Below are 57,671 nucleotides of genomic sequence, written 5' to 3' on the forward strand. Positions count from 1 at the left end.
ACGTGAGCGAGCTCTACGTTTACCGCCAAAGTTTAACTGTGGGTTTAATTTGTAGACGCGAAGCTTGCTTGCGTGACGGGCAAAGCCCGTAAGATTTATTCACAATGAGGTTATGAGGCGCTGCGCTTTTAGAGGCAGTGATAGATAAAAAAGATTGTTGGTCTTTATGTTTTCTCATTTACTCCTCATTCGCTTCTTTTTGTGAAATAGATTTTTATTTAAGTAATTAAAAGCTACGCTTTTCACGTGAGCGAGCTCTACGTTTACCCCAAAGTGTCGATATGAGTTTTACTTGTAGACGCGAAGCTTGCTTGCGTGACGGGCAAAGCCCGTAAAGTGATTTATTCACAAAGAGGTTATGAGGCGCTGCGCTTTTAGAGGAATTAATAAGTTTAAAACGTTTGTTGCTTTTATGTCTTCTCATTTACTCCTCATTCGCTTCTCTTTGTGAATAGAGTTTTATTTAAGTAATTAAAAAGCGGTGCTTTTCACGTGAGCAAGCTCTACGTTTACCCCAAAGTTTCGATATGAGTTTTACTTGTAGACGCGAAGCTTGCTTGCGTGACGGGCAAAGACCGTAAAGTAATTTATTCACAAAGAGGTTGAGAGGCGCTGCGCTTTTAGAGGAAGTAATAGATCTAAAAAATTATTGTTTTTATGTCTTCTCATTTACTCCTCATTCGCTTCTCTTTGTGAAATAGATTTTGCTTTGTTTTAAGTGGTACAGATATTTATAAACAAAAACGCGACGCTTTATTGCTAAAGCGTCGCGTTTTTAATGCGTTATATAAACAAACTTAAAGCAAATTACATGCTTTGAGCGTAGTTATACAGCGCCTTTAAAATTGTAAGATTTTTTTCGCTGTCGTCATGTTCATGCGCTAGGTTTTCAAGGGTGATCATAAAATCTTGCGCGTTAATTGATGGTTGATCTTCCCCGTGCATTAGCTTGTTTTGGCAATACTGGCGCCATTGGTCAAGCTCTTGCTGGTTTAGCGTTTCAGGCCAGTTACGGGCACGGTATCTAAACAACAAGGTATTAAACTTTTTATCTTCAAAGTCTAACTTCAATCCAGCTAATTCATCTGGTTGTGCATCACGAATAATCGCAAACTTAGCTTTATCGGCATGGCTTGTAAACCCATCGTAAAGTAAGTAGTCAACGTTAGTGGTTGCGCTGTAATCGCCTTGCTCGTTAAACACTTCGGTTACTTTATCGCGAAGGTCGGTATTGGCTTTTAAAATAGCTAAGTTAGCTAAGCACTGCTCGCGGTCAATCCCAAGGCGAGCGGCATTTTCAGGCAATAATGTTTTAGCTGGGGCTAAAATAGGGCACTTGTTTAAATGCACCAGTTTTAAGCCAACAGGTAATTCACCCTCGGCTAAATCTACACGTTTGGTGTATAAACGTTTGCGTAATTCTTCTACGTTTAAATCAATGAGTACTTGCGGGCTTTGGGTTAAATCAAAACAAATAACCGCGTTTTTATTTACCGGATGAAAGCTCATTGGTGCAACCCAGCTAGTACAGCCTTGCGTTGCTGGTATGCGCGACGTGGTATGCACCAGCGGCGTCATATTAAAAACATCAACCAATTCAGCGAGTGCTTTTTTGCCACGCAGTCCAAAAAAGAAGTTATACAGCTTTGGCTGTTTTTCTTTTATTAGTTTAGCCAATGCAATAGTAGCGGTTACGTCGCTTAGCGCATCGTGCGCTGCGGCGTGTTCAATACCATTGGCTACCGTTAAATGCTCTAGCTTAAAGCTTGGGCTGCCGTCTTCTTTTAACGGCCATTCAATCCCTTCAGGGCGAAGCGCATAGCAAGCGCGTACTAAATCAATAATATCCCAGCGACTATTGTTATTTTTATATTCGCGCTCGTACGGGTCGTAAAAGTTACGGTAAAAGCTATAACGGCTTATTTCGTCATCAAACCGAATACTGTTGTAACCCGCAACACAGGTGTTTGGCACGCTAAATTCGGCATGAATTTTTGCTATAAACTCAGCTTCAACCAGGCCTTTTTTCATCGCCACTTGTGGCGTAATACCCGTAATTAAACATGCCTCAGGGTGAGGCAAGTAATCCGCTTGCGGCTTACAATATTCAATAAGCGGCTCGCCAATTATATTTAAATCAAGATCGGTACGAATACCCGCAAATTGGCTCGGCTTATCCTTTTGAGGGCTCGCCCCCCAAGTCTCGTAGTCGTGCCAATAGATTGTTGCTTGATTTTGCTCTTGATATGCCATGCTGAAAACCCTGAGTAGTTAACTTAAAAGCGCCTAAATACGCGCCAAGTTACTAAAATAATGAATTATTTAGATTATGGCATATGGGCGAGGGAGTTTATAGGTTTGGGTGAGAAATGATATTCACGGAACTTTGGAATAATACGTCAAGCTTGAGTTTTGTTCCCATATTGCATTTAGTTACCAAAATGACACTATTTAAGCAGGAGTATTAAAATCATTTTAAAGGAATAAATTTAGCATGCCTTCTAATACAAAAGAGTACGTAACCGTTCAATAGTTAGAGCAAGACCTTCTCACCGTGACTGGTAATCCCTCAATTGCTAAAAACCAAGCTACTCAATATGCTATTTACTATCGAGGCGAAATTATTGATTCAGCACGTTATAAAAAAGGGCTTATAAGTAAAGATGACTTAATACTTAGTAGGCATGTACGGTGGGAGCATAATAAGCGGCACAGTATTAAACTAAGTAGAAATATGATTGCAGCAGGTAGGGAAAGAGGTGAAAATATGGCGGCTCACCATATAGTCGCTTGGGACGATCCCCGAGCTTCAAAGGCTAGGCTTAGACTCGCAGGCTTTGGAATCGATATTGACCATGAAGCAAATGGAGTATTTCTTCCTAGATTTGCTAAACATACTCCAATGGATGCAATGCCTATGGCTGAAGCACATACAAAAACCCACACAAGCGAATATTTCTTAAACGTAGAAGCTTTACTTACCGATACTATAGCTGAAGGTTTAGGGCGCACAGGTGTAATAGAGTTACTTAGAGATATTGGCGACGAATTACAAAGCGGTGATTTCCCACTACATGAAGAATTATCAAATATGATACCAAGGTAATTAAATGAAAGAATTTAATAAAGTTTATGCTGTTAGCGTTGATGCTGGTGAATATTTGCTGTTACAAGAAACAATGTTCGAGCAGTCAATACAGTTAACAAGCAACGATATTTATACTTTTAACGGCAACTCAAAAGGTGATGACTGGCGTGTTGTAGATGTTGATTGGTTAATAGTCGAAGGTGAAACTCCTACTAATAAACCCGATGTAGCAGGCTGGGGAGCAATGGCTTTCGTAATTCCAGCACCTTTAAAAGGTATGTTTGAGCCAACACTTAGAGAATGCTGTGAATTTTTACCACTAAATCTTAATGGTGAAGAATGGTTCGCGTTAAATATTCTAGAGCAACAAGACGCAATTAACCAAGAGCACACAGAGTTGAACATGAAGAATGGTCGTGTAAATAGAATCAGGCGCTTTAAAAAACTCGCTTTAAGCAAGAATGCTATAAAACACGGTGGGTTGTTTAAAGTGAAAGGAGCTGGAATATTTACCTTTTGTACGGATGAAGAAGGGGGCTTATATGACTTGGTTAAAAGCCATAATTTAAAAGGCCTAAAATTTACAGAAGTTAATGTAATATAAATACGTTATCCCAAAACTAGCGGGCTGTTATGATTGCTGATTAGTTTACTTCTTAAGTAAACTAATCCATTAACCTATTTGGTCCATGTCATTAAAGGTACTTGTATGGTTTTCAGCATCACTGATAACCCAACTAAAAATAAGGTTCTTAAACTTTTGTAAATTAGTAATTTGGCATTAGACTAAAGTCTATAAGTTAATTTTCTTCACTTATTAGGTTTGTTTTAATCGTTTGTCGATTTTGTGTTAATTCTCTAAAGTTCAGTTGTCGGCAACAAGCACGGCTTAACCAACAGGACTACGACCATGAAACTTACTCTTATCAAAACTATCGCTCTTAGCTCACTACTTACATGTTCAGCTGCTGCAATGGCTGAGCAAAGTGATTACAAATTAATGGTTATTGAAACTGCAACAGCGCCACAGCCACTTGAGCAATCATTTAATAGCTGTGCACTGAATGTTAAGTCAAAAAATTACGCTGAGGCTGAAGCAATTTGTACTAAAGCAATTGCGCTTTTAAAAGACGCAGATGGCCCTAAATTTAAAGTGCGCCAACTTACGTCATTCGCATTAAGCAACCGTGGTGTTGCACGTTTAAAAGCGAACAACGATACTGCTGGCCTTGCTGATTTATACGAAGCAAATGAAATGTCTAAAAGTGCAATGGTATCGCATAACTTAACTCGCGCTAAAGAAGAGCTTTCTTTATAAGCACTTTATAAACGCTTCTATAAAGTGCTTACCAAAAGCATGTTATAAAATAGCGAGAGTAAAAAAACCCATGTTAGGTTAATTCCTAACATGGGTTTTTTTGTTTTATTTAACGCGTGAGTTAATACTTTAAATACGTTAACAGAGTAGGGTGTGTATTTATAATTAATATTTTGGGTATGCTTGTTTAGGCTACACGAATATAATGCGAGATAACCGTATAAAAATAATAACCCTTCTGCTTTGCTTATTTTGAGCAAGGCATCATTAAATAAATATTGAGATTTAAACCATGGCACCAGGAACCAGCCTAAGCGTACTTGAAATAAGTGCGATATTTTTATCAATTACCGCGTTACTCACCTATGTAAACCATCGCTTTATTGGCTTGCCGACAACCATTGGCGTTATGGTTATTTCGATGCTTTTATCTATCGGCGCTATATTTTTGGGCTTTTTAGGGTTTGATGATCTTATAGATTACGAAGTGAGCTTGCTCGATCAGTTAGATTTTACTGAAGTTTTGCTCGATGGCATGCTCTCTATGCTACTTTTTGCTGGGGCGCTACATGTAAATGTTAGCGATTTAAGGCGCTATAAATTGCCAATAGGTATTTTGGCCTGTGTTGGTACGTTGCTATCAACGGTTATTATTGCTGGTGCGCTTTATTTAGTGCTTCCTTTGCTTGGTTTTGATTTAGCATTTATTTGGTGTTTACTGTTTGGCGCATTAATTTCGCCAACCGATCCGATTGCGGTAATGGGAATTTTACAATCTGCGGGTGCGCCTAAAAGTATTGAAACCGTGATTGCAGGTGAATCGTTGTTTAACGATGGTATTGGCGTGGTTATTTTTGTGCTTTTATTGGGTGTTTTATCAAGTGGTGATATTCCTACAACCTATTATGTGGCACACACGCTGGCGGTTGAAGCCGGTGGCGGTATTGTTTTTGGTTTGGTATTAGGTGGTATTTTATATTACTTACTTAAAAGTATTGATAGTTACCAAGAAGAAGTACTCCTTACTTTAGCGGGCGTTATTGGTGGTTATGCACTTGCAAGCCATTGGCATTTGTCGGGCCCACTTGCAATGGTAATGATGGGGTTAATGGTGGGCAATCATGGTCGTAGTATGGCTATGAGCGATAAAACACGCCACTACGTTGATTTATTTTGGGAACTGATTGACGAAATTTTAAATGCCATTTTATTTGTACTCATAGGGCTTGAAGTCGTCATGATTGCATTTTCGAGTAATTTGTTTATTGCTGGTGGCTTAACAATTTTAATAGCGTTACTCGCACGTTTAATTGTTGTGGGTATAACAACCACTACATTTAATAAGCAATTAGAGTTGCCATCTGGCGCGTGGAAAGTTTTAACCTGGGGTGGTTTGCGCGGTGGTATTTCGGTTGCATTGGTATTGCAATTACCTGATGGGAACGAGCGCGATATTTTGTTGGCTCTTACTTATGCGGTTGTGGTGTTTTCTATTTTAATTCAGGGTTTGAGTATTGGTAAAGTAGCCAAAACTATCCGTTAAATATAATTTTTTTAAAAAGCGTGTGAAATAGCTGTATTTCACACGCTTTTTATTTTTCTTATAAAACAAAAGGGCAATTAAAACGTAAAGCTGAGCTGCACACCGCTGTAAATATGTTCTTGTGCTTCCCAGTAGTCGCCATCTATTTGGCGTGCTCGGGTAAATACTTCTATTTTAAATGGCTTAAAGTGATAACCCGCACCTATACCTGCGTAGCCGTCTATGTCGTTGTTCGATTTTTCTATTTGGTAGGTGTTATCGCCTCTATCGTTTTTAAAGGCGAGTTCGAACAGATCTAAGCCAAGCTCGGCGTATATAAAAAAGTCATTAAAATAACCAAGCTTCATGCCATTGTCCCACGTTATAAATTCTTCTTGCTCGCCTTGTTTATTATCGATTACTGCCGCGCCAATTGCGCTTGTAAAAACAACACCAAAGTTACTGTAATTTTGCTTAACCATCATTTCTACACCCGCAGATGTAATGCTGCTATCGCCATTAAATTCTGATTTTATAAACATACCGGTGTTAGGCATGTCATTACCGAGCAAAAGCCTTGCGTTAGCATTTTGGCTAAATGATAAAAGCGTGCTTAATAAAACAAAAAGAGGAAGTATGTGTTTCAAAAAAGTTAACCCATTAATGATGAAAAGTTACCAGAGCTGTAATTATAAATACATGACTTAGTATTGCATGTAATTAAATGTATAAATTTGTTTGATTGTTATTCAGCTATGCCAAAGCAAGGTGTTTAAAATAAAACCAACTAAAAATAAGCATAAATAATTATATACATTTTAAAACGTAAAGTAGCGATTTTAGGCATGATTGTTGGTGCGTAAGTTGTTTAAATATATAGAAAAAGCTTAAGCATATTAGACTAAGGTCTATAGGTTAATTTTCTTCACTTATTAGGTTTGTTTTAATCGTTTGTCGGAGTTGTGTTAATTCTCTAAAGTTAAGTTGTCGGCAACAAGTACGACTTAACTTACAGGAAATTAATCATGAAATTTACACTTATCAAAACTATCGCTCTTAGCTCACTATTAACATGTTCAGCTGCTGCAATGGCTGATCAAAGTGATTACAAATTAATGGTTATTGAAACTGCAACAGCGCCACAGCCACTTGAGCAATCATTTAATAGCTGCGCACTGAATGTTAAGTCAAAAAACTACGCTGAGGCTGAAGCAATTTGTACTAAAGCAATCGCACTTTTAAAAGACGCAGATGGCCCTAAATTTAAAGTACGCCAACTTACGTCATTCGCATTAAGCAACCGTGGTGTTGCACGTTTAAAAGCGCATAACGATACAGCTGCACTTGCTGATTTATACGAAGCATCAAAATTGTCTAACAGCTCAATGGTATCGCACAACTTAACTCGCGCTAAAGAAGAATTATCTCTATAAGGTCTTTTATAAAGTGCTTACTAAAGCATAATATAAAATAGCGAGAGTAAAAAAGCCGATATTGGGTTAAACCCCAACATCGGCTTTTTCGTGTTTATTAACTTTGTATTGTGTTATACCAATTCGCAATAATACATAATCATTTTGCGGGGCTAAACGTGTCGCTACCTGCGTTAAAAAATTCTCATTTAGAACAACCAAATAGCGAATTTTTTGCCTAGCTATCAACACGTTTTTCCATCCTCAAAATAGATCACTTAATTAAGCGAATTGGTATTATTAAAAAATAAAAAAATGTATTTTGCTATTTATTGTTTAGTGATTTTCATGGTTTTTAACTAATTGTAATTACTAAGTATTTTTACAAGTGTTAGACTAAAGTCTATAGGTTAGATTTATTCACTTATTAGGTTTGTTTTTATCGTTTGTGGTAATTGAGCTAACACTCTAAAGTTTAGTTGTCGGCAACAAGTACGACTTAATTAATTAGGAATATAATCATGAAATTTACACTTTTAAAAACCATCGCTCTTGGCTCATTATTAACTTGCTCAGCTGCTGCAATGGCTAATCAAGGTGATTATAAATTAATGGTTATTGAAGACTCTGTAACTGCAGCACCCGCATTTGAAAAGTCATTTAATAGCTGTGCTTTAAATGTTGAAGCAAGAAACTACGAAGAAGCAGAAGCTATTTGTACACAAGCAATTGCATTGCTTAAGCAAAGCCATGGTCCGCGTTTAAAAGTACGTGAACTTACATCGTTTGCATTAAGTAACCGTGGTGTAGCACGTATTAAGGCTCAAAAAGACACTGCTGGTATTTCTGATTTATATGAAGCGGTTCAAATTTCTAAAAACTCACTTGTAACACATAACTTAACTCGCGCTAAAAAAGAGTTATCTTTATAAGAATGCTTGTATCAAGCGCTTATAATTTAGCGAGAGTATAAAAGCCCATATTAGGTAGCACCTAATATGGGCTTTTTTGTATGTTTGAATAACCGTAGTTACCTATAAACACACTTCTTTTAATAAAACAGTTTTACTGAATAATAGTGTTTTTAAAGGTGATTTTTAGAGTCTTACGTTACTAATTTATATTGGTAAGTACTTGTTACCTAAAACATAGATCTATAAATATAGAAACATAGGTAAAAATATAGTTTTTTAGCATGATTCAACTGTGCAGTAAAACGGGATTGTTTTATTTAAGCTGTTGTTTTTAATTGATAATAAAACCTAATGTCTTTGACTTTAGTCTGTTTTTATTTGAAAATCGAAGTAATATATATTTTATAGCATTGACGCCACGTGGATGCTAATCACTGTTTTGTGATGAATAGCTAGATATGACTTTTGTTTTATTTTTAGTCCCACCTCAATCTTACTAAAAATTAAACAGGGAATAGAGTAGTTATTAACTTGCGCAATAAAAATAAAAAGCGCAAATAAAGGGATTTAAAAATGCAATTTAAACTAAAAAAAATAGCTGCCTTGTTATTCGGGGTGGGTATTAGCCTTTCTGTATTTGCCGAAGATATAGAGCTATACGTAAACCATAATGTTGAAACCGACGAAAAACCACGTGTAATCATTGTTTTTGATACATCTGGAAGTATGAAAAACTTTTTACCCAACGGTATTAGAAAAGTAGATGCCGGCATCAGTGCAATGAGTCAGTTGGTTACTGATAATAGCTCTATCGATTTTGGTTTGATGCGTTTTAAAAATGATAATGGCGGCTATATTATGGCAGGTCTTGGATCTCCCCATTCTACAATTTTAAGCCAAATTCACAGTTTACCAGCGGCTGGTAGTACCCCAGTTACAGAAACCCTATGGGAAGCCTACTTGTATCTAACAGGTCAGAAAGTGTACTACGGACAAAACTCAAATGAGCGGGATTTTTCTGCTGAAACTGGTTCGCTATATTACGACAATAACTCTCGATACATATCACCATTTACCCAAGCAGTTGGTGCCGATGTACGTTGTGATAATTCAATCAATTTAATTTTGATGACTGACGGTGATCCTCAAAGTGATACTAACCGAAACGATGATATCAAATCATTATACAAATCTACTTTTGGCTCAAATCCTTCTAAAACAAGTAATAGTTATCTAGCCGCTTTAGCTCAGATAATACATGGTACAAGAGATGTTGAAGTTGACTTGTACGATACTACGCCAGAGGTTGCTGATACCGGACGCGTTTTTACTATCGGTTTTGGTAGTGGCATGAGTACAAATGGTAAAAAGTTATTAGAAAAAACCGCTTTATTGGGCGGCGGCGAGTACTTACATGCAGATACATCAACTGAACTTTCTGAAGCGCTTAATAATACAATATCGAAAATACGCGAAGTTAACGATAGTTTTTCATCACCTACGGTAGCAAGTAATAATGTTGACCAAACACGTAGCCGAGAGTCAATTTACTTTGCGATGTTTTACCCAGAAACAGGCGCACGTTGGAGCGGGAATTTAAAAAAGCTAAAAGTGTCAGGCGCAAATATAGTCGATTCAACTGATCAAATAGCCCTTGATGAAAATGGGTTAATTGATGAGAAAGCGCGAACATTTTGGCTGCCAACTAATAAGCCTGCAGATGGGAATTTAGTAGCCCAGGGTGGCGTAAATTTACTTTTATCAACTTTAGACCCTGATAGCCGTAAAATCTACATAGATAAAACGGGCAGTATTATTGATTTTACTTTTGATAAAGTACAAACCATTTTAAATTTAGCGACAGGTACAGTTACCGATCTTGCCCCTGATTTGATTCCTAATATCGGGCTAACTTTACAGGAGAGTGATATTAGCTGGGCACGAGGGGTTGATGTTGACAATGAAGATGGTGATAACTCATCAGTAGATCAGCGAATCAATATTTTTGGCGACCCTTTGCATTCAAAGCCGGTATCTATAGATTACGGCGATGGAAGTATTCACATACTTGTTGGTACTAATGCCGGCTTTTTACATATGTTTGAAGACAAAGGCGATACTGTTGAAGAAAAGTGGGCTTTTACACCTGCTGCCTTATTAAAAAACATTCCTGCTTTGCGTAGTAATCTTGCAAATACAAAAGTGTATGGCATGGATGGGCCTATAAGTGTGTTCTTTAATAATAAAGGCTCAAATAGCGAAGGGTTAAACGATGGTGTTATTAGAGCAAGTGATGGTGATGAAGTGTGGGCATTTGCAGGTATGCGCAGAGGCGGTAAAAATTACTACGCGCTTGATATAAGTGACCCTAACGAACCTAAAAAATTATGGAATAAGCCTATTGTTGGTGGCTCAGAAGAATTTAAATACTTAGCGCAAACATGGTCTAAACCTCAAATTGCATACATTAAAGCCTTTGGTGAGGATCCATTGCTAATATTTGGCGCAGGCTATGATACAAACAAAGATAATGCGATTAGAACAACAGATGAAACCGGACTAGGTATCTACATTGTTAATGCTAAAACTGGCGAAAAGGTATGGGCGCTGACTCCAGATGAAAATGGTTTTACCGGAGAGCACAGTATTGCAGCGGATGTAACTACGCTTGACTCAGATTACGACGGGTATATCGACCGAATTTATGCAACAGATACTGGCGGTAATATTTGGCGAGTAGATATTCCTAGTGAAGATGAAGGTGATATTACCCATTTTAAATTTGCAGAGCTTGGCAGTACATTAGCGTCGCAAGACAGACGTTTTTTTTACAAACCATTAGTTGCTAGAACGCTGTTTAGTAAAGTTACTAAAACCAATTATGGTGGTGAAATGATCACCACCCGTTTAGATACCCCGTACGACGCAATAGTTATAGGTAGCGGAAATCGTTCAAACCCACTTGCTACTAATGAGCAAGATCAGTTGTATATGATCCGTGATGAAAACACCCTAACAAAAATATTTACTGAATTTCCAGCCCCAATAGTGCCAGATGATTTAATGAAAATGAATGAAGACCCATTTGGTAACGCACTTGATGACGTTGATAAATTTGTTAATCTTGAAGTTAAGTTAGCCGAATTTAAAGGGTGGCGATACGAATTAGAGACGGGTGAAAAGTCTCTTGCTGCAGCAACAGTCGTTGGTGGGGTTGCGTACTTTACTTCCTTTACGCCTGCATCTTCATCATCAACGCAAAACCAATGTTCGTTAACGGGTGGCGGTGGTTCGCTTTATGCCTTTCATTTGCATTATGGAACGAAGGTTTATGACGATGTGAAATTTGCAACAAGTAATGATGTACCAGATACACCGAAACTATTTTTTGGGGAAGGCCCGTCGTGTGCAGATAATGATGCGGATGGTAAGTGCGATTGGGATGATGCAACGGATGTAACGCAAGTTAGTCAGTTTTATTTAATAGGCCCTGGGGTTAAAGGTTCTGATAAGCCGATAAAAGCTATTGAAATACTTGGGCCAAATTTAAATGTTGAAGGTGGAAAAGTTAAGCTAGTAAATGGCGCTGAACCAATTGGTTTTGGCTTTAAAACCCAACAAACATATATTTATAAACGCGAAGAAAACGATACTCAGGCACTTTAAAAAACACAATGCAATAAACATAAGCCACCTTAGTTAGGTGGCTTTTCAATTTTAAGAGCAAATCAAAAATGCTAATGGTTTGCTTATATAATTGGTTTAGAGTTTTCGAAGGGCTCTAAACCAACCCATGTATAATACACATTCATTTACAAAATACTGCCTATCACTCAAGCCCTTTAGATTGGGTGCCTGTAGTCCATATTGGTTAATAATAGCTGGCATTTGTTATATTTAATTAACAAATGTAAGAGCTAAATATAACATGCTGTGTCACTATATAGGTACAGGGCATGTTAACTTGTTGCCATCCCCCCATAAAAATTCAATAAATTTCTGTTGTTTAAATTTATACCAACCTGCATAAATCTTTGAGTAATTTAACAAATTAAATTGCACTATAACGTCGTTAAAATTTTATTTAGAACAACTAGATACAAAAATTTTCGCCTCGTTCTAGCATAATTTTCTTAACGTTAACTAGATCCCATATATAAGCAGATTGGCATTACTTATTTTGTATTAAAGTAACTTATAACAATATGATTTTTAATAATAATTAAAGTGCAAAAAAGGAAGTCTTTGTATGTTTTTTAAAAAAAGTCAGTTAGCTATTTCATTAGCGTTTACGCTAGGCCTTGTTGGATGTGGTGGCGGTGATAAAGCGGCCGTTGTAGAGCCAGTTGTAGCTAAGCCAGATCCTATAAAAGTAGATTCCGTAGAAGTTAACACTATCTCTCTTACAGGAAAGGTTATTGATGGTTATGTATCTGGTGCAATAGTATGGCTGGATATTGATGGCGATGGTACTTTTGACGAGCAATCAGAACCTTCTGTAGTCTCTGAAGAATCGGGTAATTATAGTTTTAATTTTACAGAAGAGCAGGCGCTGTGTGTGCCGTATTCAACTATGTACGTTGATGTACCGGTTGGCGCAATTGACGAGGACTTAGGCGAGGTAACACAAGCGTATCAAATGTCATTTCCACCCTCAATTGAGGCTTTGACTGATGAAGATATTCGAAATATATCACCTTTAACAACCGTTATTTGGGAGCAGTTGAGCCTTCAATTCCAAAAAAGTGGTAACAATAATTTAAGTTGTGATGCACTTAAAGAAAATACTGAGCTACTTGCAAACCTTCAAAGCGAAATAACAAATGTTATGCAAAACTTGGTTGCGCATTATAATTTGTCGACAGAGCAAATTTACTCAGATTTTATCGCTACTAACGACAGCGACGCTTACGACAGAGCACAAGCAATTGTTAAGGGACTAAAAGCGGCCTATAAATTCAAGCAAGAGCTAGATGCTCAGTATTCTGATGCAGAAGAAGTAAGAGCAGTGATTTATCAAGACACAGCAAAAGATGCAGAGTATGGGTTTGAAAATGCATGGTACCGCGACAAAGTTATTTTTGCAGGCGCTGAACTTATTTATGAGCAAGTAAAGCTTCAAAATACAGACGAACTCGACAAAATTGACGTTATTTTGTCTCGATTGGATTCAATAGATACGCCTTGGGGCGAAGAATCGTTAAATGGAAAATTAACAGTTAGAGACGATGTTTACATTAACGCCGATCGTACTTACCGATGCTCTAGCATTGAGAACGTTAGTTTTGAGCAAAGCAATGTGCTTTATGGCGTTGCTAATACTAGCCCATCGGTTAACTTTCCTACAGCAGATGAATGCGTTAGTGCTAATTTAGATACACCGTTCGAGCGAGGTTTTAGCATTAGCTATACTGAGTCAGGATCGTTTTACCAAACTGACTTTGCCTTTAGAGAAGAAAATGCCGACTTTCAAACATTATCTGATTGGGTAAATGTTAAAGACAAAGCTACTGACTTAGAAACTCAAGATTTAGTGACCGTACTCGCTGCTATGCCCTATAAGTTTGATGACGAAACATCTATTGATGCTAGCTTTTGGCGTAAATACAAAACCACAGACAACGTACGTATTATTAAAACAATTGAAGGGAAATGGTTTAGAGATACCCGCCGAGAAGATGGAACAATGCTGCATGAATGCAGTGAAAATGGTGTTGATTGGGTGCAATGCGAATAATGTAAAAGCACTTTAATTAATATTAGCTTAGTGCCAGTCAGTTAATAACTGACTGGCATTTTTTGTTTGAAAAAGCTTACTTTTATGTGCGGTTATAATTGTATACCTGATGAACTTTATTTTTAATCTGTTTTTTACTCGGGTTTACTGTAAAATTACTGGGTTAACATTTGTTAAGTGATGCTTACAATTGTTATTGCTCATTAAGTATTTAAACTAATTTAAGTAGAGCTTATGATTTTTTATATTATAGGGTTAAGTTTACTTGTTATTATTTTATTCGTTGCACTTTATGTAATTTACAGCAACGTACATAAAAGTCGGGTAAGAAAATCCAAGGAATACAACGTACTGTTTGATAAAGACACGATAGTTGATGAACTAATCACTCAACTAACAGAAAAAAATCAAACACAAGAAAACCAAGATAAAACAGCTAAAGGTAAAGAAGAAATCCTTGCAACATTTGTTGAGTTACATCGCTCTGGTAGCTTTTGCGCACATTTGAGTGAACAGGAAATTATTTACTTTGTTAAAAAGAAATTAAACATGGAGAGTAATAAAAATGGATAGCGAAAAAGCAGTCCCAGCAGTAAAAAGTGACTCATTTATGAGTCGATTTGGTCGTCGTAATGTAATTATAGTGTCATCAATTGTTGTTGTATTGGTAGTGATAGCAACCCTTACATCGCAAGTTGTTTCGTGGAATGAAGCAGATGAGCGTTTAGTACATCAATCGGCTTTTACAGGTAACTTAACCGTAATAAATCAAGCAGGCCCTTACTTAAAAGCATTTGGTAGTACATCCGCTTATAAAAAAGTAATTTCGATTAACTTTACGGGCGATGCTGGTGCAACAGCAAGCGCAATTGTGCCGTTAATTCCGATTCGATTTTTAGATACCACAACAGGTGGCGCACGAGGTGTCTCTCGTTTTAGATTGCCAGGCAATGTACCTGCAGCAGAGTCGGGTGCTCTACGTGGTTTACTTAAAATACACGAAGAGTTTGGTTCACAAGAAACATTAATATCTAATTTATTAATGCGTGCAACCACCGAAAATGTAAAAGCGTCGGCGCGAATGATGTCGGTAGAGCAACATTACTCTGGTGGTAATGGTCAATTAAGCCAAGATTTTGCTGATCAATTAACCAACGGTATTTTTGTTACTGAACAAATTATTAGTACGGGTGAGCGCGATAAATCTGACGACTTAGGTAATTTAAGTAAACAGCAACGTGTCACTATTAATATTAAAATGGATGATGAGGGTAATACACTGCGTAACGCACCTATTTTAGGCGCTTACGGTATTACAGTAGTTGATGCCAGCATTATTGATATTGACTACGAAAGCAAAGTAAATGCTCGCCTTGAAGCTCAAAAGCAGGCTGCTGCTGATGAAGCGCTAGCGCGTCAAAACCTTAAAAAAGCAGAGCAACAAGCGCGTACCGAAGTGGCTTTAGGTGAACAAGCAATTGCTAAGCAACGTGCTGAATCTGAAAAGCTAAAAATAAAAGAGCAAATTGATGCTGAACGAATTAAGGCAAATGCCATTATTTCTGCGCAGCAACGAGTGGCTGTAAAAGCGGAGCTTGCGAAAGAGCAAGAAGAGATTCTAAAGCAACAACGTTTAGAAGCATTAGGTATGGACGTTTTAGCTGAGGCTCGTTTAAGAGCTAAGTCTGCTGCACTTGATCCAAAGTATGTATTTGATGAAACACTAAAAGCAGAAGTTAAAATTCAAACCGCTTTATTTACAAGCTTAGGTAATAGCCGTTTAGTGCCTGAAATTGTAATAGGCGCAGGCCAAGGCGAGCAAAGTAATGGCTCTGAATTTATGCGTTTATTAGCCGCCGATGCTGCATTAAGTCTTAAAAAGCGTTTAGAAAAAGAGAAAAAATAAACGATTAGTTAAGTATTGCACAAACAATAAAACGTTGGCTGATTCGCATTGGCCAGCGTTTTTTATTGCGTAAATTTTGTTATTGTATGGTGCGGCTTAGCTTGTGAAAACAAGCTTTTTAAATTATGAAATAAAAGAGTGAGCAGTACTTATGGACCCCAGTAATCAGTTTATTTTAGATTTAGGACAAGAGCATATTACCATCCAGCGACGATATGAAGCGCTGGGAGCGTTTAACGATTTTTTGATAGCTGTTTGGTTTTTAACTGGCAGTTTTTTCTTTTTAAATGACTCACTAATAGAAAGTGGCACATGGCTGTTTATAGCGGGCAGTGCTCAATTGCTTATAAAACCTATTTTGAAATTGATCAGCTTAGTACATGTTAGTCGGGTATTTCATTCAAATAAAACTTCATAAATAAAACACCATAAATACGACTCATGATGAGTTCAGTTATTATGGTGTTTTATTTACCAGTATAAGTTATTTAAATATCAAGGATAGAAAAAGTGAAAGTACTTAAGTGGATTGCAATTGGAATAGCTACTTTATTAATAGTAGGCTTACTAATTCCCGAAAAAATAATGATTCCGGTACAAGGTGCCACAAGTAAAGATTGGAACCATAACACGTTTTGGTACGAGCCTTGGGGTAGGTCGGGTGTGCACAAAGGAATTGATATTTTTGGCACAAAAAATACTCCCGTAGTTGCCTCAACAAGCGGTATTGTTATATTTGCAGGTGAGTTAACTCGTGGTGGTAAGGTGGTTGCGGTGCTTGGGCCTAAATGGCGCGTGCATTATTTTGCACATTTAAATAACTACTCGGTAAGTACAGGTGATGTAGTAAGCATAAACAGTCAAATTGGCTTACTGGGCGATACCGGAAATGCCGCAGGAAAACAGCCTCATGTGCATTATTCTATTTTATCGTTAGTGCCCATGCCGTGGCTTTTTACAACGCAAAACCAAGGGTGGAAAAAGATGTTTTTTTTGAGCCCACATAAAAAACTCACTGCTAAATAATAGTTTTAGCTGTTAAATCAAGATGTTTAACAGCTAGAATTAGTTAATAAGCAAGCGTGTATTTAAGCTAAAAATTAGCCTGCAACTGGGGTTTTACCCGCGCGAATATTTTTAATGCTTTTAATAAACATATAAATACAGGTAGTGATTAAACAGCCTGCTAAATAAAACACAATACCGTTGGGTGCATCAGATAAATTTGCAGCAAGCATAGGGCCAAATACCGACCCAATACTGTAACTCAAAAGCATTACCTCAGTTGCAGATACTATTTTTGCCATTGGTAATGAGTCGCACGCAAGTGTTATAGCAATCGGGTAAAGTGCAAAGCTGCATGCGCCTAGTATTAAGTAGCTTACTATTAATCCTGCTAAAGTGTTTGCTTGTAGTATACCCACAGCACCGGCTGCGCCTACTAAACAAAACATACCCATCAATAAGCTTTTTTCAAGCCGAGTAGATAAGTAACTCACAAGCGGCTGCACGACCATGCCGCCTAAAATAATAACCGCCATCAGTGTCCCTGTGTACTGAGCTTGATCAACTTGTGCTGAAATATACACTGGCATTAAGCCGTAAATAGGGCCCAGTAATAAGCCCGATGCTAAGCATCCGAGCATAGCTGGGTGGCTTAATGTTTTTATTTCTTTTAGTGGTAGTTTTTCAAGGTGCTGTTTTTCGGGCTGACCTTTAGCTATTAATAAAGGCGCCAAAATAGCTAAAAATAATAACGAGGCTACAAATAAATAAGGCGTTGAACCTTCGGTGCCAAGCGGCCCTATAGCAAGTTGACCAACCGCGCTGCCCCCGTAAAGCGAGGTCATGTATAAGCCCAGACGTTTAGCGCGCGACTTTGCTGTGTTGGTCATTAATAACCAAGACTCAACAACTACAAACACACCGGCAACAGCAACACCTGCTACAAATCGTGCAATTAACCAGTTAACGGTATTTGGTAGTGCAAGTTGTGCAAGCACACTTACTATTAATAAGCTTAAAAATAATATAAAGGCGAAGCGATGACCGATTTTAACCACAATGCGCTCTATTGTGGTGGCGCCAATAAGTAAGCCAAAGTAAAAAATGCTCGCAAGCCAAGGCGCTAGGTTTTCATCAAGTTTAAATGCAGGTAACGACAGCGGAATAAGGCTCATTAAAAAGCCGGATGCGATAGCAAAAAATGACAGCCCGATAACGGGTGCTAAGGGGTTGTTAGAGGTGCTTGTGGCGGCTGATTCGGCCATGTGTGTTTATCGACTCATCAAGGTAAATAACCACTGTTTTAAAGTTTGAGAGGTTACTTTAATAATAAAATTTGCGCGAATTTAGAGCCAAATTAAAAATAAGTAAAGTGATATTTTATTAAATAATATAAATAAATTTAAAACGATCTTTTTGGTAAATTATCGGATCTATTATGCTTTTTATTGTAGTGTTTTTATGTAGATATTGTTTTATATTTGTGAGCATTTATGTCTGAATAGGTTTTTTTGTAATGCAAGCAGACAGGCACATATCGCATGCTGCACGTCACTTTTTAAAGTTTGCGCAGCAGCACGTAGAGCAATATTTAAATACGCAGTGGGTGCGAAATGAATTACATAACTTAGATTTAAACTAGATTTAAATTAGGTTTAAAGTTAATTAATGTCGGGTGTTGAGTCTCTTAAAATAAGCTTTGGCTGAAACACGTGCTTTACTGTTATGCCGCTTTTTTTATAAATGTCTTTAAGTACTAAGTTAGCCGCAGCTCGGCCCATTTCGGGAACTGGGTTATCTATTGTAGTCAGTGTTGGGTAGAGGTAATTGGTAAAAATTACGTTATCGAACCCAATAATGGCTAAATCTTTTGGTAGATTAAAACCGTGTTCGCGGGCGTATTTCATAGCACCCGATGCCATTTCGTCATTGGCACATACAAGGGCGGTTATTTGCGCTTTATTTTGAATAAAATGCCTCAAGCCGTCGCTGCCGCCGGTTTCTTTAAAGTCGCCTATGTAAAATAAGTTTTCGTCAAAGGTTAGGTTGTATTCTGCCAGAGCTTGTTTGTGACCTTTTAAACGATTTGACGCGTCTTCTTTAAACTGCGGGCCTGCTATGTACGCAATGTTTTTATGACCTTTGTTGATCATGGCTTTAGTGGCTAAGTAGCCGCCCATTACGTTGTCGAGGCTAATGCAGTTTTCTTCAATTTCTTTAACGTAGCGGCTCATTAAGTAAATAGGGGTTTTGCCTTTACTTAACTCAATTAGATACTCGTTTGATACCGCTTCTACGTGGGCAATAATAGCGTCGCAATTACGGCCTATTAAAAACTCAAAGCCGCTTTTTTCTTTTTTCTCGTCACTGTGCCCAGGGGTAATAATAACGTGTTTACCCGCAATACGAAGGTGCTCTTCAATGGCTGACATCATTTGACCAAAAAACGGACCATCCAACTCAGAAACTAAAATACCGACGCTGTTTGTAGTGCTAGACGCCAAAGAGCGAGCAATAGAACTTGGCTGATAGCCTAGCTCTTTCATTGCTTCTAATACCTTTTTTTTAGTTTTTTTGCTTACGTAGTCGTTGTCGTTAAGTACCCTTGAAACAGTTGATAAAGACACACCTGCCATTTCTGATACTTGATAAATTGTCGCCATTGATGTCCTAGCTTATATGTATTTTTACTCGCACTTTATAAAAAATATAAAGTGCGAAGGGTCATTAAAAGTTAATTTACACATTACTGCGTCTAATTGCTAAGTCTTCTGTTATTTTTTGCGTCATCGCTGAGGTTAGCGGATAAATAAGCATCAATGCGGCGCCTAAAAAAGCAAATGCGGCGGGTATCCAGCTCATAAGTAACTGCATACCAGGTAGGGCTTGTGTGATTGTTAGCTCATCCATACCGTTATAGCCGTAGCCTGCAAGTACCACTAATACTAATGCACCTGCAAAACCACCACCGGTTTTTTGCACAAATGTACCCGCAGAATAAATTAAGCCTGTAGCGCGGCGTTTGTTTTTCCACTCTGAATAATCGGCTGAATCACCAAGCATACTAAAAAATAATGTTGGCATCATCGCGGCAAAAAATTCAGCAGCGCAACCAAAGGTAAATACAGCAATAAGGTTATCACTAGGTACCCAGTAAAATGCAGTAGTGAGTATGCCGCTTAGCATTAATGAAGCAATAAAAAGGTTTCGTTTACCCATAATTTCGGCCAGTTTACCTGTGGTAAGTGCGCCAAATATAGATACAACCAACAAAGCAATAAAGTATTGCCCAGCCATGAGTTCATTGGCTACGTGATACTTAAAGTAGTACGCAATTACACCGTATTTTATGCCATTAAACATCATGGTTAAAAAACCAATGCCGAGTAACACCAACCAAGGTTTGTTGGTCAGAAGATCAACCATGTCGCGCTGTGATCCCGTTAAGCTTTGTTTATCTTTATTGAGTAATTTTTTAATAACGAATGTCATTGCAGCCATAACAAGGGCAAAAAATACGCCGCTGTATAAATCGCGGTAATAAAAAAACAGGGTGGTAGCAAGCAAAGGTAGGATTATAAATGGCAGGCTTTTGGTTAAATCAAACAACTCTGATTTTAAATTCCCTTCATTTGAGGCATGCGGTGTTACACGCTCTTTGGTGGTCGCAAACGTTATAATCATTAAAATAATAAGTAAGCTGGCAAATAAGTACATAGTAAGCTGATAACCTTTGGCGTTGTCGCCGCCACCAAAAAATGCCACTAGCTCAGGTAAAAAACCCATAACCAATAAGCCACCAGTAAACGCACCTGCAAACCTAAAACCAGAGAGCTTTGTGCGCTCTGTATCGTCTGGTGTCATTACGCCCATAAGTGCCGAGTAGGGCACGTTACTTACGGTGTAAGCAAGCGTTAAACCTATGTAAGTTACGTAAGCATAAATAAGTTTATTGGTGGTGCTAAAGTCGGGTGTAGTAAAACACAACACCATAAACAAGCCCAAAAACGGTGCCGAGTAGAGTATCCACGGGCGAAATTTACCAAAGCGCGACTGCGTTCTGTCGGCAATCATACCCATAATAATATCGGTTACGCCATCAGACAGCCTTACCACCAAAAACAACATGGCAGCGGCGGCTGCCGATATGCCAAATGTATCGGTGTAAAACACCGCTAAATAAGCAAGCGCGCCGCGCCACACTAAGTTAGCGCCGGCATCGCCCATGGCGTAACCGACTTTTTCGTATAAAGGGAGTTTGTTCACTGTGTGTGTTCTTATTGTTATAAGCCGATAATTTATCGGCTTGTTATGAGTTTAGTGTACGCCTTACCGCTGGCTTTAACAGTTCGTTTTTGTGTGTTGTAGTCTACGTGTACTATTCCAAAGCGCTTTAAATATCCTTCTGCCCATTCAAAGTTATCCATTAGGCTCCAGGCAAAGTAACCATCTACTTTAACGCCTTGCTCTGCTGCGTTATGCAGGGCATTTAAATGCTCGTGGTAATATTCAATACGGTCGTTATCTTTGATTTCACCGTCTGTAAATTCGTCAGCCATGGCTGCGCCGTTTTCGGTAATATAAATAGGCGGTAGGGTGTATTTTTCGTTTAACGATACAAGTAATTCTGTCAGCGCTTTAGGATAAATTTCCCAGCCTATATCGGTCATTGGCGCTTTATGTGGCAGCTCATGGTAAAAGTCGGTTTCGCTTGCTTGATAATGCATGCGGGTATAAAAGTTAACCCCTAGGTAATCTAGCGGTTGAGCAATTATTTCCATGTCGCCATCTAAAATATCTGGGAGGTGGGCCTTAGGTAATTGCTTAATAATATCAGGGTATTTACCTTGCATTACAGGCTGCATGTACCATTGGTTTATGTAGTCATCAGCAAATGCAGTCGCTTTTAAATCGTCTTCACTTTGGGTAACTGAGTAACAAGGCGTAAAGTTAAGTACAATACCGTTTAGTGTATTTGGGCTATTTTTAGCAAGTACTTGCATAGCCAAACCGTGACCCAGTAATAGGTGGTGCGCGGCTTTACGACCAAATTCGCGACCTACTATGCCAGGTGCATGTACGCCTATTTCGTAACCTAAGTAAGAGCTGCAAAAAGGCTCGTTTAAGGTGGCGTAAGAGTGCACACGTTCCCCAAAAGCTTTGGTAATTAAATCTGTGTAATGTGCAAATTCGTAAGCGGTGTTACGGTTTAGCCAGCCACCTTCATCTTCAATATGTTGTGGTAAATCCCAGTGGTATAGCGTTACAAAAGCTTTAATGTTACGACGTTTTAATTCATCTAAAATGTCGGTATAAAACTTAACGCCTGTCGGGTTTAAGTGACCGCTTTTAGTCATTACGCGCGGCCACGAAATAGAAAGTCTGTAAGCGTCTACACCTAATGATTCAATTAAGTTTATATCGTCTTTCCAGCGAGTGTAGTGCTCGCAGGCTACATCGCCATTTGAATTATCGACTATTTTGCCTTCTTTACTGCAAAAGGTATCCCAAATACATGGCAAGCGATCAGCTGCGCCGCCTTCAATTTGAAATGAGGCCGTAGCTACACCATAAGTAAAATTTTTGGCTAAAAGTGGTGAGCCACTAGGTAAAGATAATTGTTTCATTAAGAGAAAACCTCTGCTTCTTTTTTGGTAAAGTTTGCTTTGTATAGAGCGTATATTAAATTCATTATTGGAAGCGCTTCCATATTTAATTTGATTAATCACTAAGTATGGTATTTAATAACTTTAAGGAAGCGCTTCCATATTTAGGTTAGTGGCTATTGTTAAACAGGTCAATAGTTAAATTTAAATAACAAATAGGCGCTCACAAAATCACACTGACACAACACAGGGCTATAAAAATGAAAAAAAGCTTAAACACTAATAGGTTACGAATGCTCCCTATTTTAATAGGCGGATTATGCGTTCTAAGTGCGTGTAATAAACAAGAAGCTAACGCTAATAATAACGAAAGCGCGGTGGCCAAAAATACTGAGCATGAGCAAGGTGATTTATCACTTTGGCCAACGCTTAAAAGCAAAGTAGTGAAAACGCCTGAAATTGAAAATACGATTGCACAGTACTTAAAAACAATGACGCTTGAGCAAAAAGTAGCGCAGATGATCCAACCTGAAATTCGCGATATTAGTGTTGAAGACATGCGTAAATATGGTTTTGGCTCGTATTTAAATGGCGGTGGCTCGTTCCCAAATGCTAATAAGCATGCAACGCCTGCAGATTGGATAACGCTTGCGGAGAGCATGTACCAAGCCTCGGTTGATGACTCAATTGATGGCAGTAAAATTCCAACCATGTGGGGCACCGATGCCGTACATGGACATAATAATGTGATTGGTGCGACGTTATTTCCGCATAATATTGGTTTAGGTGCTGCTAATAACCCCGCATTAATTGAGCGAATTGCAGCAGCTACTGCAATAGAGGTAATGGCAACAGGCATAGATTGGGTGTTTGCACCGACTGTTGCGGTTGTGCGCGACGACCGATGGGGCAGAACGTACGAAGGCTACTCAGAAGACCCTACAATTGTACGTGAGTATTCAGCCGCAATTGTAAACGGATTGCAAGGCAGAGCCGATGAAGACTTTTTAAGTGACAAACGCGTAATTAGTACTGTTAAGCACTTTTTAGGCGATGGCGGCACAGTAGGTGGTGACGATCAAGGCGATAACATTGATAGCGAAGAGGTGTTATATAACATTCATGCGCAAGGTTATATAGGTGGCTTAACCGCAGGTAGTCAGTCGGTTATGGCATCGTTTAATAGCTGGAATGGTAAAAAAAATCACGGCAATAAATACTTACTTACCGATGTATTAAAAACAAAAATGGGTTTTGATGGCTTTGTTGTAGGAGATTGGAACGGACACGGACAAGTTGCAGGCTGTACAAATGAAAGTTGCCCGCAGGCTGTTAATGCGGGGCTTGATATTTTTATGGTGCCAACGGGTGCTTGGAAACCACTTTATGAAAATACAATTAAACAAGTAAAAGCGGGCACAATAACAATGGCGCGAATAAATGACGCCGTAGCACGTATTTTACGCGTTAAATTACGTGCGGGTTTATTTGATAAACCAAGCCCCGCAAATCGAAAATATTCAGGTAAATTAAAACTAATAGGTGCGCCAGCACATCGCGATATTGCCCGCCAAGCGGTACAAGAGTCGCTAGTACTGCTTAAAAACAACAACCATTTATTACCGCTTAACCCATCAAGCAACATACTTATAGCAGGCGATGCGGCCGATAACATAGGCAAGCAATCGGGCGGTTGGAGTATTACGTGGCAGGGAACTAATAATCAAAATGCAGATTTTCCTGGGGCAACGTCTATTTATGCGGGGCTAAAAACGCAAATAGAGGCCGCTGGCGGTAACGCTATTTTAAGCCCAACGGGTGAATTTAATACCAAACCCGATGTAGCCATTGTTGTATTTGGTGAAGAACCGTACGCAGAAGGACATGGCGATAAAGACAACCTTGAGTTTGAACGTAACAATAAACGCTCTCTTAAAATATTAAAAACATTAAAGCAGCAAAATATACCGGTTGTTTCTGTGTTTATATCGGGCAGACCAATGTGGGTTAACAGCGAGCTAAACGCGTCAGATGCATTTGTAGCAGCATGGCTTCCTGGCACTGAAGGGCAGGGTATTGCTGATGTTTTACTAGCGGATGCAAGTGGGCAGGTACAATACGACTTTAAAGGTAAGTTGTCTTTCTCGTGGCCTAAATCGCCACTTCAAACCGCAGTAAATAAGGGCGATGCTGATTACTCGCCATTATTACCCTATGGCTTTGGCTTAACCTATAAAGATGAAAGTACGCTTGGCAATAATCTAAATGAAGACTCAGGTGTTGATATTAGTAACCTTGCGCCGCTATCTATATTTAATGGCAGCTTTAAAACACCGTGGCGTTTGTTTTTAAATTCAAACAGCGAGCAGCACCAAGTAGCAAGTAATAGTGTAAAGCTTGGCGGTATTACTTATCGCACTGAAGACAAAGCGATTCAAGAAGATGCGATGCAATTTAATTTTGATGGCACTACAGCCAGCTACATCGAAATTAATAGTAACTTTACCGAAGACAAAGTGGCCTACATTGAAGCCAATTCAGCCCTTAGCTTTAGCTATAAAGTAAACCAAATACCTAGCTCACAAACATACCTTGCAATGAAGTGCGAACAAGGCTGTGGCGGCGAGCTTGATATTACCCGTGATCTTGAAAATGCTGATTTAAATACATGGCAAACCATGAGTATAGATTTAACGTGTTTTGCTAAAAAGGGCGTTGATTTTGCCAGAGTAACCAGCCCTTTTATTATTAAAACGGCAGGAGAGCTTAGCGTTTCAGTTGCAGATATTAGCTTTGAACCACAAAGCGCTAAAAGCGCCGTGGTTAAGTGTGAGTAATAAAACGTAAAAGTTGTTGTGTGTACCAAAAACCCTTAGTAATAAGGGTTTTTTATGCTGGGCAATATTGCTTTAAAAACACATGATGGGGTGGTAATTGGCTTACGCGTTGCTCTATTTGTTGCTTAATACCGTGTAAAAAACGGGTGAGTTCTTCGTCGCTCATCATGCTGGCTATTAAGTGATGTTGATTAGGCTCAATACCTTGACCAAGCATAACTTGCACCCACGAGTCGACTCTAAAAATGTCGCCATCATCTAAAAATACACGGCCGGTTTGTTTAAACAAATCAATTTTATGCTGAAGTGTTTTTGGCACTTCCATGGCATTACAATGCTGCCAAAACTCACTGTCATCGCGATTAGTTACTTTGTAGTGCAGCACAATAAAGTCGCGAATATTTTCAATTTCGCTTTTAAGTTGTTTGTTGTATTCGTCAATGGCGTGATTGGTAATGCCATTAAACGGAAATAAACGCATAAAGCGAATAATACCCGACATAATTAAGTGAATGCTGGTGGACTCAAGTGGTTCAACAAAACCGCTAGCAAGGCCAAGCGCTAGGCAGTTTTTATTCCAGCCTTTTAAGCGGCGCCCTGTTTTAAATTTAATTATACGGGGCTCTGTAAGCGCCTCGCCTTCAATGTTATTTAATAATAGCGCTTTGGCATGTTCGTCATCCATATATTGGCTGCAATAAACTAATCCGTTGCCGACACGGTTTTGCAGTGGTATACGCCATTGCCAACCGCTTTTATGGGCAATAGAGCGGGTAAGTGGCAATACGGTATCGCTGGTTGATTTTGTTTGCACCGCAATGGCGCTGTTACACGGTAGTAAATGCGACCAGTCTTCGTAGCCAGTATGCAATGCTTGCTCTATTAATAAACCTCTAAAGCCGGTGCAATCAATAAAAAAGTCGCCGTTAATGTGTTCGCCATTATTTAAAATCAATGATTCTATATGGCCCGTTTTAGTGTTTTTTACTACTTTTTGTATTTTACCTTCAATGCGTTTTACACCTAATGGCTCTGAAAATTCACGTAAAAACTGCGCGTAACGCGTGGCATCCATATGGTAGGCATAGTTAATAGGGTTTTGCTGATTAAACGCAAATTTACCGGCTTTAGCCGCTTGCAGCTCGTAGCAGTAATCGCCAAATGGGTCGTTTATTCCAAGTGCTTTACCTTGCAGCCAAAAGTGATGAAATTCACCCGCCCAACATTCTTTGCCCGTTGCGCCAAATGAGTGAATATAACGCGTGTTTTCATCGCCCCAGTTTTCAAAGCTAATACCGAGTTTAAAACTGGCTTGAGTGGCTTTCATAAATGCTTGCTCGTTTATACCCAGCAATTTATGAAATGTCCGAATAGGCGGAATTGTTGCTTCGCCAACACCTACAGTGCCAATATCGTCAGATTCAACAAGGGTTATGTTTATATTGTTACCAACTAGTTTAGCAAGTGCCGCTGCGGCCATCCAACCTGCAGTGCCGCCTCCAGCAATTACTACGTTTTTAACAGCGTTTGTTTTAGTCATTATTTGGCTGCCCATTATTTGATAAAAGATGATTTAAAAGCGCGCGATTACTTGGCAGTCCATTTAAACACTGCGCTATTTTTTCGCGATTTTGCTGATAATAGTAATCCCCAGCACGTGGGTCGTTAAATGTATTTTGTGCAGATACTGTTTGTGTATTAAAGCCCATGCCATATAAAACGTATTGGTAACTGCTTGATGAAAACACTTCTTCGTTTTCAATAAAATCAAAGCGGCTAGGGGGCTGAAATTGCCAAAGTTTAAGTAAGTTTTGCAGGCGCTCGGGCGCGGTATTTAAATTACTAATATCTTGCCAATAAGGAGTGTCGTCGCGCTCGCTTAGCACATAATGAAGTTTTAAAAACTCAATAACGCGCTGCCAACGAGTGCTAAAACGCTCATTAAAACGCGTTTCAAGCTGGCTCATGTGGGTGCGGTTTTGCGGGAGTTGCTCGCTTATCATGCTAATTGAAAGCTCAACCATAGCAAGAGCTGACGCTTCAAGCGGCTCTAAAAAGCCAGCAGACATACCCACGGCAACACAGTTTTTAATCCAAAATTTTTGCCTGTAACCAGGGCTGAATTTTAATACGCGGTAGGTAAGTTGCTCAGCTTGTTGCTCACTGGTACTTTTAGCTATGTAGCTTTTTAGAGTATTTGTGGCGCTTTCATCACTTTGATATTTACTACTAAATACATAACCTGTACCACGGCGCGTTGGTAGGGCTATATCCCAAATCCAGCCGTTACTTTGCGCTGTAGATAGCGTAGCAGAGGCAATTGGTTGATTGATGTGTGCATTAGGTATTTGCGCCGCAACAGCGCTGTTATTAAATAAAATATGATCTTGCGCTATAAACTCACTATTAAAATGCTCACCAATTAAACGAGCACGAGAGCCTGAGCAATCTATAAATAAATCACCTGTTATATCGCCATTATTATTTGTTTTTAATGAAGCAATATAGGCATGCTCGTCGTTAATAACCTCGGTTACATCGTCAATAATATGTGTAACGTTTAGATTTTTAACACAGTGATTTTTTAAAAACTCAGCAAATTTACCCGCATCTAAATGATAGCCATAGTTGGTGACCGCTGCATATTCGGGTGTTTGTAATTGTTTTGGTGCAAGTGCTGCTTGGCATACAAAGCTTTGCATATTAACAACGTCGGCAAATTTTTGATCAGGTGCAATGCGTTGCCAGCTGGCGTGTAAATTAGTGTGCTCGTAGCCTTGTGGATTCATAAAAGGGTGGTAGTAGTTTTCTCCCTCGCTGAGGTTGCGCCAATTTATAAATTTAGAACCTTGCTTAAATGATGCGTCGCACTGGGTTATAAAATCAATTTCTTTAATGCCAATGCGCTGTAGGGTGTTGCGCATTGACGGCCATGTACCTTCGCCCACACCCAATATAGGCACGTTTGCTGACTCCACTAACGTTACATTAAGGTGCGGGTGTTCGGCAGCTAATAAGCCTGCGCTTAGCCAGCCGGCAGTGCCACCACCTAAAACGACTATTTTTGTTATTGGTTTGGTCATGAGTTAACACCCTAAAGTTGATAACAATTAAACTAGCATTAATACTGTTTTAAATACAAAAAAGCCGCTAGTAAAAACTAACGGCTTTGCTTTGTATTACCTTTAGAAGTTGTAACGCATACCAATATTGTAACGTGCACCTAACTGTTGTAAGTTCCACAATTGGGCTGACGTACGGCCATGTTCCCGGCTGTTTTGTTCAGTAATGTTAAGGCCTTCAACAAAAAACGATAGTTGTTCGCTGTAGTTGTACGCAACATTAAAGTCGATTTGATAATATTCTTCAGTAAAGCCTGGCTCATTTACGTATCGAGCTGCGCTATTTAAAAACTTATCACGCCAGTTGTAAGCAATACGTGCTTGAAAATCATCGTTTTCGTACATTGCAATAAAGTTAGCTGTATCGCTTAAACCCACTAGTGCAAATTGTGTAGTAGTAGGGTCGGCGTTTACATCAAAGTCGATGTCGCCATTAACAGTGGTGTAGTTTGCTTGAACACCAAAACCGCTTTCACCAAAAAAGTGCTGAAAGGCAATTTCGAAACCATCAATAGTGGCATTTTTATTGTTGGTAGGTACTTGTGCTGTAAATTCTAGTAATGGGTCATCGCTATTAGCAATTACATCGTAGGCGGCTTCAAACTCTTCGTAGGTCATAGAGTCAAAATCAACGCCATTTTCTGTTGCGGCAACCATTTGAAATAAGTTTGAATCGGTTAGAGCAAGTCCGCGAGATTCTAGCTCAGCAATGGCAGCTTGTGCGCGAGGGCCCGCTGTTGCATCGCGTAATCCGTAGTAGTTTTGTGTCATTGGTGTTAAACCAATAAAGTTTTCAATGTCTTTAGTGTAATAACCTACCGACACATAACTTGTTTCTGCAAAGTACCACTCAGCCGATACATCAATATTATCTGATTCAAGCGGCACTAAACCAGGGTTACCTGTTGACGCTGTAGCCGGTGAAGAACCCGCTAAAAGAGTAGGGGCACCTGGTACACCAACAGTCGCTGCTGAACTTAAGTTATCGTAAGTTGGGCGAGCTATTGTAGTGCTATAAGAAAAACGCGCTTTTACGTTTTCAATTACTTCTATGTCAAAGTCAAAGCTTGGTAAAAAGTGATCGTAGCTAGATTTAAGCGTGAAATCTTCTTTAGCTGAGCCAAAGCGAACATTAAAGTCGTTATTACCTTCCCATGCTACTGCGTTAGGTAAGTCGATATTAGCCGTTGAGGTAATGTCGGTAGACTCTTGGCGTGCGCCAATAACAATGTTGTATGGCATATCGCCAATGTAACCATTGTAAGTAAATTGCACAAACGCTGCGGTTATATCTTCTTCAATGGTGCGGTTAGTTGCAAATGCGCCATCGGCTGCAAAATTAAAGCCGTATTCTTCACCTGCCCAGTAACCAATTTGCGATGCGCTGCCGGTATAACCTTGATTGTACGAGCCCGATGTATCGTAGTCGTCAAACTCAGCTAAAAAGTTTGTTGGGTTTAGGTAGCCATCAGGTAGTTCGCCTGGGTTTTCGATACCCCAGTTACCCATTGTATTACGTGTAAGTGATTGCAGTGAATGGCTTTCCATAGAGCGAGACTCTATACCAAAGTCAATTGCGCCGTTTTCAATTTCGTATTTACCATGAATTCTAAATTCTGTGATTTCAGATTCTTGGCGAGCAAAGTTAGAATCTAAAATAGACGTACCCACATCAGAGGCATCTAACGTGTTATTACAATTTAGGCTATCTCGGCGGCAATCATCAAAATCGATACTCATTGATGGAAGCTCGCGGCTAAAATCAACTTCTTGTGCGTTAACTACGTTTGCGCCTAAGCCTGCGTTTACCCAGCTGCCGTAAGGTGCATCTGGTTTGCTAGTGGCTTTTGAATTGTGCGCATCAAACATAAAGCTCAATTCTGAATTGAAATAGTACTCAACGTTTAAACCAATAGAGTCGTTTTGGTTAACTTGGTTTAGCTCTTGAAACGCTAAACCTAAATCGCGTGTTTGCTGATCGCGACGTTCTTCTCGGTAATAAATAGGAGTTTTTACCGTGTTATCGTCAAATGTTAGCGCGCTTTTGTAGTTATCCATCCAAATTGATTGCTCAGCACGGGCTTCGAATAAATCTTGCTTAGAGTACGTGTAATCAAGCGTGGCTGTTAAATCGTCAATTGGGCTGTACTGCAGCGTTAATTGCGCGTTTGTACGAGTACGTTCTCTGTCGGCAATGGTGTAGCGCAAATCTGATGGCATTGAATAAAGCTGACCAACAGCGGGTGCATTAGTTAAAACAATATCGTCTGCTGCTTGTGGGATTGTGCCGTCAAAAGCAGATGTATTCCATTGATTTACAAACGCACCTGTTGATGAGCTATCGCGCTGTTGCATGCTTGCAGTTAACGAGGCACCAAATTTAGCTTCACTGTCGGTCCAGCTAATTAAGCCCGAAAGCTCAGGTGTTATGTCATCACCAACGCGGTTTGTTGAGTCGTGTAATGCTTTTACGCCAATGCTTGAAACAAAGCCTGGGTTGTCGAGCGGGCGAGCGGTATTAATATTAATTGTTGCGCCAATACCACCTGATGCAATGCTTGCTTTACCAGTTTTATATACTTCAACCGATTTAACGCTATCAGACGCTAAGTTTGCAAAATCAAATGCACGAGAGCTGGGTGTACCACCGCCTGCAGGCAAAGATGCCGCCGGCATTGTACGCCCGTTTAGGGTTACCATATTGTAGTCGGGGCCAAAACCACGAACCGTTACTTTAGAGCCTTCACCATTTGAGCGATCAATCGACACACCCGTAATACGCTGTAGCGACTCGGCTAAGTTGGTATCTGGGAATTTACCAATATCTTCAGCTGATATAGCATCTACAACACCGGCGGCGTCGCGTTTTAAACGAGTCGACTCTTTAATACTGCTTTTAAAACCAGTAACTTGGATTACTTCAACATCTGTATTTGCTTCTTGTGCATATACAGGCAAAGAGATTGATGCACCTAAAATCAGAGATAGGCTGGTCGCTATCTTTGTTTTTCTTACAATATGGTTGGACATTCGGTTTCCCTCGCGCTTTTATCATTATTATTAACAGCTTGTATGGGGCTGTTATTGTGTAGTTATAAACATTGTCAAATGTGTGGAAGCGCTTCCAGAAAGTTCTGTTTAAATAGGTTTTGTGGAAGCGCTTCCAGAAATGCTAGTTTATATTTTGAATAGGGTCAACTGTTGTTTTAATAAAATGAGACTAAATTGTTTTTAAAATGTATGTTTTTTGGATTTAATTTTATTTAAATCATAAATTACAATTGGTTATAAAAAGCCGTTTGCAATAGTGCTGTAACAACATTTTATTATAAGAAAACCAATTATTGATTAATTTAGTTATTTACACATTTTTATAAGGTGTTTAAATCAGCTTTTAATACTAGCTAAAATTAATAAATCGGCCGTTGGTCACTCAACAAAAAATAGGTACATTTGCTAACTTAGCGAAAATGCCGATGTAGTGATTATGTACAACGCAATTGATGAAAACGCATCAAGTGGCGGTTCTATCTCAGTTTATTAATCGGTCATTAAAAACCAGTAGTTGTTTAAAAAATCGTTAATTAAATCACTAAAAAGTAACGTAGTTTTTGCAGAAGATGGTTTAAAAATAAACTTATAAAGTATTGCGCATAAGGTGTTGCGAGTCGCTAGTTTTATCGCTATTTTAAAGGCTCTCTCATAGATGGATTTTATTATGCGCATTAAATTTTTAGCGAGCTTTTATTCTTTCTTCTTGTTTGCTCTGTTTGGTTGTGACGATCAAAGTATGGCAATTCAAGGTAGTCCTCAGCTAAATAATAATGTAAGTAACTCACCCTCTAATCTCAAAGTAAACACGCCTTCAGCAGCTCAAACACACGAACCCGCTTTAGTGGTCGGTATGCTAGCAACACATTGTAAAAGTAATGAAGCAGCCTACATTAACGCAAAAATGCATAAAGTTGTGCGTAACCCAGATGAAAATACAGCCTACAAGTTAGAGCCTACCGATAAAGTGCTTTCTATTTGTGTTGCAAAAGATGACTCATCGCTTAGTTATCGATTTGGTAGAGTTAATGACATAGGGCTTGAAAAAGAAGCTACACCAGATGCACCATTTGGTAGTTACTACAGGCAAGTAGGGCGTATTGGCGAGAGTATTTTATTTTTTAGTAACGGCGAATATCACTACTATATTATTAACTCAGGCGGTATGGGCAGCGGTGTAACCGTTAATGTTTATGAAAACGATACATTAATAACTGAGCTGTTTTCGGGTAATGATCCTTACGATGATTTTGTTATAGCAACCGATTTAAATTTCCCTAAAAAATTGGTTAGCGAAAAACAGCCATTTAATAAGCAAATGCAGTAAATAATGACTCCACAGCAGCAAAACGTTATAGAGCAAGGGCATTGGTTTAAAAACCGTAGCGCTTATTTAAAAAGCTTTTTATTAACGCAGGGCAAAACGCTCTCACTAAAGGCTCAGCAATCATTATTTTTGCGAGGTGATAAGCACGATGGAATTTATGCAGTGCTTAGCGGCGTGGTGCGTATTAGTGGCGTAAGTAACGAAGGCAAAGAAGCCGTATTGAGCTTTATTGATTCATCACTGTGGTTTGGCGAAGTTACCTTGTTTGATGGTGGCCTGCGCACTCACGATGTATATGCACAAACTGATGTTGTGCTTTTTTACGTGCCCCAACGCGCGCTTGAACAGCTATTAAACGAACAGCCACAATATTGGCAAGAGTTTGGTTTATTGCTGGCACAAAAGTTACGCCTAATGTTTACCTCAATGGAAGATCACGCATTACTAAGCGCTGAGCAAAAAGTATGCAATCGACTTTTAATGCTTAGCGAACATACAGAGCACTTAACACCGCTTGTTTTATCTCAGCAGCAACTTGCTGATATGACCTACCTAACGCGCCAAACTATTAATCAAATACTGCAACAGCTTGTTAGCTTACAAGCTATTAGTTTGGGGTATCAACGCATAACTGTTTTAGATAAACAAAAGTTACAGGCCCGTGCTACACAAGCTTAAATAGAGGCTGCTTTATTTAGTTGGAACCAAAATTGCTACATAATATGTAATGCAACAATGGATTTGAGCTAATGACTACAATAACCTTTAAAAATCAATATAGTAATTATAACTCTCCAACAGTAAATAAAGCGGCAGGTTCAAGCGAAGTTGCGGCAACTAATACCCTCCCTAATGAAAAACCAAATGGTGTTAAAGGCATAAGCTCAACGCCTAAAGATCAAACGTTTTTAGAAAGTGCCCAAGAAGCGCTGGTTTATCAGCGCTTAGGCGTAAACAAAAACAAGATAGACGAGCTAAAAGCGACAATAGAAGAGCTCACTAAAGAGCTACAAGGTCAGGGCACAGACCCTAGCGCAATTGCTGATAAAATAGAGGAACTTCAAAAAATGCTTGAGCAAGAGTATCAAAAAGGGCGCGAGCGAACGGATATGAAAGGTGAGCATGAGCCGGGTAAAATAATTTCTGCATTTGTTTAATTTACACAATGTCGGATACCTGACATTGTTGCTGTGCTTACTTTTGCTAAAGTAAGTTTTAAATATAAAAATAAAGGCAAAACAATGAAAACACTTCAACAGCAACTTGGTAAATATGGTTTATATCATCGTTCTAAACGTAATGTACTAACGCACTTTATTGGTATTCCGCTCATTGTATTTGCAGCGTTGTGTTTACTAGCGCGTATTCAAATCCCCCTTGGTAGTGTAGTAATTGATGGCGCACAACTTTTTGTATTAGCGTCGGTTGTTTATTATTTTATGCTGAGCTTTTCGCTTGGCTTTATTATGGCCGTGATATTCACTTTACTCCTTGTTGCTGCTCAGCCTATTGCGGCAATGTCGTTTTGGCCTTGGTTGAGTATTGGCCTAGGTGTGTTTGTATTTGGTTGGGTACTGCAGTTTATTGGGCACTATTACGAAGGTAAAAAACCAGCGTTTGTAGATGACCTAATGGGTTTAATTATTGGCCCTTTGTACGTAACTGTTGAACTACTATTTTTAATGGGTTTTTACAAAACATTAGAAGATGAAGTAAACGCGATAGCTGGTCCTACAAAGGCGTAAAATACTTTTCTAAGTACCTTAATAAAACTTAATAAATAATAATAAAAGGCAGATAACGCATGCAATATAATAATAAAACCGTGTGGATCACCGGCGCATCATCAGGTATTGGTAAAGAGCTTGCTATACAATTTGCCGAGCTTGGCGCGCGCGTTATTTTATCGGCGCGCAATGTAGATAAACTAAACGATTTAAAAGCAACGCTTAAAGGCGAAGGGCACTTAGTTGTGCCGCTGGACTTAGCCCAGCCAGAGCATGTACTGAGTACAATAACAGCAAACATGAACGATCTTCCTGCAATTGATATTTTAATTAATAACGGCGGCGTATCGCAGCGTAGCTTATTTTTAGAAAACGACTTTAACGTGTATCGCCAGTTAATGGAGGTTAATTACTTTGGCTTAATTGCACTTACTAAAGCTGTATTGCCTACTATGGTGGCAAGGCGCAGTGGCTCAATTGTGTCTATTAGTAGTGTGGCGGGTAAAGTAGGTTCAAAATTTAGAACGGGTTATTCGGGTTCAAAATATGCGGTGGTTGGTTTTATGGATTGCCTACGTGCAGAAGTAGCACAACATAATATTCATTGTTTAACAATTTGCCCTGGCTCTATTAAAACAGCAATTGCGCATAACTCACTAAACGAGCAAGGCATAGCGCAAAATAAACCAGAAGAGTCGATAGAAAATGGCATGGATGTAAGCGTAGCGGCTTCAAAAATGATTCGTGCCATTAGTAATAAAAAAGACGAAGTGATTATTGGCAAAGGTTTAAGTGGTTGGGCGCCTACAATTAAGCGTTTTTTCCCTACTTTGTTTAATCGCATTACCGCAAAAACAAACTATAGGTAGCGTCGTTTATTTCAAAGGCGTAAAATGCCGTAAATTTGATCAATTTAGAAAAGGATTCTAAATGAAGTATTTATGGCTGAGCCTGTTTTTTATTGTATTAATTTGGTCTGGTATTAACCCAAAAGATCAATTTACATGGCTGCTTGAAGTTATCCCCGCAATTATTGGTTTAGTGCTGCTAGCAAGTACCTATAGCCACTTTAAACTTACCCCTATTTTATATACATTTATTTTAGCGCATTGCATAGTGCTAATGATTGGCGGGCATTACACCTACGCCGAAGTTCCTTTTTTCGATAATCTATTCGGTAGCGAGCGTAATAACTACGACAAAGTAGGGCACTTTTTTCAAGGGTTTGTACCTGCACTACTAGCACGCGAAATTTTACTGCGCAAAAAAGTAGTAAATGGTCGAGGCTGGTTAATCACCTTTGTTATTTCGGTATGTTTGGCATTTAGCGCCTTTTACGAATTGATAGAGTGGTGGGTTGCAGTGTTAAGCGGCGAAAACGCAGAAGCGTTTTTAGGCACGCAAGGTTACGTGTGGGATACCCAGTCAGATATGGGACTGGCGTTATTTGGGGCTATTTGCTCATTGTTAATGCTTTCAAAAGTACACGATAAACAGCTAAAAAACGTTAAAGATTATTTATAGGCTATAGGAACGTTCTATAGAAAAGTTTATAAAAACATTGGTAAAAAAGACTATTAACTTATGACAGTAAACATTAGTAACTACTCAATTAGCACAGACAAAAGCAAACTTAACTTTAACGTTATTTATAACTTTATTGCTAATAGCTATTGGGCCAAAGGCATACCTAAAAGCGTGATGCAATCGGCTATTGATAACTCAATGTGCTTTGGTGTTTACAGCGCTCATAACGAGCAAGTTGGATTTGCCCGAGTAGTTACCGATAAAGCAACCTTTGCCTATTTAGCCGATGTATTTATTGCCCCGCACTTGCAAGGTAATGGGCTGAGTAAGTTACTTATTAAAACAATAGTAGAGCACCCTGAGCTACAAGGGCTCAGGCGCTTTTTATTAGCAACTTCTGATGCACATGGTCTTTATGCACAATACGGGTTTAAACCGATAGACAACCCCGCACTACTAATGCAAATAAATCCTGAGAATGTGTATGGTGATAGTAAGTAGAGAGTACTTTCTAAAGTGGGGTTATTATTTTTATGATTCACTATATAGCTAATTAGTAAGCTGTTTTTTGATGTTATAAACTTTTTGGCGGTAGATATTAATACTCTTTTAAATACGATATTTTTTCTTCATTGATAGAGCATAAGAAAGTACAAATAGAGCCACCCACCAAGCAGCAAATACCCACAATCCAGGCTTAAGTTCACACCATTCTTTAATGTTAATAACACCATATATAAACAAACCTAGAGAGATGAGTGGTAAAATAAATAAGGAGTAAAAAAGATATTTAATAAAGTTTGATAGAAGTTTTTGATACAGTTTATGCTCATTATCAGAGCGAAACTCGATCATTAAAAAAATACATTGTGAAGATATAAGCAAAAGTATTACTTGTAATAAACACCAGCCTAAAGCCGCCAAAATTGCGATCCATTGCATTGTCATTTTCGTTTTCCTTACCTTTTTACTTTAACAGATTGCTATAAAGCTATTGGTATATTTTACCTTTGTGTTTTAACCAACCACCAACATGATATCCGTTGGGATCTTTATGGGTCCAGTGTACTACGGCCACTTTTTTATTCCACTCATACTCTCTATAAAATTGAACATTATCACTTTTCGAAATCAATTTAATTTTTGGGGCTAGGTCAATGTTATGTGCGATTAAAATAGTAATGCTGAACTTAATTTAAGAATAAACTTTTGATGACGCCAGCCTTTATTATCGACGTTTAATATAGGAATCTTTTCGTCAACGACTGAGCATTAACGGATGAATATCAAGCGTCTTAGCAACCTTCTTTATCAAGACATCGTCTCGTAAGCTTAGTTCGACTGCTTTGATTTTGAAATTAACTGGGTAAAACCGTGTCTTTCTAGCTTGAGTATATCTAGGCATTTTAGTCTCCTCATAGTGATGAGGAGGTGTCCACTAAAACGGGTGAGGAGCAGTCCTTGTTGATTTGCCTTGTTATATGTTTATTTGCTGGAGTAGTGCTCAATAGAGTTCCTAAGCATATCCTCATACATTTCAATATACTCTGTAATATTAGCTTCGAGGTTGTTTGGGGATGATTTATCAAGAATGTTTTGAGCATTGTAGCAAGCGGTAGCAAATAGCATTGAAGAGCTTGCTTGAGACATTGAAGTCTCAGTTTCAACTTCAATCGCTTTTTCTAAATACCGGCCGACTACTTCTTCAAATTTTTCATCCATACTCTGAACATTCCCTAAACATATAATAGCTTTATCAGAGGACACTTTCCTCTTTTTATGAGCAAAGTATGTCCTCTTAGTTATTTTTAATAGTAATAGCAAATCTTGTAACACATTGCGAGTATTAAACTTTCAGGCGGGTTGTTCTTTTAATGATATGCACAAATGAGGAAAACGTCCTCATTTTTTGACTTAGGAGGAAAAACGCCAGGGCGGTACATAAATGGAGCAATTACATATTTAAAATGAAAGCTAAAAGCCTTTTTAAATGATTTAACAGCCACTAAAAAACGGCGGCGATAATGCAAGTAACCGCTTCAAGTACACTTGTTTGTGTAAGCATATTATAAAAGGTGGTTTACTGGTGGTGGAAGCTGTAAAAACGAGGTCATTAATTATTTACTAAACGTGTCTACCTGCTATTAAAGTAATGCTGACACGCTTAAGTATACTGATACCAATCGACTTAAATATTTAGCCTTTCTAGCGTGCTAAATAAAGCGTTAACGGCGTTATAAATTTCTCATGTAGAGCAACTACATGTCGAAATTTATGCCTTGTTATCCCTCTATTTATCCGTCGCTATAAATGTCTAATAACTTAACACGATTGGTATTATTTAGCTTTTTTTGCCTCTAGAGTTTCTATTTCACTCCAGATTTTTTCGGCTTCGGCACTTAACATGGCGAAGCTTTTAATGTCGCCTTTTCTTTGTGCCTGCATGCCTTGCTCTAGTTTTACGTCGTATTCTTTACGCAGTTTTTTTACGGGATCAGGCTTTAAAAATGAAAACATTAGTATTCTCTTAATTTATTAAATTATATGTATTTAGTGTACGCATTAATTGGCTTAATAGTTCTTTGTTTGGTGAAAATGTTTACTTTGCGCTTTAAAAGCGCAAAGTAAACGCAGTGTAATTTTGCGTGCCAGTGCTAGTGCTTACGTTTCTGGCTCTAGGCGTTTAATACCTTGGCCATCAATACCTAAATAAATAAAACCATCACTGCCTTGGGCTAAGCTGCGTACTCTGCCTATTCCATCGAGTATTTTATATTGCTTAACAACCTTACCCTTTGAGATTTCCAATGCGCTAATAAATGCAAATTTCATTGATGCTAATAATAGCTTACCTTTAAGCTTTGGGTATTTATCACTCGTTACATACAACATATCGGAAGGGGCAATTGAAGGGGTCCAGTGTAATACGGGCGATTGCATGCCGTCTTTTTCTTTAAGGTCTGTAAACTTGGTACCGCTGTAGTTAACGCCATAACTTACTAAAGGCCATCCGTAGTTAGCGCCTTTTTTTATTATATTAAGCTCATCGCCGCCGCGTGGCCCGTGTTCGTGAGACCATAAAATATTATTTTGATTATCAAACCACATGCCTTGTGGATTACGGTGTCCATAAGACCATACCGCATGTTTTGCATTTTTTTGTTTAACAAACGGATTATCACTTGGGATATTACCATTTTCGTGTAAGCGATAAATTTTACCGCCGTCCCGCGTGAGATCTTGCGGGTTTATGTCGCGCGAGCCGCGATCGCCAATTGAAAAATAAACATAACCTTCATCATCAAACACAATACGACTGCCATAGTGCTGGCCTTTGGTACTATTATGCTCGCCTTTGTACAGCAATTGCTGATCAGACAACTGCGTATGATCGTCACTTAGCTTAGCGCGTATTAAGGCGGTGTTACTGCCGCTTCCTTTGCCCTCACTACTTGAGTAACTAAAGTACAGCCATTGGTTTTGCTTACTATCGGTGTGTAGTGATAAATCAAGCAATCCACCTTGGCCATTAGCGTCAATGTCGGGCAGCCCAGAGACTTTAGTTAACGTAGTGGTATTTTTAGGTAACAAAAATAACGTCCCACTGCGCTCAGATATTAATAAATCACCATTAGCTAAAGGCTCAATAGCCCAAGGTATAACCACACCTTCTACCGCTGTTATTGCGTTAACGCTAAGCGCTAAAGTATCGAGTTCTTTATAGTTTTTTACGTAATCGCTTTTTGCATGCGCGGGTGCGTTAGTAGCAAATATAGCAATGGCTAGGCCTGCACTTATTAGTTTAGGGAGTGTGTTATGTGACATTAAATTTATCATTATGGCTTCCAAAATTAATCCAACCTTACATCACCTTAACATGGCATAAATAAATTTGTTAAGTGTTGAGTTGAATGAAAAATACACACTTCTATTTATAAAATTACCTCTTCACAGAAAATTGTTTTAGCAATTAGCGCTAATAAAAAAATTGAATAATTACTCTATTGGGGTTGAAAACTTAAAATTTGAGCGTACACTTGTGCGCTGAAGTTTGGGCGTACACGTGTAAGTTCAAAGTAATTAAGATTTGATAGAGATTTAACCATGATGACTCAAGTATTAAACCAATTTTCAAAATGGTTTTTACACCATCAAAGTTTTGCAGGCTACATAGAGCCCGTAATGCAGGTGTTTAAACCTGCTTGGCGTGCAGGGCAGTTTAGAGCGCAAGTAGTTAGTACAGCTGTACTTGATGGCGGTTTTTTAAGTGTGCAACTTAAGCCAAGCAAACAATGGCAGGCGCATACGTCAGGGCAGCATATAAGTTTAACGCTTGAAATTAATGGGCGATTATTAACACGCGTTTTTACCGTGGCCTCAAGCGCTCAGCAATTTAAAAATACAGGTTTGGTGCGCTTACTAATCAGAACAAATGCGCAAGGGCGCTTTACAGGTTTACTCAGTAGCGCATTAAAAGCGGGTTTGTGGTGCAATATTTCTGCGCCAAACGGCGACTTTGTATTTAAAAATACACATACACCGGCTACTTTTGTTGCCGGTGGGTCGGGTATAACACCTATGCTGGCTATGCTTGATGATTACTTAGGCCAAACTACGCAAAAAGTCTCGTTAGTGTATTACGCAAAAGCCACTGAGCATCAATGTGTTGATGAGCTAAGTGAGTTGGCAGCGCAATTTGAGCATTTTTCGTTTTTATTATTAACGCGTGAGCAATCAAACGATATAACCAGCAATATTAAGCCGTGGGAAAATCCAGACATATACTGCTGTGGCCCTGCTGCATTTATGCAGACGGTGAGCGATTTTGCTAAAACGCATAAGCTAAATTACTACCAAGAAGCATTTGGTTTGGCGCTGCCTAGCTTAAACGACGACAGCCAATTTAATGTGAAAATTAACGCCAGTGCCCATGTTGTATCGGGCAACGATGTTTTACTGACTCAGTTTGAAGAAAAAAAGCTACCCGTTAAACGCGGTTGCGGTATTGGTATTTGCCATCAATGCCAATGTATTAAAAAGTCAGGCGTGGTACGTAATTTAAAAACAGGTGAATTGAGTGACAACGGCGAGCAAATAATACAACTTTGCGTAAGCCAACCTGTTAGTGATTTGGAGTTACAATTATGAAAAACATTAACTATGACATGCTCGCAAGCGAGCTAGATGCCATTAAAATGGACACCCTTGGCAAAGTTGGCCAACAAGATGCTGACTATATTCGCTCTGTTGTGCGCAAACAGCGAGTGTGTGAATGGAGCGGGCGAATTTTGCTTATGCTTGGTTTTATTCAGCCACTATTGTGGGTTGCAGGCGTGCTGCTATTAGCGCTTGCTAAAATTTTAGACAATATGGAAATTGGCCACAATGTAATGCATGGTCAATACGATTGGATGAACGACAAGCAACTTAACTCACAACATTATGAGTGGGACATAGCGTGCGATGGACAAAGTTGGCACCGCGTTCATAACTTTGAACACCATACGTATACTAATATTATTGGTAAAGACAGAGACTTTGGTTATGGCTTGTTGCGTTTAAGCGATGATTTTAAGTGGCGTTTTAAAAATGTATGGCAGTTTTTTACGTATATTAATTTAAGTGTGTTATTTCAGTGGGGCGTGTCGTATCACGAGTTGGCTGCAGAGCGTGTTTTTATTGGTAAAAAGAAAGAAAACCGCGAAGTGCTTGTTTCACACTCTACATTAAAGCAGCGCTTTTTTAGTAAAGGCGCTCGCCAATTAATTAAAGATTATGCGATATTTCCGTTACTTGCAGGGCCTTTATTTTTATGGGTATTGGCCGGTAATTTAGTAGCCAACTTAATACGTAATTTATGGACATCGACCATAATATTTTGTGGTCACTTTACTGAAGAAACACAAACTTTTAAACAAGAAGACTGCGTAAACGAAACCCAAGGGCAGTGGTATTACCGCCAAGTACTGGGCTCGTCTAATATTAAAGGATCGCATTGGTTTCATGTTTTAACAGGGCATTTGAGCTGCCAAATAGAGCATCACTTATTTCCAGATATGCCGTCTTCGCGCTATCAAGAAGTTGCACCTCAAGTACAAGCCGTTTTGAAAAAACACGGTATTGATTACCATACGGGTGGCTTTTTTAGGCAGTATACGTCGGTATTAAAACGTATTATTAAATACTCGTTTAAATAAATTATTTGTTTTAAAAAATCGATCTATGTAACAGCATAGGTCGATTTTTTTGTTTATAGCACCCAAAGCGGTTGATTAGTAAACAGCACTTGCAAAAAATTCTCATAGTTAATTAAAAAAGCCTTACTTTAGCTATGGTTAAATAGCGTGTGATTGTCATACAATGGAGGGAAATAGACCACACAAGAGAGATTAAAATGGCCGCATTTGGTACCGTGTTTATGCCGCAGATGATTCAAGCTCGTTTTTCTGATAATAAATGGAGCGAAAGCTCAATTGTCCCTTCCGATAAACTTGAACTTCATGCTGGTGCGCACGTTCTTCATTATTCAAGTACATGTTTTGAAGGCTTAAAAGCCTTTCGCCATGAAGATGGTTCTGTTTATCTTTTTAGAATGGATGCAAACATTGCACGCATGCAACAAAGCTCAGCGCTATTAAGCTTACCGAGTTTTGACAGCGATATGCTAAAAACGATGATTATCGATATTATGCGCGAATACGCAGATGAAACGCCATTACCGCCGGGCTCTATGTATATTCGCCCAACGCACATTGGTACTGAGGCGGCAATTGGTAAAGCAGCAGCGCCATCAATGAGCTCGCTTTTGTACACGCTACTATCGCCAGTAGGAGATTACTTTGCCGGTGGTGCAACTGCACTGCGCGTGCTGCTTGAAGAAGATGGTATGCGCTGCGCTCCGCACATGGGTATGGTAAAAAGTGGTGGTAACTACGCCAGTGCTCTAGCACCTATTAGTGCTGCACGAACTAAGTATCAAGCTGATCAAATTTTATTTTGCCCAGGTGGCGATGTACAAGAAACCGGTGCTGCTAACTTTATACTTATTGATGACAACGAAATTATTACTAAAGCGCTCGATAGCACGTTTTTACATGGTGTAACGCGTAATAGTATTTTAACCATAGCCAAAGATTTAGGTATGACGGTAAGCGAGCGTAACTTTAGCGTTACTGAGCTATTAGAGCGTGCTGCTAAACCAGGTACTGAAGCGGCGCTTTCGGGCACTGCAGCTGTACTAACTGCTGTGGGTACATTTATTCATAACGATAAAGAATACAAAGTAGGTACTGGCGAGCCAGGCCCAACGACTGCGCGCCTTCGCCAAGCATTGAACGATATTCAATGGGGTAAAAGTGAAGACAAACACGGCTGGTTAACTAAAATCTAATTATAGATTTGATTCTAACTCGAATTAAAAAGCCACCTAATCGGTGGCTTTTGTGTGTTTGGTTACTTTAAGCTGCGCTTATTAGAACTTCATTTCTATTTTACCGTACACGTAGCGTCCGTTAAATCCATACGGCGAGAAGCTAGAGTAAGCAAATAAACGTGAGAAGGTGGTTACATCGTCAACATTTTCACGGGTTGCATCTGGGTAAACATCAAAAATGTTATTAGCCCCTAAGCTCAGCGATAAGTTTTCGCTAAGCGAGTAGGCGACATCTAAGTCGGTTATCCATTTAGGCTTAAGCACTTCGTTACGTTCTGGGATATCTGAAGGGTCTTGAGTTTCGCCGTAACGCGTTGTTCTAAGCGTGGTGCGTATGTCGTCGTTAGTCCATGTTGCGCTTAAGTTGTACTTATTACGCGGTGTGCTTACTTCAAAACGACGCAGCTCAGTGCCTGAGAACAAGTTGTCTTGATCAAACCCTGCACCTTGCAGCTCTGCTGGTGGGTCGATAATATTTGTTACTTCATTTTTACCGTAGTTGTAACCTAGGTTAAAGGCTAAATCGCCATAACCATCAGTTGCTACATTATAAGAGGCAACCACATCAACACCACGGGTTTTACTGTCAATTGCATTTAAGAAGAAACGACCTTGGTTAGCGCCTGTGCCTTGAAGTAAATCGGCAATAGCGTCGCCCGATAAGTTGTTTGATAACACAATGCGGTCATCAATTAATATTTGGTAGTAATCAACCGATAAGCTGAAATTAAAGTCGGTAGACCATGTAAAACCAACGCCGTAGTTTGTTGCTTCTTCAGCATCAAGACCCGGTGAGCCCAGTGCTTTTGCTACATCACTGCTTGGTGCGAACGTACCTGTTTCGGTTGGTTCGCCATCAACAAATACAGTGGCCACTGAGGTAAAGTATTGTTGCTGCAAAGAAGGTGCTCTAAAACCAGTTGATACAGAGGCGCGCAGCGCTAAGTCTTCAGTTAATGAATAACGAGTCGCAACTTTACCGTTAAGTGTATCGCCAAAGTCTGAGTAATCTTCATAACGGGCGGCAACCGCTAAATTCCAATCGTCGGTTAGGTAGGTTTCAAGGTCTATATACAAGCTCACGTTATGGCGGCTATTATCGCCCTCTGATTCGGGTGTAAACCCTGGGAATACTTGTGCGCCCGCTGCGCCAAATGGGCCATCAACTGGGTCGGTTACTGCGCCTCCTGGGCCAAATGTGCCTTGTGCATATGAAGCTTCTTCGCCTGCATCTATTTGGTATCCTTCGCGGCGATACTCAGCACCTACAGCTACACTTACCGAGCTTTCTAAAAAGCTGACGTCTACTTCGCGACTAAAATCAACGTTTAAGGTAAGTTGATCGTAGGTAAGTGTTCCTGCATCAAAGCTTGTTTGGCTAGTCGGGCCGTATGAGGTATTTAAACTATTTATTACACCAAACTCAAATGCATCTTGACCATATACGGCCGATACATCGTAATTCCATTCACTTACAAAACCTTTAGCGCCAAGTGCCAGTGAAAAGTCATCTATGTCTGAGGTGATAACAGGTAAAAAGCCATCAGGATAAACTTCTTCTATATTACGGCTATCGCTTGCACGGCGATAAAAACCACCGCCTTCGCCTTCGCGTTTGCTGTAAGAGCCAAACGAATATAAATCGACCTCATTTGTTAACTGGTAACCTGCGTTATAAAACACTGAAAAGTCTTCTACATCGCCATTACCAAAGTTATGGTTATATCGATTTACGGTAAGTTCACGTGGGTCGAGAGAGCCATCATCTAATCGTGCGTAGTTTTCACGATTATCGTAGTCAGAGCGGTTAGTTGAATGGCGGTCGCGGTATTCTGTTGAAATGTTTAAAAAGCCATTATCGCCAAGTTCAAAACCCATATTACCTTGCAGCGTTAGTGTTTGGCCGTCTGTTAAAGAGCGATCGCCCCCTTCGGTAAAGGCTAAATTTCCGTCGCTACCTTCAGATACAGATTCAAGCTGTGGTACACCGTCCATTTCGGTTACGTTAGCACCATATATAGCCGCCACTGAGCCACCGCTGCTGGCACTTTTAAGCACAATATTAATAACACCGGCTATAGCATCAGAGCCATATTGGGCTGCTGCACCATCACGTAATACTTCAATGCGGTCGATAGCATTTGCTGGAATAGCATTTAAATCAACCGATGATGAACCACGACCCGTTGAGCCATTTAAGTTAAGTAATGCATTACTGTGGCGGCGTTTACCATTAACAAGCACTAAAGTGTGATCGGGTGCTAAACCACGAAGTTGAGCAGGGCGTACATGGTCACTACCATCAGTAAGTGATGCTTGCGGGAAGTTAAAGCTAGGTAATAAATTGCTAAGTAGGGCATTCGTTTCAGTAAAGCCTGAGTTTTTAAGTGCATCTGCACCAATTATATCGATGGGTACTGCACTGTCTTCTACTGTACGGCCTAATCGGCGAGAGCCAATTACGCTTATTTGTTCGATGTTTTCTTCTGCTTTGGTGTCTTGCTCTGCAGCATTTACTGAGAGCGAACCAAGTAGCGCAGCTGATGCACTCATGGCGAGTAATATTTGTGGTACCGACTGCTGTAATTTAAATAACGGTTTTCTATTCATGCTGTATTTCCCCATACCCATTGAATTATTTTAGTTTTGTACAAAAAGATAAAGATTAAATCTCTTTGTTACCTTGAACATATACTTAATTAACAAAGCCAGTCAATTGAATAACATTCAATTAATTTAAGGGTTTTTATAATTACATTTGGTTGTTTTTTATAATGACCATTGTTTTAGTTATATAGCGAAGGTAATTGCTAAGTAATTGATGGATAATGAATTATATTTAAAAATTAAATTTAACGTTTAATTAACTGGTAAGATGAGGTTGGTAGGTTTAACTAATTATTTGTAGGAAGCCATTTTTATTGGGCTGGCAATAAACAACTGTTGAGCTATAAATATTTTTAAAAATATAAAATAAAAATACACCCATTAAATGTTAACTAAATTAACATTTAATGGGTGTATTATAAATTATGTACTACTTATTAGAACCTATACTTTAAAGCATGAAGTAATTTTGTTTTTATAAGTAATTGGTATAAAAAAGAGTGCTAGAAATAGTGTTAAAATTTAATTTTTCCAATAAGTATGTCTTTAAACATTACCCAATCTCCCCACAAACTGTAAAAAGGGTGTTTAAAAGTAGCAGGGCGGTTTTTTTCAAAAAAGAAATGTCCGACCCACGCAAACCCATATCCAATAACAGGTAATAGCCACAATAAACTGTAGTGTTGTTTTAATAATGCTATTGCGATTACAGCAAGAACGAGGGTGCTTCCTATAAAATGTAAGCGGCGGCAAGTCACGTTGCGGTGCTCTTTTAAATAATAAGGATAGAAAGCTTTAAAGCTTTTAAACGTGGGGTTTGTACTTTGCATAGTGTGCTCTTTTATTGTTTTTTATTTTAATGAGGGTCGTGCTATTAAAGCGTAAGTTTACATTTGTTTACAGCGATAAATGGCGCTTAACGCATCTAAATAGACAAAAGGGCTAAAAGTTAATAACTTAGGTGCACTATTAATAAATAAGAATGGAACTCGGGATGTTTAAACACACTCTAGCGTGTGCTGTAATTGTAGCGCTTAGCGGCTGTTCAGAGCCAACTAATACGGTAACTCAAGAAGAAGTAAAAGCACCTATGAAGCAAGTTAACGCAGTTATATACCCAGAAACAAAAAAAGGCGATGTAGTAGATACCTACTTTGAAGAAGCCGTTAGCGACCCATATCGTTGGCTTGAAGATGATATGAGCAGAGAAACTGCCGATTGGGTTAAAACGCAAAACAATTTAACGTTTTCTTATTTAGAACAAATTCCTTATCGCGATAAGTTAAAGCAGCGCCTTGAAAAACTAATGAACTACGAAAAAATAGGCGCTCCTTTTACTGAAGGCGATTACACCTATTTTTATAAAAACGATGGCCTGCAAAATCAGTATGTTTTGTACCGCAGTAAAGATGGTGGCGACGTTGAAGTATTTTTAGATCCAAACAAGTTTAGTGACGATGGTACGACGTCTATGTCGGGTTTATCGTTTTCAAAAGATGGCTCATTGCTCGCGTATCAAATATCTGAAGGCGGTAGCGACTGGCGTAAAATTATAGTTATTGATGCACATACTAAAGAGCAAGTTGAAGAAGCGCTTGTTGATGTTAAATTTAGTGGTATAGATTGGTTAGGTAACGAGGGCTTTTATTATTCAAGCTACGAAAAGCCTAAAGGCAGTGAACTCTCGGCTAAAACAGATCAGCATAAAGCGTATTACCATAAGCTAGGTACTGCACAATCTGCTGATAGTGTTGTATTTGGTGAAACTGATGAGCAAAAACATCGCTATGTAGGCGCTGATGTAACTCATGACGGCCGCTACTTACTTATTTCAGCTAGTACGTCTACTTCAGGCAATAAGCTGTTTATAAAAGATTTAACAAAAGAAAACAGTGAATTTGTAACGGTTGTAGGAAATACTGATTCAGATACATCAGTTATTGATAACGAAGGCAGCAAGCTGTTTTTAGTTACTAACCTTAATGCACCAAACAAAAAAGTAGTGACGGTTGATGCAAGCAACCCAAGCCCAGAAAATTGGGTTGATTTAATTCCTGAAACCAAAAACGTACTAAATCTTACAAAAGGCGGCGATACCTTTTTTGCCAACTACATGGTTGATGCTATTTCGCAGGTAAGACAGTACAACAAAAAAGGCGAGCTAATTCGCGAGATTACATTACCAGGCGTGGGTACTGCACGTGGTTTTGGCGGTAAAAAAGATCAAACAACGCTTTATTATTCGTTCACTAACTACAAAACACCAGGTACTACTTATACGTTTGACGTAGCTACGGGTGAATCGGGTGTTTATCGTAAGTCGGCTATTGATTTTAATAGTGATGATTACACGTCTGAGCAGGTGTTTTACACCTCAAAAGACGGTACTAAAATACCGATGGTAATTACCTATAAAACAGGCATTAAGCTTGATGGTTCTAACCCTACAATTTTATACGGTTACGGTGGTTTTAATATTAGTTTAACGCCAAGCTTTAGCCCCGTTAATGCAGTATGGCTTGAGCAAGGTGGTGTGTACGCCGTTGCTAATATTCGCGGTGGTGGTGAGTACGGTAAAGACTGGCACAATGCAGGCACTAAATTGCAAAAGCAAAATGTGTTTGACGATTTTATTGCCGCAGCTGAGTATTTAAAAGATAAAAAGTACACATCTAAAAAGCGCTTAGCACTTCGCGGTGGATCTAATGGTGGTTTGTTAGTTGGCGCAGTGATGACGCAGCGCTCAGACCTATTCCAAGTAGCTCTACCTGCTGTAGGCGTACTTGATATGCTGCGCTACCATACATTTACTGCGGGCGCTGGTTGGGCATACGACTACGGCACCAGTGAGCAAAGCAAAGAAATGTTTGAATACATTAAAGGTTATTCACCACTTCATAATGTAAAAGCAGGTGTTGAGTATCCAGCGACTATGATCACAACTGGCGATCATGATGACCGCGTTGTCCCTTCGCATTCGTTTAAGTTTGCGGCTGAGCTTCAAGCAAAACAAACGGGTAATAATCCAACGCTTATTCGCATAGAAACCAATGCGGGGCATGGCGCAGGTACACCAACGAGTAAAACAATTGAGCAGTACGCTGATATATTTGGTTTTACGCTATATAACATGGGCGTAGAGTCGTTATAAAAGCGCTTTAACAAAATAGCTAACTTTAATAGCTGAGCAAAAAGGCCGAGTAAATTAAATTTACTCGGCCTTTTCAATGTTTGCTAGTTAGCAGTTAGCTACTGCATAGGTGAAAACAATCGTTGGTATGTTTTATAGGCGTACTCGTCGGTCATTCCACTCAAATAATCGCAAATTATACGCATCCCTTGGTTTTGCTTTTGCGCTTCTATGTATTGTGCTTGTGTTGTTTCGGGCAATAAACGCAGCGGATCGCTAGCAAACGCGGTAAATAACTCTATTAGTAAGTTTTGACCTTTGAACTCTATTTGCTGCATTTCGGGGTCACGTATTAAGCGTTGAAACACAAAATGCTTCAGTATTTGCAATACACTGTCGTATTGGGCATCTAATTTAGCGGTGTACTTTAAAATAGGGCATTCAAAGTTATCGTTTTGAATATCCAAATGTATATGAATAATAAAGGTATTAACCAGCTCACCTATGGCATCTTTTCGCTCATAATCATTTTTTGAAAACAAGCGCTGGGTCAGCGATTCAAGCATGTCGTTTAGCCAGTCAAAGTTTAGTGCTTTTAAATGGGGCAGAGCATGAGTTTGCCAATCGTCTAATGTGAGTACGTGGGTTGCAATGGCATCTTCTAAGTCATGTACCGCGTATGCTATATCGTCGGCATGCTCCATTATGGCGCTGTCGAGCGATTTATATGTTGTTTTAGCGCGGTACTTATCAATAGCGCCATGGTTACCCAGCAACGTTTTATCGTTTTGACTCAGTGGCTCTACTATCCAATTGAATATGGCTGCATCGTCGTTGTATAACCCTTTGGCAGGGCGCCAATCATCTGCTTTTATAAATGCACGACCGGTTGTGGCATCGGGAATGGTATGCCAAAGCGTATTAATAAACGCGGGGTATTTTATAAAACCTAATAAAGTACGACGAGTTAGGTTCATACCGTGGCCATTACTGTAGGGCTCAAGTTTTGCAACTATGCGCAGTGTTTGTGCGTTACCTTCAAAACCACCGTGATCGCGCATCATGTAATTTAGCGCTATTTCACCACCATGACCAAAAGGCGGATGGCCAATATCGTGCGCCAAACACAATGTTTCGAGCAGTCCAGTTGATGGAAAGTGCGTAAAGTCGCTATGTTGCGCTTTTAAATGGCGCAATATGCCGGTACCAATTTGCGATACTTCTAAAGAGTGGGTAAGGCGAGTGCGGTAAAAGTCGTTTAGGCCAATGCCCATAATTTGGGTTTTAGCTTGCAAACGCCTAAATGCTGCGGCATGAATAATGCGCGAACGATCGACCTGCCACGGCGAGCGGTTATCGTTAGGACGATGTTTATATTGCTCTATTATTCGGCTTTGCCATTGTTTATCCATACTGCTTACTCACACATAGTTAATATTATTAAACTTTGCTCAGTATACCCATGGACTTATAAATTGCGAATGAACAAATGCATTACATAGGCTCTGTTTTATCTAAAACCCAAATACATTGCTGAAAATTCAACCGTAAAAGGTCATCAAATCCCAGTTATTCGCGTTTATAAAGTGGCTTAGGTATAATGCGCCTTCGTATGCTTGTGTATTAACCATGCATAGTTGTTGTTTCAAAGAGAGAATACATGTTAAAAACGATTTTTAAGCTTTTTCTAACCGTGTTTTTTGTATGGGCGCTTGCATATCCGTTTATACAAAATGATGATGTTGAACTAGATGAACAAACGTCAGAACAACCAAAAAAAGTGAAGAAAAAAGAAAAACCATTACATAATGTAAAACTGCCAAAGTTTTCAGAATTTAGTGATGTTAAAGAAAAAAAACATGCATTTTTTAGCTTTATTCGTCCGCACGTTGAAGCCGAAAACAAAAAAATATTACAGCAACGCGCTAAGCTTGAAATAGCACGCATGATGCTACAAAACGAATTACCTTTAGAAAAAAAGCAAAGCAAAGATATTGCAGCAATATTAAAGTCGTACGGCTTACCAACCACCATTGATACGCTAATACTTACGCAAGCACTACGCCGTGTTGATATAATTCCTAAAGAATTAGCGCTTATGCAAGCTGCAAATGAATCTGCGTGGGGCACATCGCGTTTTGCACGTATTGGCCTTAACTTTTTTGGTCAGTGGTGTTACACAAAAGGTTGTGGCATGGTACCAAAACGCCGTAATACTGGAGCTGCACACGAAGTTGCTGCGTTTAAATCGGTAAGAGCTGCTATAAACTCTTATTTTAAAAACATAAATACGCATCCTGCTTATAAAGATTTGCGCGCAATACGTGAAAACTTACGTCTTGAGCAAAAACCAATTTTAGCGACTGAACTTACACATGGTTTAATGTCTTACTCTGAGCGCGGTGAAGCGTATATAGAAGAGCTAAACACGATGATTAGCCAAAATAGAGCCTACTTTGATGAATAAATACATTTTTAATTGCACCAACGCCATTGCGTTAGTGCTGCTGGGCATGAGTGCATTTAATGTTAATGCAAGAGAATTTGTTATGTCGTATGACGGTTTTTATGACCGATTAAAAGTTGTTAACAAAGGCGACTTTCAATATGCGCGAGTTAATTTTTATATAAGTGATATAGCAACTAATGAAGCGTGTGCCATTAAAAGCGGCACTATTTTAACTGAAAGAAACGAGTACCCACTTAACTTCACCGATAAAGCACAGCTATTATTACCGTTCGATAAGCAACTTGATACAGATAAAGCCGTCATTGTGGTGCAGCCACAAAATCCAGATCATGATTGCCAATTAAAACTTCAAATAGAAGCAAACGAACTTGAAGATTTAACGTTTTCAAAGCAGTCGTTATATACCATTAACGAAGAACTTGATGAGCTGTTAACTGATTTGTCGGGCTTTTTTGTAAGTAAATTAATGTGGTTTTTATTACCAGAGCAAAAGGGCGTAGCGGTTACATTTAAAAGCCCAATGCAATTTGATGATGAAAATATAACGTGTGAAAAGTCTGTGTGTTATTTTGCAGTTAAAGATAACTGGGAAGATGATACCGCGTCACTTGGTGATATATTGCAGGTTATTAAAGTAACGCCTTGGATTGTTAAGTAGCTCACATATAAAAAGCGGCATTTAGCCGCTTTTTTGTACCAAAATTAGTATTCGCTTTTAGTCTTTACTTGATAAGTGGTGCAGATGAATCGCGCTGCATTAAAGTAGGTTCAAAAAAGCGATTTATAACAAGGTTTTTATTTTGATAAACATCTTTAAGCACTAATTTAGCAGCCATTTCGCCCATTTTTCCGATCGGATTATCTATGGTCGTGAGTGTAGGGTACAGGTAGTTTGCAAAAATAACGTTATCAAATCCAACAATCGATAAATCGTTTGGTAAATTATAACCGTGCTCTCGAGCATATTTCATAGCACCGGAAGCCATTTCGTCATTGGCGCACACTAGTGCAGTAAAGCTGAGCTTTTCATCAATAAAATGTTTTAAGCCTTTACTACCACCGGTTTCGTTAAAGTCCCCAATGTAATAAAGCGCAGGATCAAATTTAATACCAGCCTCTGTGAGTGCTTGTTTATGACCCTCTAAGCGATTAAATGCATCGGCTTTAAACTGCGGACCTGCAATGTACGCTATTTGTGTATGCCCTTGATTTAATATCGATTTAGTGGCCAGGTAGCCACCTAATTGGTTATCTAGGCTGATACAGTTGTCTTTTAGTTGCTCTACGTAACGGCTCATTAAATAAACAGGTGTAGAGCCTTCGCTTAACTTTATTAGGTAGTCATCTGAGACGGCTTCTACGTGCAAAATAATGGCATCGCAGCGTCTGCTAATTAAAAACTCAATGCCTTCTTGCTCTTTGTCTTCTTCACTGTGTCCGGTGGTAATAATAACGTGCTTACCCGCAGCACGAAGCTCTGACTCAATACCAGCCATCATTTGGGCAAAGAAAGGACCATGTAACTCAGACACTAAAATACCGACACTGTTAGTGCAGTTAGAGGCTAAAGATTGCGCTATTGAATTAGGCTTGTAGCCAAGCTGGTCCATGGCATCAAGCACTTTTTGTTTAGTTTTATCGCTTACGCGGGTATTTTTGTTCATCACGCGAGAAACGGTGGCTAACGATACGCCCGCAAGCTCTGAGACTTGATAAATTGTTGCCATGTTATTTGTTCACTCGCTTATCCTTAACTACTTCGGCTAAATAATACCTTAGAGTATATATCTTAACTAGCTGTTAGTTTAGATTGAATATTTTCAACAACTTGATTAGTTAGTGTATATTTTTTCATTATGTAGGCAACAAATAATGAGCCAAAAGCAGGTAGTACAGTAAATGAAAGTAAAATACCGTGTTGGGTGTCGAGGGTTTGTACTGCGTCGGCCTGATAGCTGTAAAAAGATAATAACCAGCCTGCAATTGCGCCGCCTACTGCCACGCCCATTTTGATAAAAAATATGACGCCAGAATAAACCAAACCCGTAATGCGTACACCTGTTTTTTCATGCCCGTAATCTATGGTGTCGGCCATTTTTGCCCACAACAACGGGGTTGCCATATCTAAAAAGAATTTCCATAAAATAAAGGCCGCAAATGCCAATACTAAAGAGTCTTTACTAATAAAGTAACTAAAACCACAAATAGCGGCGGCAATAACTTGTAAGCTTATATAGGCCTTTATTTTACAAAAGCGCTTTGCAAGTGGTTGAGCTAAAGCGCAACCTACCATACTGGCTGCAACACCTAGCGTCATAAATAAGGTGATTAAATCGTCTCGACCTAAATAGTATTTTACGTAGTAAACAGCAAGCGTAAGCCTTAATACTTGCCCGGTAAGTAAAAAAAATGCAGCTAAGCAAAGTGTTCGCCATTGATCGTTTTTAATTAAGGCTTTAACACTTTTGGCAAAAGGAATGTTTTGCTCTTTTGGCTGTTGTATACGCTCTTTTGTGCCTAAAAAACAAAGTAAAAACAGTACAAAACCTAAAATGCTCATTGCAGTCATTGTGTATTGATAGCCCTTGGCAGCATCGCCTTGTCCAAAATACTCAACCATTGGCATAGTACAACCCGCTACTATTACGCCGCCTAACATACCAAATACAAACCGGTAAGACTGAATAGTAACGCGCTCTTTTACGTCTGCAGTAAGTACGCCGCCCAATGCACAATAAGGGATATTAATAGCGGTGTAGACAACCATAAGAAGTGTGTAAGTAGTAAAGGCATAAATTATTTTATCGGTGCCTTCTAAATCGGGCGTAGTGAACGCTAAAATACTTATAATAGCAAAAGGAAGTGCAAGCCAAAGTAAGTAGGGGCGAAAGTGCCCCCAGCGCGTATGTGTTTTGTCAGCAAGGTTGCCCATTAATGGGTCGGTTACGGCATCAAAAATACGTACTGCTAAAAACATAGTACCGACAACAGCGGGTGATAAACCCACTACGTCTGTGTAGTACAGCATTAAAAACATCATAACTGTTTGAAAAATAATATTACTGGCGGTGTCGCCTAAGCCATACGCTATTTTTTCTTTTACACTGACCATGATTATTTATCCCGCTTTATACTTGTTTTTAGTTATGGGTATGCTCTTATCTTTTAGAGATGAGTTCTTTATAAGCTAAGCCACTGTTTTTAATAGTGCGTTGCTGGGTTTTATAATCTACATACACAATACCAAAACGTTTTAAATAGCCTTCTGCCCATTCAAAGTTATCCATTAGGCTCCAAGCAAAGTAGCCATGTATAACAACACCTTGTTCAATTGCATTATGAACCGCGTTTAAATGAGTATTATAATAACTTAAACGGTCTAAGTCGTTAACTTCACCATTATTATATGTATCGGGCATGGCTGCGCCATTTTCTGTTATATAAATAGGCGGTAAGGTGTATGTTTTATTAAGCGATACGAGCAGGTCGGTGAACGATTGCGGGTAAACTTCCCATCCCATATCAGTCAACGGACCTGTAGGTGCAATGGGTTCATAAATGTCAGTAGGATGCGCCTTATAAACTTGGCGGGTATAAAAGTTAATGCCTAAGTAATCAATTGGCTGAGAAATTAATTCCATATCACCTGGGTGTATTTCTGGTAAATGATCCTCAGGTAGTTGGTTAATTATATCAGGGTATTTACCGTCCATTATTGGTTTCATGTACCACTGATTTAAATAGTCATCAGCGTATTTTGCACTGTCTATGTCTTGTTGAGTATCTGTAAGCGGGTAGGCGGGTGTAAAGTTAAGCACAATGCCGTTTTGAGTATCAGGCGATGTTTTATTTAGCACGTTCATAGCCAGACCATGAGCGAGTAATAAGTGATGAGCTGCTTTTTTACCATACTGCTTGCCTACTAGACCTGGGGCATGTATGCCAATTTCGTAACCCAAAAATGCGCTGCAAAAGGGTTCGTTTAATGTAGCGTAAGAATACACTCGTGTTCCAAATGCGTTAGTAATTAGTTCTACGTACTGCTCAAATGCATAAGCTGTTTTTCTGTTAAGCCAGCCGCCTTCATCTTCAAGGTGTTGCGGTAAATCCCAGTGATACAAAGTAACAAAGGCTTTTATATTTTTTCGTTTTAGCTCATCTAAAATATCAGTATAAAACTTAACGCCTACAGGATTTAACTTTCCGTCTTGAGTCATAACGCGAGGCCATGAAATAGAAAGCCTGTAAGCATCAACACCTAGAGACTCTATTAAATCTATGTCTTGTTGCCAATTGTTGTAATGATCGCAGGCAATATGACCATGTGAATTATCAGCAATTTTACCTGCAGTACTACAAAAGGTATCCCAAATACACGGTAAGCGATGCTCATACCCGCCCTCTATCTGAAATGATGCTGTTGCTACACCATAAACAAAGTCTTTTGTTAATAGAGGTGAATTAAATGGTAATGATATTTTTGTCATTGGTTACAAACCTTTTTGAGAACTTAATTGCACGCTTAGCGCCTATTTTTACTGACTTTCAGCGGTTACAAAACATTATTAAAAATAAAAGTTGTTGAAATATGTAACATGTTCGTATTTAATTAGCCGTGAAAGCGCTTACATTTTTAGATTAATGTTAATTAATCTTCAGGTCAACTCTTTAATACTGCGCCTTAGCAGGGTTTGTATTAATTACTTACTGAAGATCAATTTATAATAATAAATTGCGGAGAGCACATGGCTAGTTCAGCACCACTGACATCACACACACAGTCGCAAAACCACCAAGATAAAAACTATGGTTTTGCACTTACATCTTTAACTTCACTATTTTTTATGTGGGGTTTTATTACCTGCTTAAATGATATTTTGATTCCGCATTTAAAAGCGGTTTTCGATTTAACTTATGTTCAAGCAATGCTTGTGCAGTTTTGCTTTTTTGGCGCTTACTTTTTAATGTCACTCCCTAGTGGATACATTGTTAAAAAGCTTGGTTATAAAAAAGGAATCGTGGTTGGGCTTTTAATTGCGGCAGTAGGGTGTATATTATTTTACCCAGCAGCGTCTTTACATAGTTACCCTGTATTTTTATTCGCTTTATTTGTACTTGCCAGCGGCATAACGTTATTGCAAGTATCTGCTAATCCTTACGTAAGTTTGTTGGGCTCGCCAAAAACTGCGTCGTCTCGACTTACGCTTACCCAAGCTTTTAATGCATTAGGTACCACTGTTGCGCCATCATTTGGTGCTCTATTAATTCTAGACTCAGCGTCAGAAGCCTTTTTAACACCGGCTCAAAATGCAGAGTCAGTTCAACTTCCTTACCTCCTTTTAGCTGCAATGCTTATTTTACTAGCCGGTATTTTTGCTTGGCTTAAATTACCAGACATTATGAGCGAGCAAAAAGCAGAAGCCGAAAAATCAGAGGCAATTGAAGGCAGTGCTTGGCAGTATCGCCATCTTGTATTAGGTGCTGTGGGTATATTTATGTATGTAGGCGCCGAAGTGGCAATTGGTAGCTTTTTAGTAAGCTTTTTAGCACAAGAAAATATAGCAGGGCTAAAAGAGAATGTTGCAGCTCATTACATCACTTATTATTTTGGTGGTGCTATGGTTGGGCGTTTTATTGGTGCTGCTGTAATGCAAAAACTACCAGCAGGTAAAGTACTTGGCTTTAACGCAACCATGGCTATTATTTTAGTCATTATTGCCATGAGCACGTCGGGGCAATTAGCAATGTGGTCAATCCTATTGGTTGGTTTATTCAATTCTATTATGTTCCCAACTATTTTTAGTTTAGCGTTAAATGGACTTGGTAAGCATACCGCTCAAGGCTCTGGTATTTTGTGTTTGGCGATTGTAGGTGGTGCAATAGTGCCACTTTTACAAGGTGCGCTTGCTGATAGTGTGGGTGTTCAACTTTCG

Annotated in this window: 47 protein-coding genes and 2 pseudogenes (1 of these 49 cut by a window edge); 28 read left to right on the plus strand and 21 right to left on the minus strand. The window is 39.1% G+C overall.

Annotated features, from left to right (window positions below; genetic code table 11):
• Positions 1-807 precede the first annotated feature (807 nt).
• A complete protein-coding gene (gene sbcB, locus H5092_RS13595) occupies positions 808-2,253 on the minus strand; it encodes an exodeoxyribonuclease I (protein ID WP_182733711.1) in 1,446 nt (481 codons plus the stop codon).
• 301 nt (positions 2,254-2,554) lie between these two features.
• Between sbcB and H5092_RS20730 the strand changes: the two genes are divergently transcribed.
• The 4 genes from H5092_RS20730 (at position 2,555) to H5092_RS13615 (ending at position 5,949) form a co-directional block, all read left to right on the plus strand.
• Complete coding sequence (locus tag H5092_RS20730; protein WP_310736015.1) at positions 2,555-3,106, plus strand: AHH domain-containing protein; 552 nt, start codon at positions 2,555-2,557, stop codon at positions 3,104-3,106.
• Between the two features lie 4 nt (positions 3,107-3,110).
• Complete coding sequence (locus H5092_RS13605) at positions 3,111-3,692, plus strand: hypothetical protein (protein ID WP_182695607.1); 582 nt, start codon at positions 3,111-3,113, stop codon at positions 3,690-3,692.
• 306 nt (positions 3,693-3,998) lie between these two features.
• Positions 3,999-4,406, plus strand: coding sequence for a hypothetical protein (locus H5092_RS13610; protein WP_182733712.1), 408 nt, complete (start codon positions 3,999-4,001; stop codon positions 4,404-4,406).
• A 292-nt stretch (positions 4,407-4,698) separates the two neighbouring features.
• Positions 4,699-5,949 carry a sodium:proton antiporter gene (locus tag H5092_RS13615; protein WP_024590868.1) on the plus strand — a complete coding sequence of 417 codons (1,251 nt, stop codon included), beginning with the start codon at positions 4,699-4,701 and terminating at the stop codon, positions 5,947-5,949.
• A 77-nt stretch (positions 5,950-6,026) separates the two neighbouring features.
• Here the strand turns inward: H5092_RS13615 and H5092_RS13620 are convergent, their stop codons facing one another.
• Positions 6,027-6,575 carry a hypothetical protein gene (locus H5092_RS13620; RefSeq protein WP_039488156.1) on the minus strand — a complete coding sequence of 183 codons (549 nt, stop codon included), beginning with the start codon at positions 6,573-6,575 and terminating at the stop codon, positions 6,027-6,029.
• A 378-nt stretch (positions 6,576-6,953) separates the two neighbouring features.
• Between H5092_RS13620 and H5092_RS13625 the strand changes: the two genes are divergently transcribed.
• The 8 genes from H5092_RS13625 to H5092_RS13660 all read left to right on the plus strand — a co-directional run bounded on the left by H5092_RS13625 (position 6,954) and on the right by H5092_RS13660 (position 16,923).
• The gene (locus H5092_RS13625; protein WP_002963253.1) at positions 6,954-7,361 is read left to right on the plus strand and encodes a hypothetical protein; all 408 of its coding nucleotides are present in this window, start codon (positions 6,954-6,956) and stop codon (positions 7,359-7,361) included.
• Between the two features lie 500 nt (positions 7,362-7,861).
• Entirely contained in the window at positions 7,862-8,272 is a 411-nt protein-coding gene (locus tag H5092_RS13630) for a hypothetical protein (protein ID WP_004336087.1), read from the plus strand.
• Between the two features lie 555 nt (positions 8,273-8,827).
• Positions 8,828-11,920 carry a pilus assembly protein gene (locus tag H5092_RS13635; RefSeq protein ID WP_182733713.1) on the plus strand — a complete coding sequence of 1,031 codons (3,093 nt, stop codon included), beginning with the start codon at positions 8,828-8,830 and terminating at the stop codon, positions 11,918-11,920.
• Between the two features lie 583 nt (positions 11,921-12,503).
• Positions 12,504-13,991, plus strand: coding sequence for a hypothetical protein (locus H5092_RS13640; RefSeq protein WP_182733714.1), 1,488 nt, complete (start codon positions 12,504-12,506; stop codon positions 13,989-13,991).
• Between the two features lie 234 nt (positions 13,992-14,225).
• On the plus strand, positions 14,226-14,564 hold the full coding sequence (locus H5092_RS13645; RefSeq protein WP_182733715.1) for a methanolan biosynthesis protein EpsI: 339 nt from the start codon (positions 14,226-14,228) through the stop codon (positions 14,562-14,564).
• Positions 14,557-15,897 carry an SPFH domain-containing protein gene (locus tag H5092_RS13650; protein WP_002961828.1) on the plus strand — a complete coding sequence of 447 codons (1,341 nt, stop codon included), beginning with the start codon at positions 14,557-14,559 and terminating at the stop codon, positions 15,895-15,897. The genes H5092_RS13645 and H5092_RS13650 overlap by 8 nt, the downstream gene beginning before the upstream one ends.
• A gap of 151 nt (positions 15,898-16,048) precedes the next feature.
• Positions 16,049-16,315: a YrhK family protein gene (locus H5092_RS13655; RefSeq protein ID WP_182733716.1), complete on the plus strand. Its 267-nt coding sequence runs from the start codon at positions 16,049-16,051 to the stop codon at positions 16,313-16,315.
• A 92-nt stretch (positions 16,316-16,407) separates the two neighbouring features.
• On the plus strand, positions 16,408-16,923 hold the full coding sequence (locus H5092_RS13660) for a M23 family metallopeptidase (RefSeq protein ID WP_182721431.1): 516 nt from the start codon (positions 16,408-16,410) through the stop codon (positions 16,921-16,923).
• A 74-nt stretch (positions 16,924-16,997) separates the two neighbouring features.
• Here the strand turns inward: H5092_RS13660 and H5092_RS13665 are convergent, their stop codons facing one another.
• On the minus strand, positions 16,998-18,167 hold the full coding sequence (locus H5092_RS13665) for an MFS transporter (RefSeq protein WP_182733717.1): 1,170 nt from the start codon (positions 18,165-18,167) through the stop codon (positions 16,998-17,000).
• A 242-nt stretch (positions 18,168-18,409) separates the two neighbouring features.
• Here H5092_RS13665 and H5092_RS13670 point away from each other — a divergent pair.
• Positions 18,410-18,544 (plus strand): annotated as a pseudogene (locus H5092_RS13670) (LysR family transcriptional regulator); the annotation flags it as partial.
• A 19-nt stretch (positions 18,545-18,563) separates the two neighbouring features.
• Here H5092_RS13670 and H5092_RS13675 read toward each other — a convergent pair.
• The 3 genes from H5092_RS13675 to H5092_RS13685 form a co-directional block, all read right to left on the minus strand.
• Complete coding sequence (locus H5092_RS13675) at positions 18,564-19,565, minus strand: LacI family DNA-binding transcriptional regulator (protein ID WP_007583313.1); 1,002 nt, start codon at positions 19,563-19,565, stop codon at positions 18,564-18,566.
• Between the two features lie 76 nt (positions 19,566-19,641).
• Complete coding sequence (locus H5092_RS13680; RefSeq protein WP_182733718.1) at positions 19,642-21,168, minus strand: MFS transporter; 1,527 nt, start codon at positions 21,166-21,168, stop codon at positions 19,642-19,644.
• Positions 21,169-21,200: 32 nt separating this feature from the next.
• A complete protein-coding gene (locus H5092_RS13685; RefSeq protein ID WP_182733719.1) occupies positions 21,201-22,529 on the minus strand; it encodes a GH1 family beta-glucosidase in 1,329 nt (442 codons plus the stop codon).
• A gap of 239 nt (positions 22,530-22,768) precedes the next feature.
• Between H5092_RS13685 and H5092_RS13690 the strand changes: the two genes are divergently transcribed.
• Positions 22,769-25,345, plus strand: a complete 2,577-nt coding sequence (locus H5092_RS13690) for an exo 1,3/1,4-beta-D-glucan glucohydrolase (RefSeq protein WP_182733720.1) — start codon at positions 22,769-22,771, stop codon at positions 25,343-25,345.
• 52 nt (positions 25,346-25,397) lie between these two features.
• On the opposite strand, the gene H5092_RS13695 is transcribed toward H5092_RS13690, so the two are convergent.
• From H5092_RS13695 to H5092_RS13705, 3 genes are all read right to left on the minus strand, one after another.
• Complete coding sequence (locus H5092_RS13695) at positions 25,398-26,885, minus strand: tryptophan halogenase family protein (RefSeq protein WP_182733721.1); 1,488 nt, start codon at positions 26,883-26,885, stop codon at positions 25,398-25,400.
• A complete protein-coding gene (locus H5092_RS13700) occupies positions 26,878-28,428 on the minus strand; it encodes a tryptophan halogenase family protein (RefSeq protein WP_182733722.1) in 1,551 nt (516 codons plus the stop codon). Before H5092_RS13700 ends, H5092_RS13695 begins: the two co-directional genes overlap by 8 nt.
• A 102-nt stretch (positions 28,429-28,530) precedes the next feature.
• Entirely contained in the window at positions 28,531-31,497 is a 2,967-nt protein-coding gene (locus H5092_RS13705; RefSeq protein WP_182733723.1) for a TonB-dependent receptor, read from the minus strand.
• Between the two features lie 676 nt (positions 31,498-32,173).
• Here H5092_RS13705 and H5092_RS13710 point away from each other — a divergent pair.
• The 7 genes from H5092_RS13710 to H5092_RS13740 all read left to right on the plus strand — a co-directional run bounded on the left by H5092_RS13710 (position 32,174) and on the right by H5092_RS13740 (position 36,600).
• On the plus strand, positions 32,174-32,845 hold the full coding sequence (locus H5092_RS13710; RefSeq protein ID WP_182733724.1) for a hypothetical protein: 672 nt from the start codon (positions 32,174-32,176) through the stop codon (positions 32,843-32,845).
• A gap of 3 nt (positions 32,846-32,848) precedes the next feature.
• A complete protein-coding gene (locus tag H5092_RS13715; RefSeq protein WP_182711610.1) occupies positions 32,849-33,523 on the plus strand; it encodes a Crp/Fnr family transcriptional regulator in 675 nt (224 codons plus the stop codon).
• A gap of 71 nt (positions 33,524-33,594) precedes the next feature.
• On the plus strand, positions 33,595-34,002 hold the full coding sequence (locus H5092_RS13720) for a hypothetical protein (RefSeq protein WP_182733725.1): 408 nt from the start codon (positions 33,595-33,597) through the stop codon (positions 34,000-34,002).
• An 84-nt stretch (positions 34,003-34,086) separates the two neighbouring features.
• Positions 34,087-34,590, plus strand: a complete 504-nt coding sequence (locus H5092_RS13725; RefSeq protein WP_182733726.1) for a DUF962 domain-containing protein — start codon at positions 34,087-34,089, stop codon at positions 34,588-34,590.
• A gap of 59 nt (positions 34,591-34,649) precedes the next feature.
• Positions 34,650-35,441, plus strand: coding sequence for an SDR family oxidoreductase (locus tag H5092_RS13730; RefSeq protein WP_182733727.1), 792 nt, complete (start codon positions 34,650-34,652; stop codon positions 35,439-35,441).
• Positions 35,442-35,502: 61 nt separating this feature from the next.
• Complete coding sequence (locus tag H5092_RS13735) at positions 35,503-36,096, plus strand: DUF2238 domain-containing protein (RefSeq protein ID WP_076925943.1); 594 nt, start codon at positions 35,503-35,505, stop codon at positions 36,094-36,096.
• A 60-nt stretch (positions 36,097-36,156) separates the two neighbouring features.
• Positions 36,157-36,600, plus strand: coding sequence for a GNAT family N-acetyltransferase (locus H5092_RS13740; protein WP_024597908.1), 444 nt, complete (start codon positions 36,157-36,159; stop codon positions 36,598-36,600).
• Positions 36,601-36,708: 108 nt separating this feature from the next.
• Here H5092_RS13740 and H5092_RS13745 read toward each other — a convergent pair whose 3' ends face one another.
• The 6 genes and pseudogenes from H5092_RS13745 to H5092_RS13770 all read right to left on the minus strand — a co-directional run bounded on the left by H5092_RS13745 (position 36,709) and on the right by H5092_RS13770 (position 39,936).
• On the minus strand, positions 36,709-37,047 hold the full coding sequence (locus H5092_RS13745) for a hypothetical protein (RefSeq protein WP_024597909.1): 339 nt from the start codon (positions 37,045-37,047) through the stop codon (positions 36,709-36,711).
• 43 nt (positions 37,048-37,090) lie between these two features.
• Entirely contained in the window at positions 37,091-37,234 is a 144-nt protein-coding gene (locus tag H5092_RS20890; RefSeq protein ID WP_232007048.1) for a DUF3465 domain-containing protein, read from the minus strand.
• Positions 37,235-37,360: 126 nt separating this feature from the next.
• Positions 37,361-37,504: pseudogene (locus H5092_RS13755) on the minus strand (IS3 family transposase); the annotation flags it as partial.
• A gap of 80 nt (positions 37,505-37,584) precedes the next feature.
• On the minus strand, positions 37,585-37,821 hold the full coding sequence (locus H5092_RS13760) for a DUF3144 domain-containing protein (RefSeq protein WP_024600116.1): 237 nt from the start codon (positions 37,819-37,821) through the stop codon (positions 37,585-37,587).
• A gap of 615 nt (positions 37,822-38,436) precedes the next feature.
• Positions 38,437-38,616, minus strand: a complete 180-nt coding sequence (locus H5092_RS13765) for a DUF6435 family protein (protein WP_007375469.1) — start codon at positions 38,614-38,616, stop codon at positions 38,437-38,439.
• A gap of 144 nt (positions 38,617-38,760) precedes the next feature.
• Entirely contained in the window at positions 38,761-39,936 is a 1,176-nt protein-coding gene (locus tag H5092_RS13770; protein ID WP_182733728.1) for a PQQ-dependent sugar dehydrogenase, read from the minus strand.
• 267 nt (positions 39,937-40,203) lie between these two features.
• On the opposite strand from H5092_RS13770, the gene H5092_RS13775 reads away from it, so the two are divergent.
• The 3 genes from H5092_RS13775 to H5092_RS13785 all read left to right on the plus strand — a co-directional run bounded on the left by H5092_RS13775 (position 40,204) and on the right by H5092_RS13785 (position 43,489).
• A complete protein-coding gene (locus H5092_RS13775) occupies positions 40,204-41,247 on the plus strand; it encodes a flavin reductase family protein (RefSeq protein WP_182733729.1) in 1,044 nt (347 codons plus the stop codon).
• Positions 41,244-42,296 (plus strand): acyl-CoA desaturase, encoded by a 1,053-nt coding sequence (locus H5092_RS13780; RefSeq protein ID WP_182733730.1) that lies wholly within the window; start codon positions 41,244-41,246, stop codon positions 42,294-42,296. Before H5092_RS13775 ends, H5092_RS13780 begins: the two co-directional genes overlap by 4 nt.
• A gap of 191 nt (positions 42,297-42,487) precedes the next feature.
• The gene (locus tag H5092_RS13785) at positions 42,488-43,489 is read left to right on the plus strand and encodes a branched-chain amino acid aminotransferase (RefSeq protein ID WP_310736016.1); all 1,002 of its coding nucleotides are present in this window, start codon (positions 42,488-42,490) and stop codon (positions 43,487-43,489) included.
• An 81-nt stretch (positions 43,490-43,570) separates the two neighbouring features.
• Here H5092_RS13785 and H5092_RS13790 read toward each other — a convergent pair whose 3' ends face one another.
• A complete protein-coding gene (locus tag H5092_RS13790) occupies positions 43,571-46,141 on the minus strand; it encodes a TonB-dependent siderophore receptor (protein ID WP_182733732.1) in 2,571 nt (856 codons plus the stop codon).
• Between the two features lie 512 nt (positions 46,142-46,653).
• Positions 46,654-46,968, minus strand: coding sequence for a DUF962 domain-containing protein (locus tag H5092_RS13795; RefSeq protein ID WP_182733733.1), 315 nt, complete (start codon positions 46,966-46,968; stop codon positions 46,654-46,656).
• Positions 46,969-47,132: 164 nt separating this feature from the next.
• Here H5092_RS13795 and H5092_RS13800 point away from each other — a divergent pair, with 164 nt between their 5' ends.
• Entirely contained in the window at positions 47,133-49,289 is a 2,157-nt protein-coding gene (locus H5092_RS13800; protein WP_182733734.1) for a prolyl oligopeptidase family protein, read from the plus strand.
• Between the two features lie 98 nt (positions 49,290-49,387).
• Here the strand turns inward: H5092_RS13800 and H5092_RS13805 are convergent, their stop codons facing one another.
• Positions 49,388-50,680, minus strand: coding sequence for an anti-phage deoxyguanosine triphosphatase (locus H5092_RS13805; RefSeq protein WP_182733735.1), 1,293 nt, complete (start codon positions 50,678-50,680; stop codon positions 49,388-49,390).
• Between the two features lie 248 nt (positions 50,681-50,928).
• Between H5092_RS13805 and H5092_RS13810 the strand changes: the two genes are divergently transcribed.
• Positions 50,929-51,735, plus strand: a complete 807-nt coding sequence (locus H5092_RS13810) for a glucosaminidase domain-containing protein (RefSeq protein WP_182715764.1) — start codon at positions 50,929-50,931, stop codon at positions 51,733-51,735.
• Positions 51,728-52,396, plus strand: coding sequence for a DUF2987 domain-containing protein (locus tag H5092_RS13815; protein WP_259398390.1), 669 nt, complete (start codon positions 51,728-51,730; stop codon positions 52,394-52,396). Before H5092_RS13810 ends, H5092_RS13815 begins: the two co-directional genes overlap by 8 nt.
• A 64-nt stretch (positions 52,397-52,460) precedes the next feature.
• Here the strand turns inward: H5092_RS13815 and H5092_RS13820 are convergent, their stop codons facing one another.
• The 3 genes from H5092_RS13820 to H5092_RS13830 form a co-directional block, all read right to left on the minus strand.
• Positions 52,461-53,465: a LacI family DNA-binding transcriptional regulator gene (locus H5092_RS13820; RefSeq protein ID WP_182733736.1), complete on the minus strand. Its 1,005-nt coding sequence runs from the start codon at positions 53,463-53,465 to the stop codon at positions 52,461-52,463.
• A 62-nt stretch (positions 53,466-53,527) separates the two neighbouring features.
• Positions 53,528-54,850: a glycoside-pentoside-hexuronide (GPH):cation symporter gene (locus tag H5092_RS13825; protein WP_165734906.1), complete on the minus strand. Its 1,323-nt coding sequence runs from the start codon at positions 54,848-54,850 to the stop codon at positions 53,528-53,530.
• 46 nt (positions 54,851-54,896) lie between these two features.
• On the minus strand, positions 54,897-56,225 hold the full coding sequence (locus H5092_RS13830) for a GH1 family beta-glucosidase (protein WP_182692540.1): 1,329 nt from the start codon (positions 56,223-56,225) through the stop codon (positions 54,897-54,899).
• A 258-nt stretch (positions 56,226-56,483) separates the two neighbouring features.
• Between H5092_RS13830 and H5092_RS13835 the strand changes: the two genes are divergently transcribed.
• Positions 56,484-57,671: the 5' portion of a sugar MFS transporter gene (locus H5092_RS13835; RefSeq protein WP_182733737.1), read on the plus strand. 87 nt of this gene lie beyond the right edge of the window; 1,188 of the gene's 1,275 nt are visible here — the first part of the coding sequence; the start codon lies at positions 56,484-56,486; its stop codon lies beyond the right edge, outside the window.

It is taken from the genome of Pseudoalteromonas sp. SR41-7, from assembly GCF_014163935.1.
GTDB classification, from domain to species: domain Bacteria; phylum Pseudomonadota; class Gammaproteobacteria; order Enterobacterales; family Alteromonadaceae; genus Pseudoalteromonas; species Pseudoalteromonas distincta.

Excerpts from the sequence above, each read along its gene's own strand:
- sbcB (WP_182733711.1), bottom strand. The coding sequence starts at position 2,253 with ATGGCATATCAAGAGCAAAATCAAGCAACAATCTATTGGCACGACTAC.
- H5092_RS13695 (WP_182733721.1), bottom strand. The coding sequence starts at position 26,885 with ATGACTAAAACAAACGCTGTTAAAAACGTAGTAATTGCTGGAGGCGGC.
- H5092_RS13760 (WP_024600116.1), bottom strand. The coding sequence starts at position 37,821 with ATGGATGAAAAATTTGAAGAAGTAGTCGGCCGGTATTTAGAAAAAGCG.
- H5092_RS13605 (WP_182695607.1), top strand. The coding sequence starts at position 3,111 with ATGAAAGAATTTAATAAAGTTTATGCTGTTAGCGTTGATGCTGGTGAA.
- H5092_RS13780 (WP_182733730.1), top strand. The coding sequence starts at position 41,244 with ATGAAAAACATTAACTATGACATGCTCGCAAGCGAGCTAGATGCCATT.
- H5092_RS13735 (WP_076925943.1), top strand. The coding sequence starts at position 35,503 with ATGAAGTATTTATGGCTGAGCCTGTTTTTTATTGTATTAATTTGGTCT.
- H5092_RS13635 (WP_182733713.1), top strand. The coding sequence starts at position 8,828 with ATGCAATTTAAACTAAAAAAAATAGCTGCCTTGTTATTCGGGGTGGGT.
- H5092_RS13770 (WP_182733728.1), bottom strand. The coding sequence starts at position 39,936 with ATGATAAATTTAATGTCACATAACACACTCCCTAAACTAATAAGTGCA.
- H5092_RS13795 (WP_182733733.1), bottom strand. The coding sequence starts at position 46,968 with ATGCAAAGTACAAACCCCACGTTTAAAAGCTTTAAAGCTTTCTATCCT.
- H5092_RS13645 (WP_182733715.1), top strand. The coding sequence starts at position 14,226 with ATGATTTTTTATATTATAGGGTTAAGTTTACTTGTTATTATTTTATTC.
- H5092_RS13815 (WP_259398390.1), top strand. The coding sequence starts at position 51,728 with ATGAATAAATACATTTTTAATTGCACCAACGCCATTGCGTTAGTGCTG.
- H5092_RS13690 (WP_182733720.1), top strand. The coding sequence starts at position 22,769 with ATGAAAAAAAGCTTAAACACTAATAGGTTACGAATGCTCCCTATTTTA.
- H5092_RS13655 (WP_182733716.1), top strand. The coding sequence starts at position 16,049 with ATGGACCCCAGTAATCAGTTTATTTTAGATTTAGGACAAGAGCATATT.
- H5092_RS13825 (WP_165734906.1), bottom strand. The coding sequence starts at position 54,850 with ATGGTCAGTGTAAAAGAAAAAATAGCGTATGGCTTAGGCGACACCGCC.
- H5092_RS13705 (WP_182733723.1), bottom strand. The coding sequence starts at position 31,497 with ATGTCCAACCATATTGTAAGAAAAACAAAGATAGCGACCAGCCTATCT.
- H5092_RS13830 (WP_182692540.1), bottom strand. The coding sequence starts at position 56,225 with ATGACAAAAATATCATTACCATTTAATTCACCTCTATTAACAAAAGAC.
- H5092_RS13800 (WP_182733734.1), top strand. The coding sequence starts at position 47,133 with ATGTTTAAACACACTCTAGCGTGTGCTGTAATTGTAGCGCTTAGCGGC.
- H5092_RS13805 (WP_182733735.1), bottom strand. The coding sequence starts at position 50,680 with ATGGATAAACAATGGCAAAGCCGAATAATAGAGCAATATAAACATCGT.
- H5092_RS13725 (WP_182733726.1), top strand. The coding sequence starts at position 34,087 with ATGAAAACACTTCAACAGCAACTTGGTAAATATGGTTTATATCATCGT.
- H5092_RS13775 (WP_182733729.1), top strand. The coding sequence starts at position 40,204 with ATGATGACTCAAGTATTAAACCAATTTTCAAAATGGTTTTTACACCAT.
- H5092_RS13810 (WP_182715764.1), top strand. The coding sequence starts at position 50,929 with ATGTTAAAAACGATTTTTAAGCTTTTTCTAACCGTGTTTTTTGTATGG.
- H5092_RS13630 (WP_004336087.1), top strand. The coding sequence starts at position 7,862 with ATGAAATTTACACTTTTAAAAACCATCGCTCTTGGCTCATTATTAACT.
- H5092_RS13745 (WP_024597909.1), bottom strand. The coding sequence starts at position 37,047 with ATGACAATGCAATGGATCGCAATTTTGGCGGCTTTAGGCTGGTGTTTA.
- H5092_RS13730 (WP_182733727.1), top strand. The coding sequence starts at position 34,650 with ATGCAATATAATAATAAAACCGTGTGGATCACCGGCGCATCATCAGGT.
- H5092_RS13790 (WP_182733732.1), bottom strand. The coding sequence starts at position 46,141 with ATGAATAGAAAACCGTTATTTAAATTACAGCAGTCGGTACCACAAATA.
- H5092_RS13650 (WP_002961828.1), top strand. The coding sequence starts at position 14,557 with ATGGATAGCGAAAAAGCAGTCCCAGCAGTAAAAAGTGACTCATTTATG.
- H5092_RS13685 (WP_182733719.1), bottom strand. The coding sequence starts at position 22,529 with ATGAAACAATTATCTTTACCTAGTGGCTCACCACTTTTAGCCAAAAAT.
- H5092_RS13710 (WP_182733724.1), top strand. The coding sequence starts at position 32,174 with ATGGATTTTATTATGCGCATTAAATTTTTAGCGAGCTTTTATTCTTTC.
- H5092_RS13665 (WP_182733717.1), bottom strand. The coding sequence starts at position 18,167 with ATGGCCGAATCAGCCGCCACAAGCACCTCTAACAACCCCTTAGCACCC.
- H5092_RS13765 (WP_007375469.1), bottom strand. The coding sequence starts at position 38,616 with ATGTTTTCATTTTTAAAGCCTGATCCCGTAAAAAAACTGCGTAAAGAA.
- H5092_RS13625 (WP_002963253.1), top strand. The coding sequence starts at position 6,954 with ATGAAATTTACACTTATCAAAACTATCGCTCTTAGCTCACTATTAACA.
- H5092_RS13610 (WP_182733712.1), top strand. The coding sequence starts at position 3,999 with ATGAAACTTACTCTTATCAAAACTATCGCTCTTAGCTCACTACTTACA.
- H5092_RS13820 (WP_182733736.1), bottom strand. The coding sequence starts at position 53,465 with ATGGCAACAATTTATCAAGTCTCAGAGCTTGCGGGCGTATCGTTAGCC.
- H5092_RS13615 (WP_024590868.1), top strand. The coding sequence starts at position 4,699 with ATGGCACCAGGAACCAGCCTAAGCGTACTTGAAATAAGTGCGATATTT.
- H5092_RS13740 (WP_024597908.1), top strand. The coding sequence starts at position 36,157 with ATGACAGTAAACATTAGTAACTACTCAATTAGCACAGACAAAAGCAAA.
- H5092_RS13715 (WP_182711610.1), top strand. The coding sequence starts at position 32,849 with ATGACTCCACAGCAGCAAAACGTTATAGAGCAAGGGCATTGGTTTAAA.
- H5092_RS13700 (WP_182733722.1), bottom strand. The coding sequence starts at position 28,428 with ATGACCAAACCAATAACAAAAATAGTCGTTTTAGGTGGTGGCACTGCC.
- H5092_RS13675 (WP_007583313.1), bottom strand. The coding sequence starts at position 19,565 with ATGGCGACAATTTATCAAGTATCAGAAATGGCAGGTGTGTCTTTATCA.
- H5092_RS13640 (WP_182733714.1), top strand. The coding sequence starts at position 12,504 with ATGTTTTTTAAAAAAAGTCAGTTAGCTATTTCATTAGCGTTTACGCTA.
- H5092_RS13720 (WP_182733725.1), top strand. The coding sequence starts at position 33,595 with ATGACTACAATAACCTTTAAAAATCAATATAGTAATTATAACTCTCCA.